The organism is Streptomyces herbicida, from assembly GCF_032656585.1.
In the GTDB taxonomy this organism is placed as follows: domain Bacteria; phylum Actinomycetota; class Actinomycetes; order Streptomycetales; family Streptomycetaceae; genus Streptomyces; species Streptomyces herbicida.
Map to the genome: position 1 here is coordinate 1 of NZ_JAUYWJ010000020.1, position 56173 is coordinate 56173.

The following is a 56173-nucleotide window of genomic DNA, read 5'->3' on the forward strand; positions in this document are numbered from 1 at the left end:
CCGGCACCGCACTCATCGAGATCTACCAGAACTGCAACATCTTCAACGACGGCGCCTTCGACACCCTCAAGGACCAGCAGACCGCCCAGGAAGCCATCATCCGCCTCGAACACGGCCGGCCCATCCGCTTCGGCCCCGACAACACCCGCGCAGTCCTCCGCAACACCACCACCGGCGACCTCGAAGTCGCCACCGTCACCCCCGACAACGAACACCGCATCCTCGTCCACGACGCCCACACCGCATCCCCCACGACGGCGTTCGCCCTCTCCCGCCTCGCCGACCCCGACAACCTCCGCCACACGCCGATCGGGGTCTTCCGGTCGGTGGAACGGCCGGTCTACGACACCCAGATGTCCGACCAGCTGGACGCTGCGGTCGAGCAGAACGGCAAGGGAGACCTCGCGGCGCTGCTGGCCGGCGGGGACACCTGGACGGTGGTCGGCTGAGCCGGCCGACGCGCGTTCACGAGGCCCGGGACTGGATTTCCCGGGCCTCGTCGTATGCCCGGCGGGCCTTCTCCACGTCCCCCATCCGGTCCTTGGTCCACAGCGCCAGTCCCCGCACCTGTTCCGCGGCCTCGCGGCCCAGGTCGGTCAGGGAGTAGTCGACGCGGGGCGGGATGACGGGCTTGGCGTCACGATGGACCAGCCCGTCGCGCTCCAGGGTCTGGAGGGTCTGGGTGAGCATCTTCTCGCTGACCCGGCCGATCGCCCGGCGCAGCTCGCTGAAGCGGTACGGCCGGTCGAGAAGCTCGATCAGGACCAGGACGCCCCAGCGGCTGGTGACGTGCTCGAGGACGAGGCGGTAGGGGCACATCGCCTCGCCGGCCTCGTACTTGGACGGCCCGCGTGCGGCCGATGCCGCCTCATCACTTACTCCCATGTCAGTACCTTACTTCAAAGTGGGTACTTTCTTTGAGTTAGCGCACCTCCTAGGGTTAGTGACAGACTCACCCCACAAGGAGATTGCAGACCATGAGCATCGTCGTCACCGGAGCCACCGGACACCTCGGCCACCATGTCGTGGAGCAGCTGCTGGAGAAGGTCCCGGCCGAGCAGATCACCGCCGTCGTGCGCGATGCGGCAAAGGCGGCCGACTTCGCGGCGCGCGGTGTGAAGATCGCCGTCGCGAACTACAACGAGCCCGGGACCTTCGACGGACTCTTCGCGTCCGGCGACAAAGTGCTGCTGATCTCCGGCAACGAGTTCGACAAGGGCCGGGTCCAGCAGCACCAGGTCGTCATCGACGCCGCCAAGGCGGCCGGCGTGGCACTGCTGGCGTACACCAGCGCCCCCGGCAGCCTGACGGCCGCGCTCGCCGACGACCACCGGGCCACCGAGGAGGTGCTGCTCGCCTCCGGCCTGCCCTGCACGCTGCTGCGCAACGGCTGGTACCACGAGAACTACACCGAGAACCTCGCCCCGGTGCTCGAGCACAACGCCGTCGTCACGGCCGCCGGTGAGGGCCGCGTCTCCTCCGCCTCGCGCGCCGACTACGCGGCCGCCGCCGTCGCCGTGCTCACCGGCGAGGGCCACGAGAACCAGGTGTACGAGCTGGGCGGCGACGAGGCCTGGGGCTTCGCCGAGTACGCGGCCGAGCTGAGCAGGCAGACCGGCAAGGAGATCGCCTACAACTCCGTGCCCGCCGAGACGCTCCAGGACATCCTCACCGGCGCCGGTGTGCCCGAGCCGTTCGCCGTGATCCTGGTGGGCGTGGACGCGTCCATCGCGCAGGGCGAGCTGGTGGTGTCGACCGGCGACCTGTCCCGGCTGATCGGCCGCCCGACCAGCCCGTTCTCCGAGGCCATCAGCGCCGCGCTCAAGGGCTGAGACTCCCCTCGCCGAGCCCGGGCGCACCCGCCCCCCCTGCTGTCATGACCGTATAGCGATACGGGCATGACAGCAGGGGGGGCTCGGCGCTACCTTCATCCAGGCGAACAGGACGCGTGGAGTGAGCAGGAGGGGCCCGTGGCCGACATATCGAAGGGCGAGCGGCGGTCAGGTCTGCTGAACGGCTTCGCGGCCTATGGGATGTGGGGGCTCGTCCCCCTCTTCTGGCCTCTGCTGAAGCCCGCCGGATCGGTGGAGATCCTCGCCCACCGCATGGTGTGGTCCCTCGCGTTCGTCGCCGTCGCGCTCGTCTTCGTACGGCGCTGGGCCTGGGCCGGGGAGCTGCTGCGGCAGCCGCGCCGGCTGGCTCTCGTCGCGTTGGCGGCAGCGGTGATCACGGTCAACTGGGGTGTGTACATCTGGGCCGTGAACGCCGGTCACGTCGTGGAGGCCTCGCTCGGGTACTTCATCAATCCGCTGGTCACCATCGCCATGGGCGTACTGCTCCTGAAGGAGCGGCTGCGGCCCGCGCAGTGGGCGGCCGTGGGCGTCGGGTTCGCCGCCGTGCTCGTCCTGACCATCGGGTACGGGCAGCCGCCGTGGATCTCCCTGTGCCTCGCGTTCTCCTTCGCCACGTACGGGCTGGTGAAGAAGAAGGTCAACCTCGGCGGCATCGAGTCGCTGGCCGCCGAGACCGCGATCCAGTTCCTGCCCGCGCTCGGCTATCTGCTGTGGCTCACCGCGCACGGCGACTCGACCTTCAGCACCGGCAGCACCGGGCACTCCGCCCTGCTCGCCTCGACGGGCATCGTCACCGCGCTTCCGCTGGTCTGCTTCGGGGCGGCCGCGATCCGCGTGCCGCTGTCCACGCTGGGGCTGCTCCAGTACCTGGCCCCCGTCTTCCAGTTCATGCTCGGCATCCTCTACTTCCACGAGGCCATGCCGCCCGAGCGCTGGGCCGGTTTCGCGCTGGTCTGGCTGGCGCTGTCGCTGCTCACCTGGGACGCCCTGCGCACCGCCCGCCGCAGTGCCCGCGCCCTCGCCCAACTCCGGGACAGCCGGATCCCCGCTTCCCACGAGGAGGACACCCGCGTCGGCTATAAGTGAGTGGCATGACACTGACTCCGGACGCCATGCCCGCCCCGCTGCACTGGAAGCTCGTCATCGACGCCGCCGACCCGCACGCGCAGGCCGACTTCTGGGCCGCCGCGCTGCACTACGAGGCCGAGGACAACAGCGCGCTCGTCGAGCGGCTGTTGGAACTCGGCGCGCTGCCGGGTGAGGCCACCCTCGAGTACCACGGCCGCGCGGCCTTCCGGGACCTGATCGCCGTTCGGCATCCCGACGACCCGTACGACAAGGAACGCGGCATCGGGCTGGGGCGGCGGCTGCTGTTCCAGCGCGTCCCGGAGGCCAAGACCGTCAAGAACCGGCTCCATCTCGACCTGCACCCGGGCGAGGGACGGCGGGCGGACGAGGTCGAGCGGCTGGAGAAGCTGGGGGCACGCGTGCTGCGAGAGGTGCGGGAGCCCGCCGGGGAGTGGGTGGTGATGGCGGACCCGGAGGGGAACGAGTTCTGCGTCGCCTAGGCGTTGCCGGGGTGCGCGGCCCTGCGGGCGCGCTCGGTCAGGCGACCCATGCGGTTGTGCGCGGACTCCAGCTGCTCGATGTCGTCGGCGGCCGGGCCCTCCTCGGTGGCGAGCTCCGTCCACAGCGCGATCAGTTCCCGGCCCAGGCTCAGGCCCTGCTCGGGGTCGCGTACGGCGCGCCACGCGGCGGCCGCACTCTGCACGTTTCCGTACGCCCCCTCGGCGTCGCGCGCGTGGTGGCGCCGCCGGGCGAGGTCGAGCGAGAGCCGGAAGGCGCGGAGCGGGTCGCCGGCCAAGTAGGCGATGTAGGCGGTCAGCTCGCGCAGGTGGAGCACCTCGGGGTGGTCCGGGCCGAGCAGGGCCGAGGCCTCCGCGACCGTGCGCTGCGCCAGCTCGGCCGCGGAATCGATCCGGCCCGCCTTGACGGCCTCGTTGATCCGCGTCATCGGCTCGGTGAGCAGCGCGGCGCCCTCCTCGGTGGTGGTCAAGGGGCCGTCACCGAGGACCTCTTCGGCCACGGCGTCGAAGCCGCGGGCGGGGGTGGGCTTGAGGTCGGGGTCGGCGACGTCATCGGCCGCCGGGGATTCGACGACCACCTTCGGTTTGGCGACCGGCTCGGGCAGGGCGATCGGCTCGAGCACGGCGTCCGGCTCCGGTACGGCGACCGGTCCCGGCTCGGTGCTCATGACGGGCGGCGGCCCGAACACTCCGGTGGGCATCTGGACGGTCCCGGGTGCCACGGGCTCCCCGGTCGCCGCCTCAGGTACGGCCCGCAACGGAAACGTCGGCACGGCATCCCGCACCTGCTCACCGGCCGACCGCAGCAGATGCGTGGGCTTGTCCGAAGCCACCCGCTCGGCCGGCGGAGCCACCCCGTCAGCCCGCGGAGCCACCCGCTCGGCCGGCGAAGCCATCCGCAGCGGCTCCCCCGCGAAACGGCTTGAACCGTCCGCCTCGACCTGGAGCGGGACGACGTAACCGATGCGGGCGTCGTGGACCGAGGCGAGTATGGGGCGTCCTACCGCGAGGACCAGACCGTGGAGGTGGTTCAGGACGGCGTGCTGGATCTCCTCGCCGGGCCCTGCCACGACCGGTACGCCGGCGACCGACGCGCCGCCCGTACCCGAAACGCGGACATCCACGGGTTCCGCCGGGAAGGCGGCCCGCTGCTGTTCCCGCTTCTTCTCGCGGCTGAGTCGAGACATCGGTCCCCTCACTCCCCCGGCGTCACGATCCGGTCGTACACGTGCGTACTGTCGAGTGTCTCCTGTCGCTACGGTTCCCACGTCACCGCGATGTCACAGACTCGCACCAGGCACTGACACGCCGTCGGAACAGGAGGAGCGCGGGAATGCAGCCAGGCGGGCAGCAGGGGCCGGAGATCTGGATCCGTGGACCGGTCGCCGAACCGGAGCAGGAGCGGCATCCGGAGCCGGACCGGATGTGGGGGACGCCCGCTCACGGGCCTTTCCCCGCCCGGCACTTCTCCTGGGTCGGCACGCACGGCGGCGCGGGAACCAGCACGCTCGCGGCCGTGTACGGCGGCCGGGACTGCGGACGCGACTGGCCGGGGCCGGACGCCCCGCCGTCGGTACTGCTCGTGGCACGCACCCACGCGACCGGGCTGATCCGCGCCACGCACGCCGTCGAAACGTTCCGGCAGGGCGCCGCACCGCCCGGTCTCGACCTGGACGCCGTGGTGCTCGTCGCGGACGCCCCGGGACGGCTGCCGCGCCAACTGGACCGGCAGGTCAAGGTGATCGAGTCGGTCATCGACGTATACCGCGTGCCCTGGGTCGAGGACTGGCGCCTGGGCGATCTGAGCGGCGGGGCGCCGCGGGGGACCGACGCGCTGGTGCGGTTGACCGGGGCCGCAGGTGCCGGGCGGTAGTCGCGCCGGGAGTCCCCCTTCCGAAATTGCTTGCGTATGCATATGATGCACGTGCTTGCATTTCCCGTACGCCGATCATCCTGGGGGAATCATGACTCGCCGCTTCCTCTTCGTTCTGGGCAGCGCCCGCGCCGACGGCAACTCCGAGCTGCTGGCACGCCGGGCCGCCGAGCAGCTGTCCGCCGAGGTGGAGCAGCAGTGGATCAGCCTCGCCGAGCACCCGCTGCCCGACTTCGTGGACCGGCGGCACGACAGCGACCACGCACTGCCCCCCGCCGACAGCGCCACCGGCCTGCTCCTGGACGCCACGCTGGCAGCCACGGACATCGTGATCGTCTCGCCGCTGTACTGGTACACGGTGTCCGCCCTGACCAAGCGCTACCTGGACCACTGGTCGGGCTGGCTGCGCACCCCGGGCCTGGATTTCAAGGCGACCCTCGCGGGGCGCACGCTCTGGGGCGTCACCGCGCTCGCGCACGAGGAGCCGGAGGTGGCCGATCCGCTGGTCGGCCTGCTGAGCAACTCGGCCGCGTATCTGAGGATGCGCTTCGGCGGGGTGCTGCTGGGCAACGGCAGCGCGCCCGGGGACGTACTGCGGGACACGGAGGCCCTGGCGCGCGCGAAGACGTTCTTCGCCGGGCAGGCGCCGCTCGCGCGGTTCCCGTACGAGACGGCGACGGCCTGAACCCGGTGCGGTGCCGGTGACGCTAGGCGCTGATGTCCTTCGTCGTGAACCGCGCCCAGGCCGCCGAGCCGAACACCGCGGCGTACAGGGCCTGCAGGCCCAGGTTCTTGACCAGGTCGTCCCAGTAGACGGGGTCGCGCATCAGGTCGGCGAAGGACAGCCAGTAGTGGGAGAAGAAGTACGGCTGGAGCGCGTGCAGCTGGGGTATCTGGTCGAGGATCTGGACGGTGATCAGCAGGCCCACCGTGGTCGCCATGGCCGCGATCCCGCTGTTGGTCAGCGTCGAGATGAACAGGCCGAGGGCCGCGATCCCGGTCAGTGACGCGGCGACGACCAGGGCGATCAGCAGGGCCCGGCCCAGGCCTTCGCCGAAGCCGATCCGGGTGCCGGAGATGGTCGTCAGGTCGCCGAGCGGGAAGAGCAGCGCGCCCACGGCCAGCGCGGAGACCGCGACCACCAGAGTGGCCAGCAGGCAGAAGGCCATCGTGGTCGCGTACTTGGTGAGCAGGAGTCGGGTGCGGCCCGCGGGGGCGACCAGGAGGTAGCGCAGGGTGCCCGCGTTGGCCTCGCCCGCGATCGCGTCGCCCGCGACGACACCGATCGCCATCGGCAGGAAGAACGGGAGTGTCGCCGCCAGCGCGGTGAAGACCAGGAACAGGCCGTTGTTGGTGATCTGCGCGATGAAGGCGGGCCCTTCGCCGCCGCCGCGGCCGGGCTGCCCACCGCCCCGCGTCTCGATCTTCACCGCGATCCCGACCAGGATCGGCACCCCCGCCAGCACTCCCAGCAGCGCGAGCGTGCGCCAGCGCCGGAAGGTGGTGAGCAGCTCACTGCGCAGCAGACCGAAGGTCCACAGCACACGGGGGGCGCGCACGGCTGTCTTCTCCGCCTGTGTCAGCCCGAGTTCAGCCTGCGACATCGAAGCCCTCTCCGGTCAGTGCCACGAACGCGTCCTCCAGCGAGGCCCGTTCGACCGAGAAGCCCCGGACCCGCACCCCGGCCGTCACCAACGCGGCGGTGAGGTCGGCGAGTTCACCGGTCGGCGGTTCTCCGGTCACCCGGTCCTCGGCCATGACGACATCGGCGACCCCCCGCTCCTTGAGCACCCGGGCCGCGTCCCCGGTGTCCGGCGTGGTCACCACCAGCCGGCCGCGCGCCCCCGCCGCCAGGTCCGCCACCGCGCCCTGGGTGATGAGCCTGCCCTGCGCCATGACCGCCGCGTGCGTGCACACCTGCTCGATCTCGTCGAGGAGGTGGGAGGAGAGGAAGACGGTGGTCCCGTCCGAGGCCAGTTCCCTTACCAGGGACCGGATTTCGCGCATGCCCTGGGGGTCGAGGCCATTGGTCGGCTCGTCGAGGACCAGGAGTCTGCGGGGCTGGAGCAGCGCGGCCGCGAGTCCCAGGCGCTGCTTCATGCCCAGGGAGTACGCCTTCGCCTTCTTGCCGGCGGCGGCCGTCAGGCCCACCCGGTCCAGTGCGGCCGCGACGCGGGCGCGCCGGGTGCGCGGGTCGGCGGTCGGGTCGGCGGCGTCGTACCGCAGGAGGTTGTCCCGGCCGGAGAGGAAGCCGTACAGGGCGGGCCCCTCGATGAGCGCGCCGACGTGCGGCAGCACGGCGCGTGAGGACCGGGGCATGGGGCGCCCGAGTACCCGCGCCGTGCCGGAGGTGGGCTCGATGAGCCCCATCAGCATGCGGATGGTGGTGGTCTTGCCGGAGCCGTTCGGACCGAGGAAGCCGAAGACGCTGCCCGCCGGGACGGTCAGGTCGAGACCGTCCACGGCGAGCTGTCCGCCGCGGTAGCGCTTGGTGAGGCCGCGGGTGTCGATGACGCACGGTTCAGCGTCCCCCGCCTCGGTCTCCTGCTCCGTGGCGGACGGTTCGTCCATCGGCTCCCTCGATTCGTCGTGCCCGCAGGGTACCTACTTCGCCTTGTTCGCCGCCTGGACCAGGGCGTCCTTGGTCACGGCACCGACGTAGACCTTTCCGTTGTCCGTGATCAGGGCGTTGACCAGGCGGGTGGAGAAGACCGTGCCCTTGCCGAACTTGCCGTGCACCTGGTCGCCGAGCGAGCCGAGGAAGCCGCCCAGGTCGCCGCCGGCGGCGGAGTCGGACGGTACCCCGCCCTTACTGCCGGTGTCGAAGGTGGCGATGGAGTTCCAGCCCTTGCCGAGGACGTTGAAGCCCTCCTCCCCGCCGAAGCCCTCGGCCCCCTTGAAGCCCTCGGCTCCCTTGGCGAAGTCGTCGCCCGGCTTGAGGGAACCCTTCCCGGGCGCCTTCGAGGCCTCGCCCTCCTCGGTGACCTTCGCACCCTTGGGCGGGGTGAAGTCGAAGGTCGAGGCGGCCGGCTTGGCAAAGCTGACCTGGGTGAAGCCCGCGTCGACGACGGCCGCGCCGCCGCTCTTCGGGGTGAGGGTGAACTTCAGCGGAAGCCCGGTCTTCGCGTCGACGGCGATGCTGATCGCACCGACGGTGGTGCCGGACTGCTTGGGCTTGATGAGCAGCTTGTAGGCGTCCCGGCCGGCCACCTGCACGGTGCCGTCGACGGTCACCGACGTCGTGTCGTCGACCGACTTGAGGGCCTCGTCGGCGAAGTCCTTGGGCGTGGCGGGCGGTTCGCTCCCCTTGTCCTTGCCCTGCTCCTCCGCCTTGCCGTGGTACACCTCGTTCGACTTGCTGTCGTAGCCCCACACGTCCTTGCCGTTGTGGATGAGGCTGTACTCGGCGGCGCTCTCGATCAGCGAGAGCTTCTGCCGGTCCGGGCCGTCCGCGGCGACGCGCAGGGTGTGCGTGCCGCTGACGAGTTCGGTCAGCTTGGACGTCGGATCGGCGGACGACCCGTCACCCGACGGGCCCGCGCCGGAGAGCAGACCGCTCTCCAGGCCTCCGAGGTCGGGGAGCCCGAGGTCCGTGCTGACCTTCACCGTGCCGGACATCTGCTGCACGTCCGACTTGGCGATCTTCTCGATGAGCTGCTGCGCGGTGATCTTCGGCAGATCGGGGTCACCGGAGTCGGCGAGCGCCGGGACCAGCCCGATGGTCGCCGCCGCCACCCCCACCACCGCGACCGGTACGACGTACCGGGCGGCCTTGCGACGTCCCGAGCGCAGGTCGTCGACCTGCGTCGCGCCCGTGTTGCCGTCGGATTCGTACGGTGCCATGTGTGCCTTACCTCCGTCGTCGGCGGCGGCCGTCCTCGCACTCTGTCCCACCCTGAGCCGCCATTCTCACCCGAATCGGTGAGGAGTGGTGATTTCCGTGGTTTCCAGTTGACCAAATCGGCCGTGCGGAAGCGTCAGCCCGCGGACTCAACTCCGTGTACGCCTGGGGTATGACACACGCAGGCGGCGCCTCCCCCGACCCGTAGGGGTCGGTCGCGCGGGAGGCGCCGCCGTCGGCTCAGTGCGTGCGCACGAAGACGTAGTCCGCCTGGTAGGGAACGCCGACGATCTCGCCCGGTGTGCAGGTGCCGGCCGGGGCGACTCCGCCGACGGTGTTCAGCCGCAGGATCTCACCGGTGCCGGCGAGCAGCCCGTGGTGCTTGCCGGACTGCGTGGCCTTGAGGTCGAGCTCGGCAATGTTGCCGTCGCCGTTGGGCGTCTTGGTGATCAGGGCACCTGTGACGGCGCTCCCGTCCGGCGCGATCCACTGCGGTGTACCGGAGTTGGGCTTCACGAAGGAGTGCCGGATGCGGCCGCCGAGCAGGGCGCTGACGTCACGCTGCCCGAAGGCGTACCCGCCGCCCTCGACCGCCTTGCACTCGTAGATCTGCTTCCCCTTGACGACGGAGGCCTGGAAGCTGCCGAGAACGTGCCGGAAGCCGGTGGTGGTGGTGACCTTGTGGAGCTGTCCGCGGACGGCTCCGCCCGGGAACTCGGCCGTGTGGAGATTGGCGTAGAAGGAACCGGGGTCCTCGGTGAGCTGCTTGAGCAGGGCGGGGTCGTTCACCTTGACGGTGCCGGTGAGGCTGTGCCGCCCCTGGGGAACCTTGTCGAGCAGCTTCCCGAAGTTGATCTTGACGCCGCCGTTGGTGCCCTTGGCGCCCTGGTGGATGTGGAGATCGGTGGGCCTGCCGGTGCCGCGCCAGGCCACGGCGACGGACACCCTGTCGCCCTTGACCTTGATGAACTCCAGTGCCGCGCCGTCCTTGTCCCCCACGGCGGGGCCGCCCTTGACCGGCACCTCGTTGGCGCCCCGGAGGCTTGCGGCGAGGATGGTCGTCTCCTTGCCGGTGTGGGTCTCGGTGGCGGAGGCCGGGTTCGCCCCGGCGGCGACACCGGCGGACGCGGCGATCGCGACGGCGGTGGCGACGAGGCCCTTGCGACGCGCGAAGAACGTTCCGTTCATACCCATGATTCAGTTTTCTCCCCGTATGTGACTGACGCCCCCTGCGTCAGCTTCTGGGCATGAGTACGGAAGGGATCTTAGATTAGACTCAGTCCATAAATGTGACGTGCGTCACGCCACTCGGCGGGAACTATCCGGCCCGGTGGACCACCGCGTCGCACAGCTCGAGCAGCGCGGCCTTGGCGTCGCACTCCGGCAGCGGGGCCAGCGCCGCCCGCGCGTCCTCCGCGTAGCGCACGGTGTCGCGCCGGGCCTGTTCCAGCGCCGGGTGCACCCTCAGGGCGGCCAGCGCCTCGGCGTGGCGCGCGTCGTCGGTCAGGTCGGAGTCGAGGAGCTCGCACAGCGCGATGTCATCGGCCAGCCCCAGCCGCGCCGCCCGCTCCCGCAGCCGCAGCACCGGAAGGGTCGGGATGCCCTCGCGCAGATCCGTGCCCGGCGTCTTCCCGGACTCGTGCGAGTCGGACGCGATGTCGAGCACGTCGTCCGCCAGCTGGAACGCCACACCGAGCCGCTCGCCGTACTGGGTCAGCACGTCGACGACCGTCTCGTCGGCCCCCGACATCATCGCCCCGAACCGGCACGACACCGCCACCAGCGAGCCCGTCTTGCCGCCCAGCACGTCCAGGTAGTGCTCGACCGGGTCCCGGCCGTCCGAGGGCCCCGCCGTCTCCAGGATCTGCCCGGTGACCAGCCGCTCGAACGCGAGGGCCTGGACCCGCACCGCCTCGGGACCGAGGTCGGCGAGGATCTGCGAGGCACGGGCGAACAGGAAGTCACCCGTCAGGACGGCGACCGAGTTCCCCCAACGGGTGTTCGCGCTGTCCACACCGCGGCGCACCAGGGCCTCGTCCATCACGTCGTCGTGGTACAGCGTCGCGAGGTGCGTCAGCTCGACGACCACGGCCGAGGGCACGACACCCGGCGCGTACGGGTCGCCGAACTGGGCCGCGAGCATCACGAGCAGCGGCCGGAACCGCTTCCCGCCCGCCCGCACCAGGTGCTGGGCGGCCTCCGTGATGAACGGGACCTCACTCTTGGTGGCCTCGAGCAAGCCTTCCTCGACAGCCGCCAATCCGGCCTGGACATCGGCTTCCAGAGCCTGGTCCCGCACGCTCAGCCCGAACGGCCCGACGACGGTCACGAGGGGTCTCCTGTCTGCTGGTGTCTGCTGGCGATTACACGGTTTGTCGATAGGTCGCTGCCATCACTCAAGTCAGCGTATCCGGTCAGGTTTCGATCACCGATAGCGCCCACCGTTACAGCCCAGGCGGTATCGGATCACGGCCGGTATGTTTTTGATCAGTAGATAAGGACTGATTTTTATCGACTCACTGTGATGTGGCATTTTTTGTCCCTATGTACCCGATGTGCCCAGTCCGCCGGTGCCACGGGGTGCCGCCCATGCCCATCCGTATGTCCTTCCCCTGCGAGACCACGCACGACGACATCCGCATCCCCCTGCCCAACGGGACACGGCCGCACGTGCGCGCATGGCGGCTCCTGACGGAGGTCGCGGCCCTCGCGCCCGAGCCGCTCAAGGCGGTCGCCACGGTCCGCTCCATGGACGACCACTACGACAACGACGTGCACCGCCCGGGAGGTTCCGTCCTCGCGGCCGGCACGCACGCCTGGGGGCCGCACTGCTCGCCTTCATGGACCTGCGCGCTCGCGCATCCGACCCGTGACGACTACGGGCAGCGAGCCCCGGTCCGCACGGACTGCGGCGCAATCAGGGCCGCCGCGCCGACGGCAGGCGGCTGACGACTGTCCACCTGCGCGGGAGGTGTTCGACCAGACGGAGGACCGTGTCGTGGTACGCGTCGCGCCACCCCCGACCGCGGCCGGCCGCCCGGCACGACGGTCCGGACCCCTTCGGACGCCACCTGTGACGCGGAACACCTCCTCGTCCCCGAGGAGGTGGTCTGCGCGGAGGGCGGCGAGACGGCCTTCCGCCGGACGCGGGAGAAGCGCGTCCCACGGACCCCCGCGAACCCCCTGTGACCTGCATGTCTGATTTGCCGTGAATGTTATTCCGTGAGTTGGGTCACGTGGCCTCATGTCGCCCCACATCCGCCTAAACACCCGTTCGCCCTTTTCCCGCCGACCAGTTGAGGCTGTGCAACCGCAAAGGATCAAGTGCCTCATACGCCTCAGACAAAGGTCAATCGGTGCGTTCTGTGAATCAGGTACTTGTTCCCGACATGTGCTCTCGCATAGCTTCCGGGCCTGTCAGGCGGACGCCTCATCCTGCCGCCGCCGGACGTAACCCATCGACGAACTCATTCGCGTAGGCAGGAGCGGGGGACCCAGGTAAGCGCCGGGCCGCACGACACACGTCGCACGGAACGGCTCGGGGTGAAGTCGCGCAGCCTCAGGGCGGCACGGCCGGGCACCTCCCCGCCCGAACCCGACAGCTCACCTCGCAGGCGACGGAGAGGAACATCCCCATGCCTGCTGCCGCTCAGTCCCGCCGCACCGCCCGCCTCGTCCGCAAGCTCGCCGTCGCCGGCACCGGCGCCGCGGTGCTCGCCCTCCCGCTCATCGGCGCGACCACCGCCTCGGCCGCCCCGGCGGCCACCACCTCCGGCACGACCGGTACGACCTTGGCCGGCTACCCGAACAACCTCGACGGCTGGATCCGCGAGTCCCTCGCCATCATGGCGGAAAGGCACATTCCGGGCACGTACCACGGCATCTACCGCAACATCATGCGTGAGTCGTCGGGCAACCCGCGGGCCATCAACCTGTGGGACTCCAACGCGGCCAAGGGCATCCCGTCCAAGGGCCTGCTCCAGGTCATCGACCCGACGTTCAACGCGTACCACGTGGTCGGAACGTCGTTCGACATCTACGACCCGGTCGCGAACATCACCGCCGCCTGCAACTACGCGGCCGCGCGGTACGGCTCGATGGACAACGTCTTCGGCGCGTACTGACGGATCTCCCCGAAGCGGGGAGAGCTACGCAAAGAGTCTTTCGAGGACGACGGCGATGCCGTCGTCCTCGTTCGACAAGGTGATCTCGTCGGCCACCGCCCTGAGTTCGGGGTGGGCGTTGGCCATCGCCACACCGCGGGCGGCCCAGTCGAACATCGGGATGTCGTTGGGCATGTCCCCGAAGGCGATGGCCTGGCGGGCGCTCAGCCCGAGGTGTTCGGCGGCCAGCGCGAGGCCGGTCGCCTTGGTGATACCGCACGGCTGGAGCTCGACGGTCCCCGGCCCGGACATGGTCACCGTCGCCAGCGAACCCACGACATCGCGGGCGGTCGCCGCCAACGCGTCGTCGGACAGCGCGTGGTGGCGGAGCAGGACCTTGCTGATGGGTTCGCACCACAGCTCGTCGCGCCGATGGACCCGTACGGCGGGCAGGGTCGGGTGCGGCATCAGATACCCCGGTTCGATGAGCGTGAGCCCGTCCACCCCGTCCTGGTCGACGGCCGCGTACACCTGACCCACCTCGGCCTCGATCTTGCCGAGCGCGGTCTCGGCCAACTCCCGGTCCAGGGTGACCGACCACAGCAGACGGTCCGCGCCGGCGTCGTACAACTGCGCGCCCTGTCCGCACACCGCGAGCCCCCTGCTGCCGAGTTCATCGAGCAGCGGCCGCACTCTCGGAGCGGGGCGCCCCGTGACCACGAGGTGCTGCGCACCGGCCTGCACCGTCCGCGCGAGCGCCGCGCGGGAGCGGTCGGAGAGGGTGTCGTCGCCGCGGAGCAGCGTCCCGTCCAGGTCGGTGGCGACTAGTGAATAAGCGGGGGGAGCGGCCATGATCAGAGAATACGGACAACACGCCGCTCCGGCTCATCCCCGTCCCGGCCGTTGTCCTCAACCCCACACGGTGTATGGGGAGATGCTGTCGCTGCCCGTCGTCAGTGATGCCCGTTAGGTTGCTGTCACTGTGCCGAGGGAACGGGGGCGGATGTGGTGGCGGACCGGCGGGAAGTCTTCCGGAGGTATCTGCGGGCGGCGGCGCCCGCCGTTCTCGCGCGCTTCCCCGAGGAGTTGAGGCCCGAGATCTACGCCCTCTCCTTCCGGATCTGGCGCATCGACTACGACGAGCGCCACCCCTATGTGGCCATCGGCTACAACACCGAGGCCCAGTACGAGCTGGAGAAGCGCCACGGGGACCCCGGCGAGGCCCGCTGGAACTACGCCTGCTGGCTCCTGGACGGCTTCGAGATGCTCGGCAACGTCCCCGAGGACCCGGCCGGCGCACCGCTCTACGTCGAGGAGGTCAAGGAACTCGGCATCTGGTTCGACGGAGACCGGGACGACGAAGAGGGCGCCGTCGAGACCGAGCGCGATCTGCTCGGCCTGCACTTCGCCGACGCCTGTATCGACCTCGCCCGCCATCTGCACGAAAGCGGGGAGGTCGAGCGCCTCTTCGGCCGTCCGCTGCCCGTCGTCGTCTTCGACATGGACTGCCCCGGCTGGGAGATCGAGGCCACCGAGGCGGCCAACCCGCCGGAGCTGATCGAGGAGTTCCTGGCGTGGCAACGGGCGGCCGAGGAGGTGTAGCCGTACGTCCCTGCCGTACGTCCCTGCCGTCAGCCGTGGGCCGCCGCCAGATGCTTCGCCAGCCGCGGGGAGGCGAACTCGGTGCCGCAGACGAAGCGCATCACCGGGCCGTAGGACCCGGCGGCCGGGAGGCCGGTGAAGTAGAGGCCGGGGACCGAGGAGACATAGCCGGCGCCGAGCTTCGGGGTGCCGCGGCTGACCGCGAGCCGGGTGCGGAGCTCATGGCCGAGGAAGTCCATGGCCGCGATGTTCACGCGGTAGCCGGTGGCCGCGATGACATGGTCGGCGGTGAGCCCGCGGGTTGCGCCGGCCCGGGTGCGGACCGTGAGGAGCGGGCTGCCGTCGGAGACCTCCGCGCCGACCACCCGCTCGACCTCCTGGACCTGCACCTTGCCCTCGAAGCGGTCGCGCAGCCACCAGGCGCCGAGCGGGCCGAGGACCCGGCGGACCAGATAGTGGCGGGCCTGCGCCGGGAGATAGCGGTAGGGGTGGGGGTAGTAACTGAGGGCCCACAGGGACCAGGCCCGGCCGAAGGGTGACTCCGGGCGCAGCTTGGGCTGGTTCCAGGGCGGGGCGCCGAAGGCGACCTTGCCATGGCCGCGCGCCACCACGCGCACCTGTGCGCCCGCCTCCGCCGCCAGGGCCGCCGTCTCCAGCGCGGACTGGCCGGCACCGATGACGATCAGCTCCTTGCCCTTGAAGGGGCTGAGGTCGTGGTGCTGCGAGCTGTGGGACACCGGGCCCGTCGGGGTGGGTCCGTCCGCCACGGCCTTCGCCAGCTCCGCCGGGATGTGGGCCAGGCCCGACAGCCCGGTCGCGACCACGACCGCGCGAGCCGTGAACAACTCCCCCGAGTCCAGCTTGAGTTCGAAGCCACCGCCCTTGCGGTGGTCCACGGAGACCACCCGCACCTGCTCCAGCCCGGGCAGGAGTTTCTGCTGGAACCACTCGCCGTAGGAGATGAAGGTCTCGACGGGGATGATGTCCTCGTCGGTCACCAGCCGGCGGATGCCCGCGGCGTCGCAGTAGTCGGCGAGGGTGTGGCCCCGCTGCGGGCAGTCGATGCTGGAGGCCACCGGGGTCGACTTGAGGATCATTCCGGCGGGCATGTGGTCGCGCCAGCTCACCATGGGATCGCCGAAGACGCGGACGGGGATTCCGCGCGCCCGCAGATGGGCGGCGGTGGACAGGCCGAATGGTCCGGCACCGAGGACTGCAACCGGTTGAATCACGAAGTCCCTCCCCAGGACGTCTTTTCGTCACTTCGTGGTCCGGTTCGGACAGTCGGGACGAGGAACGTCTAGCTGCCCGAACTGGTCGTACTGCCGCGGCGGTTGGTGCGCCACAGCTGATACAGATGCTTCGCGCCCGGTCGCACGAAGCGCGCGAGCATCGTGAAGAAGGGCAGCGGATCGTCACCCGCGAGCCAGGCCAGCTCCGTCCCGCTCGCCCGCGCCGGCGCGTGCGGCGTCGTATAGCCGCTGCGGCGGTAGGCGAGGAGGGCGGGGAGGTCGATGTTCTCCACGATGTACCGGTGGCCGGCGCGCTGTTCCCCCTCCGGAACGGTGCGCCCGGTCAGATTCAGATGCATGGCGCGTACGACGTCCACCCCCGACTCGTTCTCGAAGAGGCGGAACTGGGCGCCCATGCGCGGGTTGAAGTCGAGGAGTTTGTACTGTCCGTCGCGGCGGTCGAAGCGCAGGTCGAGGTCGATGATGCCGCTGAACCCGATCTGCTTGATGAAACGTGTGGCGAGGTCCGCGAGTTCCGGGTTGTCGACGACGTAGGCGTTCGCCGTCATGCCCGCGTGCGGCGGCCACGAGCGCACCTTGACACCGGTGAACATGGCGAGCGGGGCCGAGTCGGCGTCGAAGCAGGCGTGCACGATCCAGTCCTCGGCCTCCTCCCTCGGCAGATACTCCTGGAGGATCACGCCGGGGTGCTCCCCCCAGTCGCGGGCGAGGGTGAGCAGGCCCTCGCGGGTGGCGATCCGCGTGGTGCCGTTCACGGCGGGCCGTTTGCGCCGGACGAACGCCTCCCGGTTCTTGGCCACCACCGGGAAGCGGGCCTTCTCGGCGAAGTCCGCGATCTCGTCGTACGACTGCGGGAAGGACGCCGACGGGCTGGGGATGCCGTGTTCCATGCACAGTTCGTGCAGGCCCTGCTTGCTGGCCAGGCGGCGCGGCAGGCCGGGGTCGACGGGCGGGAAGAGGAAGGTGTCCTTGAGCGCGTCCTGGTGCTCGGCGATCAGGACGGCGGCCTCTTCGTCGGTGGGGATGAGCACGGTGGGGCGGCCTATGCGGGCGCCGATGCGGAGCAGCCCCTCCACGAGGCACTCCGGCTCCTCGGCACCGCTCGTCGGCCAGACGAACGCGCGTTTGAGATACCGGGAGGAGGCCGCCGGTGTGTAGCGGTCCTCGGTGATCGCATACATGGGGACACCCAGACGGCCCAGACTGCGGATCGCGCCGACGCCACCGTGGTGCAACGGGTAGTCGCCGAACTTGACGATCAGGCCGGGCACATCACGGTCCGCCTCGAAAGGCACGCTGACGGCATTCCTGGCCACGGGTCCCCCCACGTGTCCCCCTACGGACCGGATCGACCCCGTCCGTGTCCCCAAAGGACGCTAAGCCGGAATTGGCCCCTCCGACAAGGCCTATTCGGACATTGCGAACTCTTTAGACACTGCCGAAGACGGGCACGCACCCGTAACGTGTGGCGCGACCACATGGAACGTATGGCCATGCATGGCACGGATGAGAGCGAGGCAGAACCCCATGCCCCCCTTCGACGTCCCCGAGGGCGACCCCTTCGGTCCGCACAACCTTCCGTATGGCGTGTTCTCGCCCGCCGGCAGCCAGGAGCGGACCGTCGGAGTCCGGCTCGGCGACCACGTACTCGACGCCGGCGCGGCGGCGCACGCCCTCGGCTCCCCGTACGCCTCCCTGCTCGCGCAGCCGACCCTCAACCCGCTGCTGGCCGCCGGCCGCACGGCGTGGTCGGACGTGCGGCGCGCACTGACGGCATGGGTCACGGTGCCCTCGCACCGCGAGACGATCGAACCGCTGTTCCATCCCCTGTCCTCGGTGACCCTGCACCTGCCCTTCCAGGTCGCCGACTACGTCGACTTCTACGCCTCCGAGAACCACGCCCGGAACGTGGGGCAGATCTTCCGCCCCGACGCCGAGGACTCGCTGACCCCCAACTGGAAGCACCTGCCGATCGGCTACCACGGGCGTTCCGGCACGATCGTGGTGTCGGAGACGGATGTCGTACGGCCGTCCGGGCAGCGCAAGGGACCGACCGACCCGGCGCCGCTCTTCGGTCCGTCCGTCCGGCTGGACATCGAGGCCGAGGTCGGCTTCGTGGTGGGTGTGCCGTCGGAGATGGGCAGGCCGGTGGCGCTGGGCGACTTCCGGGAGCACGTCTTCGGGCTGTGCCTGCTGAACGACTGGTCGGCGCGGGACATCCAGGCCTGGGAGTACGTCCCCCTCGGACCGTTCCTCGGCAAGTCCTTCGCCACGTCGGTGTCGGCGTGGATCACCCCGCTGGAGGCGCTGGACGAGGCACGGGTGGCGGCACCCGAGCGGACGTACCCGCTGCTGCCGTATCTGGACGACTCCGCCGAAGGGGTGGAGCCCGGCGGCTACGACCTGCGGATCTCCGTCGCGATCAACGGTCACGTGGTCTCCGAGCCGCCGTTCTCCACCATGTACTGGACCGCCGCGCAGCAGCTGGCGCACATGACGGTGAACGGGGCCTCGCTGCGGACCGGGGACCTGTACGGCTCGGGGACCGTGAGCGGGCCGGTGGAGGATGAGCGCGGCTCGCTGCTGGAGTTGACCTGGAACGGGCGGGATCCGCTCGAACTGCCGGACGGAAAGCGGACGTTCCTGGAGGACGGGGACGTGGTGACGCTGTCGGCGTGGGCGCCGGGCGCGGGCGGGGTCCGGGTGGGCCTGGGCGAGGTCCGCGGGCGTGTTGTAGCAAGCAGTTGACACAAGTCCCCCGGGGATCGCATCTTGTACTCACCACTTGATACAAGCGGTGAGTACAAGACGTGCTGCTTTCCGGGGGAACTCTCATGACCGACATCGAGGCCACGGCGCCCGCGTCCCGCGCGCGCCTGGACCGTTGTGCCCGCTGGACGGGCCTGGTGGCGGGCGCGCTGGTCGCGCACTGGCTGATCCCGCTCGACCACGGGGACGGAATCCTGTACGCCATCCCGGCGTTCGGGCTGTGCGCGGTGGCCGGGGTACTGGTCGGCGACGCGCTGACGCAGCCGCCCCGGGGTACCGTGCGCACGGCCGGGCTCGCACCCCGCCGGGTGCGCGACTACCTGCCGCCCCGGATGATCTGGGTGTTGCTCGCGCTGGCGGCCGCGCTGGTGGTGCTGCTGGGTGCGGCCGCGGCGATGGCCTCGCCGGACGACCTGGGGCGGGCGGGCCGTTCGCTCACGATGACCTGCCGGGGCAGGACCCAGTCGTACACCCCCTGGCCCGGACTCCACTACGGCCTGCCGATGCTGGCCTCCCTCGCCGTCGCCACCGGCGCCTGCAGCTGGTCCCTACGACGGATCGCGACCCGGCCCGGCGACGAGCAGTCCCGCCGCGACCGCAGCCTGGCGATCGTCGCGGTCTGGGGCCTGGTGGTCTCCTCCTCCTTGCTGGGGGCCGCCTCGACGGCGTCGGACGCGCTGATGAACACCGGCTGCGGCGGAGCGGTGTGGGTCATCGGCCGTCGGGTGCTGGGGCCGCTGTCCCTGGTCGCCTTCGCGGCCACGCCGCTGATGCTGGTCACGGTCCTTTCGCCCAAGGCGACCTGGCAGCGCCGGACCGCGCGGCAGGTCCGCCGGTGAGCGGCGACGCCGTACGGGTCGACACCAACAGCCCGGTTCCGCCGTACGAGCAGATCCGCGCCCAGCTCGCGGCCCTGATCACCACCGGCCGCCTGCCGGAGGGCGAACGCCTGCCGACGGTACGGCAGCTGGCGGCCGACCTGGGCCTGGCGGCGGGAACGGTGGCCCGGGCCTACCGCGAGCTGGAGTCGGCGTCGCTGATCCGTACCCGCCGGGGCGCCGGAACCCGGGTGGCACCGCTCCCGACCCCGCTCAAGCGCACCGGCCCTGCCGAACTCGCGTCGCTGACCAGGCGGTTCATTGCGGAGGCGCGGGCCATGGGAGCGGACGAGGAGGAGGTTCTGGGCGCCGTGCACGGGGCGTTGCGGGAGTAGGGCCGGCAGAGCGGCGGTGGGCGGAAACCCGGGTGCGACGGCGCGGAAATCAGGGGTGGCGGAAAGCCGTCGACTCCTGACTCCGGAGGTCCGTCACCGTCATACTGACGGGACACAGCACGACCCGGCGAACGACCGCGGTACGACCGCCGTATGCCCGTTGCACCACCCGCCGCACCACCGACGTACGGCCGCGAGCTGCGCCGTACGAGCCGCCGCACCACCCCGGCCACCCGCCACCCGCCCTTGTCTCCGACCAGGAACCGGAGCCCCCGGCATGACCGTCTGCCTGCTCCTGCTGAGTGTCGTCGCCCTGACGGCCGCGGTGCCGGCGCCGCGTGCGCTGACCCGGGCCGTGTGGCCCGAGCGGGAACCCGTGGTCGGGCTGTGGGTGTGGCAGTGCCTGGTCGCCACCGTGCTGCTGTGCTGCCTGGCCGCGCTGGTGCTGGGGACCGCGGCCGTCTTCCACACCGTGCGCGACCGGGTCTTCGCACCCGCACCGCCCGCCGTCACCGCCGCGTACGACCTCTCCGTCGCCCCGGTCTGGGCCGTCGCCCTCACCGTGCTGCTGGCCTGCGGCGCCGCCTGGACGACGGCGATGCTCGCCCGGGAGCTCGCCGAGGCCCGCAGGCGGCGCGGACTGACCCGGGCGCACCTGCGCGAACGCGCCCCCGACCTGCCCGCGGGGCTGCCGGCCGCGCGCGGGCCCATGCTGGTGCTGGAGGACGAGTACCCGGACGCCTGGTGGATGCCCGGACACCCGCCCCAACTGGTCGTCACCACCGGGGCCCTGCACCGACTCACCGACCATCAGCTGGACGCCGTCCTGACCCATGAGCGCGGTCACGCCCGCGCCCATCACGACTGGCTGCTGCACCTCTCCACCGCGCTGGCCACCGGCTTCCCGCGCGTCCCGCTCTTCGCCCACTTCTGCGACCAGACCCACCGCCTGGTCGAACTGGCCGCCGACGACGCGGCGTCCCGCCGCTGCGGCCACCTCACCACGGCCCTGGCCCTGATCGAGCTGAACCAGCACCGCGGGGTCCTCTCCTGCGCCTCCAGCCGCCGTCTGCTGGGCGAACGCGTCGACCGCCTCCTGGAGCCCCCGCCGCGGCTGCTGCGCCGGCAGCGGGCGCTCACGACGACCGTGGCCGCGCTGGTCCCGCTCCTCCCGCTGCTGATCACGTTCGCTCCGGGTCTCACGGCGCTGTCCTGACCCAACGCGGAGTCACGGCAGGGGCGCCGGGCTATGTCCAGTCCTCCGGCTCCGGCTCCATGTCCATCTCGGGCCAGTCGTCGTCGGGTGCGCCGGCGGTCGCCGGTGCGGCCGGGGATGCGGCAGTGCCTGTCGCCTCGGCCGCGGCCGGGCCGTCCACGGAGGCCAGCACCCCGAGCACGCCCTCCCCGTACGTCGCCAGCTTCTTCTCTCCGACACCGCCCACCGTGCCCAGCTCGGCCACCGAGCCGGGCCACCGGCTGACGATCTCCCGGAGCGTGGCGTCGTGGAAGATGACGTACGCCGGAACGCCCTGCTCACGGGCCTGTTCGGCGCGCCAGGCGCGCAGGGCCTCAAAGGCGGGGAGCAGGTCGTCGGGCAGCTCGGCCACGGCGGCCTTGGGCTTGCGGTCGCCCCGGCCGGACGAGGACGACGTGGTGCGCGCGGCCGCCTGCTTCTTGGGCTCCTTGCGCAGCGGCACCTCCCGCTCCCGCCGCAGCACCGCCCCGCTCGCCTCGGTGAGGACCAGCGTGCCGTACTCCCCTTCGACCGCGAGCAGCCCCTGCGCCAGCAACTGCCGTACGACGCCCCGCCATTCACCCTCGGCCAGGTCCTCGCCGATGCCGAACACGGACAGCTGGTCGTGGTCGAACTGGATCACCTTGCCGGTGCGCTTCCCGAGCAGCATGTCGACGATCTGCACGGCGCCGAACTTCTGCCCCCGCTCCCGCTGCAGTCTGACCACCGTCGAGAGCACCTTCTGCGCGGCTATCGTGCCGTCCCAGGTCTCCGGCGGGGTGAGGCAGGTGTCGCAGTTGCCGCAGCCCGCGGGTTCGGGGTCCTGGCCGAAATAGGCGAGGAGCTGGCCGCGACGGCACGTGGCCGTCTCGCAGAGCGCGAGCATCGAGTCGAGGTGGGCGGCCGCCCGGCGGCGGAAGGCCTCGTCGCCGTCGCCGGACTGGATCAGCTTGCGCTGCTGTATGACGTCGTTGAGGCCGTAGGCCATCCAGGCCGTGGAGGGCAGTCCGTCACGGCCCGCGCGGCCAGTCTCCTGGTAGTAGCCCTCGATCGACTTGGGCAGGTCGAGGTGGGCGACGAACCGTACGTCCGGCTTGTCGATACCCATGCCGAAGGCGATGGTCGCCACCACGACCAGGCCGTCCTCGCGCAGGAACCGGGACTGGTGCGCCGCGCGTGTGCCCGCGTCCAGGCCGGCGTGGTAGGGCACCGCCTCCACGCCGTTGCGGCTCAGATACTCGGCGGTCTTCTCCACCGAGTTCCGCGAGAGGCAGTACACGATGCCCGCGTCGCCCGCGTGCTCCTCCCGCAGAAAGGCGAGCAGCTGCTTCTTGGGGTCGGCCTTGGGCACGATGCGGTACTGGATGTTGGGCCGGTCGAAGCTCGCCACGAAGTGGCGGGCCGTCGGGATGTTCAGCCGCTGTGTGATCTCCTGGTGCGTCGCCCGGGTGGCTGTCGCCGTGAGCGCGATCCGTGGCACGTCCGGCCACCGCTCGCCCAGGACGGACAGGGCCAGATAGTCGGGGCGGAAGTCGTGGCCCCACTGGGAGACGCAGTGCGCCTCGTCGATCGCGAACACCGCGACCTTGCCGCGGGACAGCAGGTCCAGGGTGGAGTCCAGGCGCAGCCGCTCGGGCGCCAGGTACAGCAGGTCCAGCTCGCCGGCCAGGAACTCCGCCTCGACCACGCGCCGCTCGTCGAAGTCCTGCGTGGAGTTGATGAACCCGGCGTTCACACCGAGCGCCCGCAGCGCGTCCACCTGGTCCTGCATCAGCGCGATCAGCGGGGAGACCACGACTCCCGTACCGGGTCTGACCAGGGCGGGGATCTGGTAGCACAGCGACTTTCCGCCGCCGGTCGGCATGAGGACGACGGCGTCGCCACCGGCCACCACATGCTCGATGACCGCTTCCTGCTCACCACGGAAGGCCTCGTACCCGAAGACCCGGTGCAGTGTGGCCAGCGCCTCGCTGTCGGTCGCCCCTGGCATCTCGCTGATCCCGCCCGTCCCACCCATCGTCGTGCCCCCCGTACGTCGTCCCTCGACCACTGCGTCCACGATAGGGCTCCGCACCGACAGCGCCGGAGTTATCCACAGGGCAAGCCCGTTTCCTGCCGTAGTTGGTCACTCGCATGCAGTGGCCGACGAGAATTGTCATGGGCGCAGTGATCAGCGTGGCGGTCATCGAGGTCGACGCCCGCCCCGGTCACACGGCTGCCCGGCACCCTCGCCGGGGTGCCGGGCAGCCACGTATCGCCGCGTCCTCGTCAGCGCACGAACACGCTCGCCTGGCTCGCCAGGTTCAGGAAGTACTGCGGCGCCACACCGAGCACCAGCGTCACCGCCACGCCCACGCCGATCGCCGCCATGGTGAGCGGCGACGGCACGGCCACCGTCGGCCCCTCGGGCTTCGGCTCGCTGAAGAACATCAGCACGATCACGCGGATGTAGAAGAACGCCGCGATCGCCGAGGAGATCACACCGATCACGACGAGCGGGGCGGCGCCGCCCTCCGCCGCCGCCTTGAACACCGCGAACTTACCGGCGAAGCCCGAGGTCAGCGGGATACCGGCGAAGGCCAGCAGGAACACCGCGAACACGGCCGCGACCAGCGGCGAGCGACGGCCGAGACCGGCCCACTTCGACAGGTGCGTCGCCTCGCCGCCCGCGTCGCGCACCAGGGTGACCACCGCGAACGCGCCGATCGTCACGAAGGAGTACGCGGCCAGATAGAAGAGGACGGACGAGACGCCGTTCTGCGAGGTCGCGATGACACCCGCGAGGATGAATCCCGCGTGCGCGATCGACGAGTAGGCCAGCAGCCGCTTGATGTCGGTCTGGGTGATCGCGACGATCGCACCGCCCAGCATGGTCAGGACCGCGATGGCCCACATGACCGGCCGCCAGTCCCAGCGCAGGCCGGGCAGGACGACGTACAGCAGCCGGAGCAGCGCGCCGAACGCCGCCACCTTCGTCGCCGCCGCCATGAAGCCGGTCACCGGGGTCGGGGCGCCCTGGTAGACGTCGGGCGTCCACATGTGGAACGGCACCGCGCCCACCTTGAACAGCAGGCCCATCACCACCAGGCCGGTACCGATCAGCAGCAGCGCGTCGTTGCCCATGGTGTTGGCGAGCGCCGGGTCGACATTGGTGACCGTGCCGTCCACGACCTGCGCGATCGTCGCGTAGGACACCGAGCCCGCGTAGCCGTACAGCAGCGCGATGCCGAACAGCGTGAACGCCGAGGCGAACGCACCGAGCAGGAAGTACTTGACCGCGGCCTCCTGCGACATCAGCCGCTTACGGCGGGCCAGCGCGCACATCAGGTACAGCGGGAGGGAGAAGACCTCCAGGGCCACGAACAGCGTCAGCAGGTCGTTGGCCGAGGGGAACACCAGCATGCCGGCGACCGCGAAGAGAAGGAGCGGGAAGACCTCGGTGGTGGTGAAGCCCGCCTTCACCGCCGCCTTCTCGCTCTCGCTGCCCGGAACGGACGCGGCCTGTGCCGCGAACGAGTCGACCCGGTTGCCGTGCGCCGCCGGGTCCAGGCGCCGCTCGGCGAAGGTGAACAGCGCCACCAGAGCGGCCAGCAGGATCGTGCCCTGCAGGAACAGGGACGGCCCGTCGACCGCGATCGCCCCCATGGCGGCGATGTGCGCCTTGGTCGTGCCGTATCCGTCGGTCGCGAGCGCGACGACCGCCGCGAAGGCGGCGCACAGCGCGACGACGGACACGAACACCTGGGCGTAGTACCGGGACTTGCGCGGTACGAACGCCTCGATCAGCACCCCGACGACGGCCGCGCCGACGACGATCAGGGTGGGCGACAATTGCCCATATTCGATCTTCGGCGCTTCGATCTTCGAGATCGGTTCGGCCGCGGTTGTCCACAGGCTGTGGACGGCTACTGCGCTCACTTGGCCGCCTCCACCTCGGGCTTGGGGTCGGTCTTGTGTACGTCCGACAGGGTCTGCTTGACCGCCGGGTTGACGATGTCCGTGACGGGCTTCGGGTAGACGCCCAGGAAGATCAGCAGCACCACCAGCGGGGCCACGACCACGAGTTCACGTGCCCTGAGGTCGGGCATCGCGGAGACCGCCGGCTTCACCGGGCCCGTCATCGTCCGCTGGTAGAGGACGAGGGTGTAGAGCGCCGCGAGGACGATGCCGAAGGTGGCGATGATGCCGATCACCGGGTACCGCGTGAAGGTGCCGACCAGGACCAGGAACTCGCTCACGAACGGCGCCAGCCCCGGCAGGGACAGCGTCGCGAGGCCGCCGATCAGAAACGTGCCGGCGAGGACCGGAGCGACCTTCTGCACCCCGCCGTAGTCGGCGATGAGCCGCGAGCCGCGCCGGGAGATCAGGAAGCCGGCGACCAGCATCAGCGCGGCCGTCGAGATCCCGTGGTTGACCATGTAGAGCGTGGCGCCGGACTGGCCCTGGGTGGTCATCGCGAAGATGCCCATGATGATGAAGCCGAAGTGCGAGATCGACGCGTAGGCCACCAGCCGCTTGATGTCCCGCTGGCCGACCGCGAGCAGTGCCCCGTAGACGATGCTGATCAGCGACAGTACGAGGATCGCGGGCGTCGCCCACTTGCTCGCCTCCGGGAACAGCTGGAGGCAGAAGCGGAGCATGGCGAAGGTGCCCACCTTGTCGACGACCGCCGTGATGAGCACGGCGACCGGGGCAGTGGCCTCCCCCATGGCGTTGGGCAGCCAGGTGTGCAGCGGCCACAGGGGCGCCTTCACCGCGAAGGCGAAGAAGAAGCCCAGGAACAGCCAGCGTTCGGTGTTCGTCGCCATGTGCAGCGAGCCGCTGGCCCGCGCCTGCGCGATCTCCGGGAGGCTGAAGTTCCCGGCGACCACGTACAGGCCGATCACCGCGGCCAGCATGATCAGACCGCCGACCAGGTTGTAGAGCAGGAACTTCACGGCCGCGTACGACCGCTGCGTCGAGGCCACCTCCTCGCCGTGCTCATGGGCACGGTCCCCGAAGCCGCCGATGAGGAAGTACATCGGGATGAGCATGGCTTCGAAGAAGATGTAGAAGAGGAAGACGTCGGTGGCCTCGAAGGAGATGATCACCATCGCCTCGACGGCCAGGATCAGGGCGAAGAAGCCCTGCGTCGGCCGCCAGCGGCGGCTTCCGGTCTCCAGCGGGTCGGCGTCGTGCCAGCCCGCGAGGACGATGAACGGGATCAGCAGGGCGGTCAGCGCGACGAGGGCGACCCCGATGCCGTCCACACCCAGCTCGTATCTGACCCCGAAGTCCTTGATCCAGGCATGGGACTCGATGAGCTGGTAGCGGGCGCCGTCCGGGTCGAAGCGGACCAGGACGACGCTCGCGAGGGCGAGGGTGGCGAGCGAGACCAGCAGCGCCAGCCACTTGGCGGCGGTGCGCTGCGCGGCCGGTACGGCGGCCGTGGCGACCGCCCCGACGGCCGGGAGCGCCGCAGTCGCTGTCAGGAGAGGAAAGGACATCGGTATCAGACCGCCCTCATCAGCAGGGTCGCGGCGACCAGGAGTGCCGCACCGCCGAACATCGAGACCGCGTAGGACCGCGCAAAGCCGTTCTGGACCTTGCGCAGCCGTCCGGACAGGCCACCGACACCGGCCGCCGTGCCGTTGACGACCCCGTCGACCAGGGTGTGGTCGACGTACACCAGGGAGCGGGTGAGGTGCTCGCCGCCGCGGACCAGGACGACATGGTTGAAGTCGTCCTGGAGCAGGTCGCGCCGGGCGGCCCGGGTGAGCAGCGATCCGCGCGGGGCGACCACCGGAACGGGCTTGCGGCCGTACTGCGCGTAGGCGATGCCCACACCGACGACCAGGCACACGAGGGTGGCACCGGTGACGGTCATGGCGCTGACCGGCGAGTTCCCCTCGCTGTGTCCGGTGACCGGCTCCAGCCAGTGCAGGAAGCGGTCGCCGAGGTTGAAGTAGAAGCCGCCGAAGACCGAGCCGACGGCCAGCACGATCATCGGGATCGTCATGACCTTCGGCGACTCGTGCGGGTGCGGCTCGTGGCCGTTCTCGTCGGGCTGCCAGCGCTTCTCGCCGAAGAAGGTCATCAGCATCACGCGCGTCATGTAGAACGCGGTGATGGCCGCGCCCAGCAGGGCCACACTGCCGAGGATCCAGCCCTGGGTGCCGCCCTTCGCGAATGCCGCCTCGATGATCGCGTCCTTGGAGTAGAAGCCGGACAGGAACGGGAAGCCGATGATGGCGAGGTAGCCGAGGCCGAACGTGATGAACGTGATCGGCATGTACTTCCGCAGGCCGCCGTACCTCCTCATGTCGACCTCGTCGTTCATGCCGTGCATGACCGAGCCGGCGCCGAGGAACAGCCCGGCCTTGAAGAAGCCGTGCGTCACCAGGTGCATGATCGCGAAGACGTAGCCGATGGGGCCGAGGCCCGCGGCCAGCACCATGTAGCCGATCTGCGACATGGTGGAGCCGGCCAGCGCCTTCTTGATGTCGTCCTTCGCGCAACCGACGATCGCACCGAACAGGAGCGTGACCGCGCCGACCACGGTGACCGCGAGTTGCGCGTCGGGGGCGGCGTTGAAGATCGCGGCGGAGCGGACGATCAGGTAGACGCCCGCGGTCACCATCGTCGCGGCGTGGATGAGGGCCGAGACCGGGGTCGGGCCCTCCATCGCGTCCCCGAGCCAGGACTGCAGCGGCACCTGGGCGGACTTGCCGCAGGCGGCGAGCAGCAGCATCAGGCCGATGGCGGTGAGCTTGCCCTCGGAGGCGTCACCGACGTGGCTGAAGACCGGCCCGAAGGCGAAGGACCCGAACGTCGTGAACATCAGCATGATCGCGATCGACAGGCCCATGTCGCCGACGCGGTTGACCAGGAAGGCCTTCTTCGCGGCCGTCGCGGCACTCGGCTTGTGCTGCCAGAAGCCGATCAGGAGGTACGAGGCGAGACCGACGCCCTCCCAGCCGACGTACAGCAGCAGGTAGTTGTCGGCGAGGACGAGCAGCAGCATCGCCGCGAGGAACAGGTTCAGATAGCCGAAGAAGCGGCGGCGCCGCTCGTCGTGCTCCATGTACCCGACCGAGTACAGGTGGATCAGTGAGCCCACACCGGTGATCAGCAGGACGAACGTCATCGACAGCTGGTCGAGGCGGAAGGTGACGTCCGCCTGGAAGCTGCCGACGGAGATCCACGTCCACAGGTGCTGGGTGAGCGTGCGGTGATCGGCGCCCTTGCCCAGCAGGTCGGCGAAGAGGATCACGCCGAACGCGAAGGAGGTGAAGGACAGGAGCGTGCCGATCCAGTGGCCGACGGCGTCCAGGCGCCGGCCACCGACCAGCAGGACGGCCGCTCCGAGCAGGGGCGCCGCGATCAGCAGCGCAATCAGGTTCTCCACGATTCAGCGACCCCTCACAGCTTCATCAGGCTGGCGTCGTCGACCGAGGCCGAGTGGCGGGTACGGAACAGCGACACGATGATCGCGAGCCCGACCACGACCTCCGCGGCGGCGACGACCATCGTGAAGAAGGCGATGATCTGGCCGTCGAGATTGCCGTGCATCCGGGAGAAGACGACGAACGCGAGGTTGCAGGCGTTGAGCATCAGCTCGATGCACATGAACACGACGATCGCGTTGCGTCTGATCAGCACGCCGGTGGCGCCGATCGTGAACAACAGGGCGGACAGATAGAGGTAGTTGACGGGGTTCACTTCGACGCCTCCTCGGCCCGCTTGAAGTTCGCCGGCTCGATCTCGGTCCGCTCCAGCCGCTCCTCGGCGCGCTGCTCCAGGGCCCGCAGGTCGTTGAGCGCCTCCGCCGACACATCACGGATCTGGCCGCGCTCGCGCAGCGTCTTGCTGACCGTGAGCTCGGAGGGGGTGCCGTCGGGCAGCAGGCCCGCGATGTCCACGGCGTTGTGCCGGGCGTAGACACCGGGCGCGGGCAGCGGCGGCACGTTCTTGCCCTCGCGGACACGCTGCTCGGACAGCTCGCGCTGCGTCTTGGCCCGCTCGGTGCGCTCGCGGTGCGTGAGCACCATGGCGCCGACGGCGGCCGTGATGAGCAGGGCGCCGGTGATTTCGAAGGCGAAGACGTACTTGGTGAAGATCAGGGACGCGAGGCCCTCCACGTTGCCGTTCGCGTTCGCCTTGCCGGTGCCGTCGAACTCCTTCAGGGAGGCGTTCCCGATGCCCGCGAGAAGCAGCACACCGAAGCCGGCCCCACACGCAAGGGCCAGCCAGCGCTGGCCCTTGATGGTCTCCTTCAGCGAGTCCGCCGCGGTCACGCCGACGAGCATCACCACGAACAGGAACAGCATCATGATCGCGCCCGTGTAGACGACGATCTGCACGATGCCCAGGAAGTAGGCGCCGTTGGCGAGGTAGAACACCGCCAGGATGATCATGGTCCCGGCGAGGCAGAGCGCGCTGTGCACGGCCCTCTTCATGAAGACGGTGCACAGGGCGCCGAGCACGGCGACGGTGCCGAGGACCCAGAACTGGAAGGCCTCTCCGGTGGAGGTGGTGTAGGCGGCGAGCTGCGCGCTCATGCGTCGGCCCCCTGTTCTTCCGGCTGCTCCCCCTTGGAGACGGCGACCTGACGCACCGTGCCGGGTGCCGCCTCGGTGACCAGACCCCGGTAGTAGTCCTGTTCGTCCATTCCCGGGAAGATCGCGTGGGGCGTGTCGACCATGCCCTCGTCGAGGCCGGCGAGCAGCTGCTCCTTGGTGTAGATCAGGTTGGCGCGGCTGGAGTCCGCCAGCTCGAACTCGTTGGTCATCGTGAGCGCGCGCGTGGGGCACGCCTCGATGCACAGGCCGCAGAGGATGCAGCGGGCGTAGTTGATCTGGTAGACGCGGCCGTACCGCTCGCCGGGCGAGTAGCGTTCCTCGTCCGTGTTGTCGGCGCCCTCCACATAGATGGCGTCGGCGGGGCAGGCCCAGGCGCACAGCTCACAGCCGACGCACTTCTCAAGGCCGTCCGGATGGCGGTTGAGCTGGTGCCGTCCGTGGAACCGCGGAGCCGTGGTCTTCTTCTGCTCCGGGTACTGCTCGGTCAGCCGCTTCTTGAACATGGCCTTGAAGGTCACGCCGAAGCCGGCCACGGGGTTCTGGAAGCCGGGCTTCGTCTGCCCGGCCTCCTTGGGCTCCTCAGCCATCGGACGCCTCCTTTCCATCCGTAGATCCGTCACTGACAGTGTCCGACCCGCCACTGACAATCAGCTCCCGCTCGCGACGCGGACGGCGCCGGGGCACCGGCGGCAGCTGCTGTCCGGGCAGCGGCGGTACGGGGAATCCGCCGGCCGTCGCATCGAACCCGGCCTCCTCCGCGGCGGGCGCCTCGGCCGTCTTCGCCTTCTCGCGGAACATGTCGGCGACGAAGGACAGGAGCAGCAGGGCCAGCACACCCCCGCCGACGTAGAGCGCGATGTCGGCGAAGTCGTAGTGCTCGTTGCGCAGGGTCCGCACGGTCGCGACGAGCATCAGCCAGGTCACGGAGACCGGGATGAGGACCTTCCAGCCGAGCTTCATCAGCTGGTCGTAGCGGACGCGGGGCAGCGTGCCGCGCAGCCAGATGAAGAAGAAGAGCAGCAGCTGGACCTTGATGACGAACCAGAGCAGCGGCCACCAGCCGTGGTTCGCGCCCTCCCAGAAACCGCTGATCGGCCAGGGGGCCCGCCAACCGCCCAGGAAGAGCGTGGTCGACACGGCCGACACCGTCACCATGTTCACGTACTCGGCGAGCATGAACATCGCGAACTTGATGGACGAGTACTCGGTGTTGAAGCCGCCGACCAGGTCGCCCTCGGACTCCGGCATGTCGAAGGGGGCCCGGTTGGTCTCGCCGACCATCGTGACGATGTAGAGGATGAAGGAGACCGGCAGCAGCAGGATGTACCACCGGTTCTGCTGCTGTTCGACGATCGTCGACGTCGACATCGACCCCGAGTAGAGGAACACGGAGGCGAACGCGGCGCCCATGGCGATCTCGTACGAGATCATCTGCGCGCAGGAGCGGAGGCCGCCGAGCAGCGGATAGGTGGATCCGGAACTCCAGCCCGCCAGCACGATGCCGTAGATACCGACCGAGGCGACCGCGAGGATGTAGAGCATCGCGATCGGCAGGTCGGTGAGCTGCATCGTGGTGCGCGTACCGAAGATCGAGATCTCGTTGTCGGCCGGTCCGAAGGGGATCACCGCGATCGCCATGAAGGCCGGGATGGCCGCGACGATCGGCGCGAGGATGTAGACCACCTTGTCCGCGCGCTTGACGATGAGGTCTTCCTTGAGCATCAGCTTGATGCCGTCGGCGAGCGACTGGAGCATGCCCCAGGGGCCGTGCCGGTTGGGGCCGATGCGCAGCTGCATCCAGGCGACGACCTTGCGCTCCCAGACGATGGAGAACAGCACGGTCACCATCAGGAAGGCGAAGCAGAAGACGGCCTTGACGACGACCAGCCACCAGGGGTCGCGGCCGAACATCGAGAGGTCTTCAGCGGCGAGGTACGGGCTCATGCCTCCACCTCCTTGGGGGCCTCACCGGCGGTGGCCGCCGGACCGATGCGGACGAGGGCGCCGGGCAGCGCTCCCGTGTCGGAGGCGACGCCCCCGCCCGCGGAGTTCAGCGGGAGCCAGACCACGCGGTCGGGCATCTCGGTGATCTGCAGCGGGAGTTCGACCACACCCGAAGGTCCGGTCACGGCCAGGACGCCGCCGTCCGCGACGCCCGCCTCGGCGGCTGTCGCGGACGACACGCGCGCGCGTGCCGCGTGCCGGGTTCCGGCGAGCGCCTCGTCGCCCTCCTGGAGGGCACCCTGGTCGAGCAGCAGCCGGTGCCCGGCGAGCACGGCCTCTCCGGCGGCCGGACGCGGCAGCGACGTACCCGTCTCCAGCGGGTCCGAGGCCCGCGGTCCGTCCCAGGCGCCGAGCCGGTCCAGCTCCGCGCGCGCGGTGCGCAGGTCCGGCAGCCCCAGGTGGACGTCCATGGCGTCGGCCAGCATCTGCAGGACGCGCGCGTCGGCCGGCGACACCCGGCGGGTCACCTGGTCGGGCTTGAGCGCGGCCTCGAAGAGGCGGACCCGGCCCTCCCAGTTGAGGAAGGCGCCCGCCTTCTCGGCGACCGCGGCGACCGGGAACACGACGTCGGCGAGCTCGGTGACCTCGCCGGGCCGCAGCTCCAGCGACACCACGAAGCCGACCTCGGACAGGGCCTCACGCGCGCGTGCCGGATCGGGCAGGTCGGCGACCTCCACACCGGCGACCAGCAGCGCCTGCAGCTCGCCGCTCGCGGCGGCCTCGATGATCCGGCCGGTGTCCCGGCCGTAGCGGAGCGGGAGTTCGGCAAGGCCCCAGGCCGCGGCGACCTCCTCACGCGCACGGGGGTCGGTGGCCGGACGTCCGCCCGGCAGCAGCGAGGGCAGCGCGCCCGCCTCGATGGCGCCGCGCTCCCCGGCCCGCCGCGGGATCCACACCAGCTGGGCGCCGGTCGCGGTGGCGGCCCGTACGGCGGCGGTGAGGCCACCGGCGACCGCCGCCAACCGTTCACCGACGACGATCACCGAGCCCTCGGCGCGCAGCGCCTCGGCCGCCTTCGTCCCCGGCTCCTCCAGGCCGACGCCGCTCGCGAGCGCGTCCAGCCACTCGGTCTCGGTGCCGGGAGCGGCCGGCAGCAGCGTGCCGCCCGCCTTCTCCAGGCCCCGGGTGGCGTGCGTGGCCAGCGAGAACACCTTCTGCTTGTGCCCTCGCCACGCCTTGCGCAGCCGCAGGAAGACGCCGGGTGCCTCCTCCTCGGACTCGAACCCGACCAGCAGGACGGCGGGCGCCTTCTCCAGGGAGGTGTACGTGACGCCCGTACCGTCGAGGTCTCGGCCGTGTCCGGCGACCCGGGCGGCCAGGAAGTCGGCCTCCTCGCTGCTGTGCACGCGCGCGCGGAAGTCGATGTCGTTCGTGTCGAGGGCCACGCGCGCGAACTTGCTGTACGCGTACGCGTCCTCGACGGTCAGCCGCCCGCCGGTCAGGACACCGGTCCTACCGCGCGAGGCCAGCAGTCCCTGCGCGGCGATCTGCAGCGCCTCCGGCCAGGACGCCGGTTCCAGCTCGCCCTCGGCGTTGCGCACCAGGGGCGTCTCCAGCCGGTCCTTCAGCTGTGCGTACCGGAACGCGAAGCGTCCCTTGTCGCAGATCCACTCCTCGTTGACCTCTGGGTCGTTGGCGGCGAGCCGCCGCATGACCTTGCCGCGCCGGTGGTCGGTGCGGGTGGCGCAGCCGCCGGAGCAGTGCTCGCACACGGAGGGCGAGGAGACGAGGTCGAAGGGGCGGGAGCGGAAGCGATACGCCGCCGAGGTCAGCGCGCCGACCGGGCAGATCTGGATGGTGTTCCCGGAGAAGTACGACTCGAACGGGTCGCCCTCGCCGGTGCCGACCTGCTGCAGCGCGCCCCGCTCCAGCAGCTCGATCATCGGGTCGCCCGCGATCTGGTTGGAGAACCGGGTGCAGCGGGCGCACAGCACGCAGCGCTCGCGGTCGAGCAGCACCTGGGTGGAGATCGGGACGGGCTTCTCGTACGTCCGCTTGCGGCCCTCGAAGCGGGACTCGGCGTTGCCGTGCGACATCGCCTGGTTCTGCAGCGGACACTCGCCGCCCTTGTCGCAGACCGGGCAGTCCAGGGGGTGGTTGATGAGCAGCAGTTCCATCACGCCCTGCTGCGCCTTCTCGGCGACCGGCGAGGTGAGCTGAGTCTTCACCACCATCCCGTCCGTACATGTGATCGTGCAGGACGCCATGGGCTTGCGCTGGCCCTCGACCTCGACGATGCACTGGCGGCAGGCACCGGCCGGGTCGAGGAGGGGATGGTCGCAGAAGCGGGGGATCTCGATGCCTAGCTGCTCGGCGGCCCGGATGACCAGGGTGCCCTTGGGCACGCTGATCTCCATGCCGTCGATCTTCAGCGTGACGAGGTCCTCCGGCGGGACCGCCGCCTCTCCCCCTCCCGCGGGAGTGCTGGTGGTCACGGTCATGCGTTCACCTCCGGGCGGTCGGCCCAGGCCGTCGACTTTGCCGGGTCGAAGGGGCAGCCCCGGCCCGTGATGTGCTGCTCGTACTCCTCGCGGAAGTACTTGAGCGAGGAGAAGATCGGCGAGGCGGCACCGTCGCCGAGGGCGCAGAAGGACTTGCCGTTGATGTTGTCCGCGATGTCGGCGAGCTTGTCGAGGTCGGACATGGCGCCCTTACCGGCCTCGATGTCGCGCATCAACTGGACGAGCCAGTACGTGCCTTCGCGGCAGGGTGTGCACTTGCCGCAGGACTCGTGGGCGTAGAACTCGGTCCAGCGGGTCACGGCGCGCACGACGCAGGTGGTCTCGTCGAAGCACTGCAGGGCCTTTGTGCCCAGCATGGAACCCGCGGCGCCCACTCCTTCGTAGTCGAGCGGGACGTCGAGGTGCTCGTCGGTGAACATCGGCGTCGAGGAGCCGCCCGGCGTCCAGAACTTGAGCCGGTGCCCGGGTCGCATCCCGCCGCTCATCTCGAGGAGCTGGCGGAGCGTGACGCCGAGCGGCGCCTCGTACTGGCCGGGGCTGGCGACGTGGCCGCTGAGCGAGTAGAGCGTGAAGCCGGGAGACTTCTCGCTGCCCATCGACCTGAACCATTCCTTGCCGTTTTTCAGGATGGCGGGAACCGACGCGATGGACTCGACGTTGTTCACAACAGTCGGGCACGCATAGAGGCCCTCGACGGCAGGGAAGGGGGGACGCAGCCGCGGTTGACCACGGCGGCCTTCGAGCGAGTCGAGCAGTGCGGTCTCCTCACCGCAGATGTACGCGCCGGCGCCGGCGTGCACGGTGAGCTGGAGATCCAGTCCGCTGCCCAGGATGTTCTCGCCGAGGTAGCCCGCCTCGCAGGCCTCGCGCACGGCCTCGTGCAACCGCCGCAGAACGGGGACGACTTCACCCCGCAGATAGATGAAGGCATGCGACGACCTGATGGCATAGCACGCGATCACCATGCCCTCGATGAGGCTGTGCGGGTTCGCGAAGAGGAGCGGGATGTCCTTGCAGGTCCCGGGCTCCGATTCGTCGGCGTTGACAACTAGATAGTGCGGTTTTCCATCACCCTGTGGAATGAACTGCCATTTCATTCCCGTCGGGAATCCCGCGCCGCCGCGCCCGCGCAGACCGGACTCCTTGACGTACGCGATCACGTCGTCCGGCGACATGGCGAGCGCCTTGCGCAGCCCCTCGTACCCTTCGTGCCTCTGGTAGACGTCCAGCGTCCAGGACCTGTCCTCGTCCCAGAAGGCCGACAGCACGGGTGCGAGCAGCTTCTCGGGGCTGGTGTCCTTGAGGTCGGCTGCCACGGTCATCACTCCCCCTCCTCGGCGGTAGGCCCTGCCGGGTGGGCCGGGTCGGAGGCCGATGTGTCCTGCGGCGCGTCGTGCGAGCTGAGGTGCTCGGCCGGCGACGGCTCGTGCGCCGCCCTGTCCTGTGGCTCGTCGTGCGGTCCGCCGTCCCGCGGATGCACCACCCGCGCGGGTGCGGTCTCTCCCCTTGCCAGGCGAAGGCCCACCAGCGAAGCGGGGCCGGCGCTGCCGCTCTCCTCGACGGCCCCGGGCCGCTCGTCGGGGAAGCCGGCCAGGATGCGGGCGGTCTCCTTGAAGGTGCACAGGCGCGCCCCGCGCGTGGGCTCGACGGGGCGTCCCTCGCGCAGGTCGTCGACCAGGCGCCGCGCGCTCGCGGGGGTCTGGTTGTCGAAGAACTCCCAGTTGACCATCACGACCGGCGCGAAGTCGCAGGCCGCGTTGCACTCGATGTGCTCGAGGGTGACCTTGCCGTCGTCGGTGGTCTCGCCGTTGCCGAGGCCCAGGTGGTCCTGGAGGGACTCGAAGATCGCGTCGCCGCCCATCACCGCGCACAGCGTGTTGGTGCAGACGCCCACCTGGTAGTCGCCGCTCGGCCTGCGCCGGTACATGGTGTAGAAGGTGGCGACCGCGGTGACCTCCGCCGTGGTCAGGTCCAGCATGTCCGCGCAGAACTGCATCCCGGTGCGCGTGACATGGCCCTCCTCCGACTGCACGAGGTGCAGCAACGGCAGGAGCGCGGACCGCGAGTCGGGGTAACGCGCGATGACCTCGCGCGCGTCCGCCTCCAGCCGGGCTCGGACGTCGTCCGGGTAGCCGGGCGCGGGCAGCTCGGGCATGCCCAGGCTGACGCCCCGCTCCGAAGAACTGGTGCTCACCGGTCGACGCCTCCCATCACGGGGTCGATGGACGCGACGGCGACGATGACGTCGGCGACCTGGCCGCCTTCGCACATGGCCGCCATGGCCTGCAGGTTGGTGAAGGACGGGTCCCGGAAGTGGACCCGGTAGGGACGGGTGCCGCCGTCGGACACGGCGTGCACCCCGAGCTCGCCCTTGGGCGACTCGACGGCCGCGTACGCCTGTCCCGGCGGTACGCGGAAGCCCTCGGTGACCAGCTTGAAGTGATGGATCAGGGCCTCCATGGAGGTGCCCATGATCTTCTTGATGTGGTCGAGGGAGTTGCCCAGTCCGTCCGGTCCCAGGGCGAGCTGGGCGGGCCAGGCGATCTTCTTGTCGGCGACCATGACCGGTCCGGGCTGCAGCCGGTCCAGGCACTGCTCGATGATCCCGAGCGACTGGCGCATCTCCTCCAGGCGGACCAGGAAGCGGCCGTAGGCGTCGCAGGAGTCGGCGGTCGGGACGTCGAAGTCGTACGTCTCGTAGTCGCAGTACGGCTGGGTCTTGCGCAGGTCGTGCGGCAGGCCGGTGGAGCGCAGGATCGGGCCGGTCGCGCCGAGGGCCATGCAGCCGGCCAGGTCGAGGTAGCCGATGTCCTGCATGCGGGCCTTGAAGATGGGGTTCCCGGTGGCGAGCTTGTCGTACTCCGGGAGGTTCTTCTTCATCTTCTTCACGAACTCGCGGATGTGGTCCACCGCGCCGGGCGGCAGGTCCTGGGCGAGTCCGCCGGGGCGGATGTACGCGTGGTTCATCCGCAGGCCCGTGATGAGCTCGTAGATGTCGAGAATCATTTCACGATCACGGAATCCGTAGATCATGATCGTGGTGGCGCCGAGCTCCATGCCGCCGGTGGCGATGCACACCAGGTGGGAGGACATCCGGTTCAGCTCCATCAGGAGCACCCGGATGATCGTGGCTCGCTCGGTGATCTCGTCCTCGATGCCGAGGAGCTTCTCGACGGCGAGACAGTAGGCGGTCTCGTTGAAGAAGGACGTCAGATAGTCCATGCGCGTCACGAACGTGGTGCCCTGCGTCCACGTGCGGAACTCGAGGTTCTTCTCGATTCCGGTGTGGAGGTAGCCGATGCCGCAGCGGGCCTCGGTGACCGTCTCGCCCTCGATCTCCAGGATCAGACGGAGCACTCCATGGGTGGACGGGTGCTGGGGACCCATGTTGACGACGATGCGCTCGTCGTCGGCGCGGGCCGCGGACTGGACGATCTCGTCCCAGTCGCCACCGGTGACCGTATATACGGTGCCCTCGGTGGTCTCGCGCGCCGAGGCGGCCGAGGCCGCGGATGCTGACTGCGTGCTCACGAGTACGACCTCCGCTGGTCCGGAGCCGGGATCTGGGCGCCCTTGTACTCGACGGGGATGCCGCCGAGGGGGTAGTCCTTGCGCTGCGGATGGCCCTGCCAGTCGTCCGGCATCATGATCCGCGTCAGGGCCGGGTGACCGTCGAAGACGATCCCGAAGAAGTCGTAGGTCTCGCGCTCGTGCCAGTCGTTGGTCGGGTACACGGAGACCAGGGACGGGATGTGCGGGTCGCCGTCCGGGGCGCTGACCTCCAGGCGGACCAGCCGGTTGTGGGTGATCGAGCGCAGGTGGTAGACGGCGTGCAGCTCGCGGCCCTTGTCGTGCAGGTAGTGGACGCCGCTGACGCCGGTGCAGAGCTCGAAGCGCAGGGCCGGGTCGTCGCGCAGGGTCTGGGCGACCCGGACGAGGTGCTCGCGCTCGATGTGGAAGGTGAGCTCGTCGCGGTCGACGACCGTCTTCTCGATGGCGTTCTCGGGGAGGAGTCCCTGTTCCTCCAGGGCGCCCTCCAGCTCGTCGGCGACCTCGTCGAACCAGCCGCCATAGGGACGGGTCGCCGGTCCCGGGAGCCGGACCGAGCGGACGAGACCGCCGTATCCGGAGGTGTCGCCGCCGTTGTTGGCGCCGAACATGCCGCGTTGGACGCGGATCTCCTCGCCGCCCTGGCCGCGCTGGCCGGGGAGGTTGTCGGCGGCGAGGTCCTTCTCGGGGTTCACGCCGTTCGGAGAACCGCCGGTGCCGTTCGCGTCGCTCACCGCAGCAGCCCCTTCATCTCGATCGTGGGCAGGGCCTTGAGCGCGGCCTCCTCCGCCTCGCGGGCGGCTTCCTCGGCGTTCACACCGAGCTTGGAGGACTGGATCTTCTGGTGGAGCTTGAGGATCGCGTCCATCAGCATCTCGGGCCGGGGCGGGCAGCCGGGCAGATAGATGTCGACCGGGACGATGTGGTCGACGCCCTGGACGATCGCGTAGTTGTTGAACATGCCGCCCGAGGAGGCGCAGACACCCATGGAGATCACCCATTTCGGGTTGGGCATCTGGTCGTAGACCTGCCTCAGCACCGGCGCCATCTTCTGGCTCACTCGGCCCGCGACGATCATCAGGTCCGCCTGCCGCGGTGAGCCGCGGAAGACCTCCATGCCGAAGCGCGCCAGGTCGTAGCGGCCGGCGCCGGTCGTCATCATCTCGATGGCGCAGCAGGCCAGGCCGAACGTGGCGGGGAAGACGGACGCCTTGCGCACCCAGCCCGCGGCCTGCTCGACGGTGGTCAGCAGGAAACCGCTCGGCAGCTTTTCTTCGAGTCCCATGTCCTTAGGCCCCTCAGTCCCATTCCAGACCGCCGCGCCGCCATACGTACGCGTACGCGACGAAGACGGTGAGCACGAAGAGCAGCATCTCCACGAGCCCGAAAACACCCAGGGCGTCGAAGGTGACGGCCCAGGGGTAGAGGAAGACGATCTCGATGTCGAAGACGATGAAGAGCATCGCCGTCAGGTAGTACTTGATCGGGAAGCGCCCGCCGCCGGCCGGCGTGGGGGTCGGCTCGATACCGCACTCGTAGGCCTCGAGCTTGGCGCGGTTGTACCGCTTCGGACCGATCAGCGTGGCCATGACCACGGAGAAGATCGCAAAGCCTGCCCCGAGGGCTCCCAGTACGAGGATGGGCGCATACGCGTTCACCGCTCCTCGCTCCTCTCAGTCGGCACTGACTGCTGGCGGGTTGCCGTGGGCCCACTTCCGCCCCACCCGTCCCACGAACCCCGCTCGTCCCGGGCGAAGATCGAGAACATGTGAAGCAGGTCACAAGCCCAACTGCCTCGCATCTTATGCCCGCGACTCTGTGATCTGCGACACGGGGTATTACACAAGCTTTGTGATCTCCACCACCTGACGAAGGATCATGAAGTCGGATGAGCGGTGATCTTCACACGAGAAGCATCCAGGTGATCACCAAAAGTGACATTTTCGTTCATCGCCGCAGGCCGGAGGGGTCGTCTCAATATCAAGAGACTTCTCTTGCATGCAAATTCGTCTTGGACACCGCGTCCTGCTAGAGGGGTCCGTTCACACATCAGGGGGAGGTTCGGGGCGGAGTGTGGACGCGTGCACGGATTCACGAGCCCGACCGGGGGCCGGGCCGCGCGCGAGACGCCGCCCCTCCGGTAACCGTTCCGTGACCTCCGCCACATCCATGAGAGCCGCCTGAGAACCGGGCTTGGCCACCGACCTCATGCAGTGGTAAGCGCAGGGCAATTCGGACGTAATAACGAAACGACATGATCACGGGCTTGATCACGGTAGTCCGCAATGTCCGTTACGGCGTCAATAAAGAACGACGCGCCCGGGGTTCACGGTCTCGATTGAACAACTGTGGCGCAGCACACGTTTCTTGAAGATATGAAGGAGCCCCTGGTACCCGTTGTTCTCATGTCCCACACCGCTCACATACGCAGCCACCGGAAGCCCCGCAACCGCAGCGCGTCGACGATCGCGATGCGGGCCGGAGTTGCCGGTGGCGTCCTCAGCCTGGCCGCTGCCGGCGCGTCGGCGTCGGCCTACGCCGACGAGCCTGTGACGCAGACGCTCGAACTGCCCGCCCTGACGGCCGACATGGCCACCCAGGTCGCCCAGTCCGCGGACGCCACGCAGCAGGCCGCCGCGAACTACCAGCTGCAGGCCGAGCGTGACGCTGCCGCCGCAAATGCCGCAAAGCAGGCCAAGGCGGATCTCGCCGAGGCGAAGCAGAAGGCGGAGGCCAAGAAGAAGGCCGCCGAGGCCGCCCGCAAGGCCGCCGCCGCGCGCGCCTCGCGCAGCACCGAGCGGACCACGCTCTCCACGACGGCGAGCACCAGCACCTCCACGAAGTCGTCCACGGCGACGGGGTCGGCCGCGGCCGTCATCGCCTTCGCCAAGGCGCAGATCGGCAAGCCGTACGTCCTGGGCACCAGCGGCCCCACCTCCTACGACTGCTCCGGCCTCGTACAGGCCGCCTTCAAGCAGGTCGGCATCAGCCTGCCGCGCGTCTCGCAGTCCCAGTCGACCGCCGGCACCCAGGTCTCGCTGAGCAACCTGCAGCCGGGCGACATCCTCTACTGGGGCAGCGCGGGCAGCGCGTACCACGTGGCGATCTACGCCGGCGACGGCATGTTCATCGGCGCCCAGAACTCCACGACCGGCATCGTCGAGAAGCCGCTGTCGTACGACCCGCCGACCGGCGCGGTGCGGGTGCTCTAGAAGCACACCACGGCAGCACGCCGCACACACATGAAGGGCCGCAGCCGCTCGGGGGCAGCGGCCCTTCGGGTTCACCCCAGGTCGAAGGTGTTGGGCAGGCCCAGCCGGTAGCGCACCTCGTCGACCCGTTTCAGGGGCTCCATCTCCGGCGGACGGAACAGGTCCCACACGCGACACCGCCCCGCGCCCGAATTGTCCGTATCGAGCAGCGCGTTGACGGCTCGCCGTGCGGACTCGTTGGCGCCCTCCATCGTGGCCAGGTCGACGTCCGTACGGATGTAGTCACCCGCGAGGAAGAAGTTCGGCACCTCTGTGCGGGCCGAGGGGCGGTTGTAGAGGGTGCCCGTGGGGTGGATGAGGAGCTGGTCGCGGTTGCGCGGCTCGGGGCCGCCGAGACCCGTCACAGCCGGGTCCATGAACCAGCCGAGCCGGTCCCCGTCGGTGAGGGTCGTCTTGCCGAGGTCGTTCAGCCCCTCCTTCAGCTGGGCCCAGAGTTCGGCGACGATCTCCTCCTTGGTGCACTCACGGGCCGTCTTGCCGTACAGGATGCCGGGTTTGTCCCACTCGGAGATGATCGTGGACAGGCATTCATGGGCCTGCCCGTCCCCGTAGTCGCGCGAAAAGTCCCGTCCGTCCCAGAACTGGGACTGGCCGATGCCGGTGACCGCCCAAGGTGAGTCGAGGCAGTTGATGTGCCCGTGCACGACGGGTGTGGGCGTGCGCAGATAGAACATCACGCCGGTCATCCAGTCCGTCTTCAGCGCGTCGCACCGCCCGAGCTGCGGGTCGGCCGCCCGCAGGTCCCGGCCCCAGGTCCCGCGGGCGTGTTCGACGGGCATCGCCGAGACGTAGTGGTCGGCGGTGACCGTGCGCTCCGCGCCGCCGCCGCGGGGCGTGACACGGACGCCGGTGACCCGGCCGCGCTCGTGGACCACCTCCCGGACCTCCGTGCCGAGCACGAATTCGACGCCGAGCGAGCGCAGATACGTCTCCCAGGGATCGATCCAGGCCTCGCTCGTCGGGGCGTTGAGGACGCGGTCGACGTCGGCGTCGCCGTCCATGCCCCGGCCGAGCAGCCCCCACAGCAGCAGGGCCTCGATGATGACGCGGCCGACCGTGCGGGTGGAGGCGATCTCGGCGCGGGTGGCGACGAGATTGCGGGTCTGGCCGATGCCGAGGAGCACCTGGTACTCGGCGCTCATCTCCCCGGCCCGGATGAAGTCCCACCAGGGCTTCTTCTCCCACTGATCCTCGCGGCGGGCGTCGCAGCTGGTGAGGTGGACCAGCAGACGGTCGGCGAAGTAGGCGGCCTCGTGGGCGGGCAGCCGGGTGCCGAGGTCGAGGACGGACAGGATCTGCTCGCGCAGCCATGCCGGGGTGATGTCGCCGGGTGCGGGCGGGGTGGTGGCCCGGCGCAGGGGAAAGTGCAGATCCGGGCGGCCTGAGCCGCGTACGAACAGGGCCTCGGTGCCGCTGCGGAGGTTGTCGTGGACGCCGTTCGCGTTGCCGGGGAAGGGAATGCGGCGCATCGTGTCCGGCAGGTTCCGGTAGAAGCCGGGGAAGAAGCGGAAGCCGTGCTCCGCGGGGAGCGGTCTGCGGCCGTCGGCGGCCGTGCCGGGGACGTCCATGGAGCGGGCCTTGCCGCCGAGGGCGTCGTAGTACTCGTAGACGGTGACGGCATAGCCCCGTTCGGCGAGTTCGTGGGCGGCGCTGAGGCCGGAGACGCCACCGCCGAGGACGGCGACCCGTTTCCCGGACGGCGCGGCGGCGGCGCCGGCTGGGGGCGCTAAGACGGTGGCACCGACCGCGCCCCCGGCGACCGTCGCCCCGGCGGCGGCCAGGAAGCGTCTGCGGGAGCGTCCGGCGTTCTCCTGGGGCTGCTGCGGGTGTTCTGTTGTCATGAGAACCGGAGGGTAGGCAGGGGCCCGGGCAGCCGGAACCCCGTTTCCCCGCCACCCACAGCATCCTCACAATCACAAGGAGACACACTCAAGCCGAGCGTGTTCGAACGAGGCAGGCCCGTCGAGTCGTACCCCTGGCGGGGTTCATCGCCGACGACGCTGGGCTCGCGGCGAACCAAGTCGGGGTGGATCTGCGGCTCTTCGTGTACGAATGCCCCGATAACGATGGAGTCCGACATGTCGGGTGATGGACGTACCGGCGGGAAGAGGTCTTCGCCCGCCGGGCCGCCGACATCGAGGCCCTGAGCGGCCGGTGGGTCAGGCCTTCGGGGCCACCTTGCTCAGCCCGTTGATGATCCGGTCCATCGCGTCTCCGCCCGTCGGGTCGGTGAGGTTGGCCAGGAGCTTCAGGGTGAACTTCATCAGGAGCGGGTGGGTCAGTCCGCGCTGGGTCGCGATCTGCATGACCTTCGGGTTGCCGATGAGCTTCACGAAGGCGCGGCCCAGCGTGTAGTAGCCGCCGTAGGTGTCCTTGAGGACGCGCGGGTAGCGCTGCAGGGCCAGTTCGCGCTGGCCCGGCGTCGCCCGCGCGTGCGCCTGGACGATCACGTCGGCGGCGAGCTGGCCGGACTCCATGGCGTAGGCGATGCCCTCGCCGTTGAAGGGGTTCACCAGGCCGCCGGCGTCGCCGACGAGCAGCAGGCCCTTGGTGTAGTGCGGCTGGCGGTTGAAGGCCATCGGCAGGGCGGCGCCGCGGATGGGGCCGGTCATGTTCTCCGGGGTGTACCCCCAGTCCTCCGGCATGGAGGCGCACCAGGCCTTCAGGACCTCGCGCCAGTCCAGCTCCTTGAAGGAGTCGGAGGTGTTCAGTACGCCCAGGCCGACGTTGGAGGTGCCGTCGCCCATGCCGAAGATCCAGCCGTAGCCGGGCAGCAGACGGTCCTGGGCGCCGCGGCGGTCCCACAGCTCCAGCCAGGACTCCAGGTAGTCGTCGTCGTGGCGCGGGGAGGTGAAGTACGTGCGCACCGCGACGCCCATCGGGCGGTCCTCGCGGCGGTGCAGGCCCATCGCAAGGGAGAGCCTGGTGGAGTTGCCGTCGGCGGCCACCACCAGGGGCGCGTGGAAGGTGACTTCCCGCTTCTCCTCGCCGAGCTTGGCCGTCACACCGGTGATACGGCCGGTGCGTTCGTCGACGATCGGCCCGGAGACATTGCAGCGCTCGTGCAGACGCGCCCCCGCCTTCTGGGCGTTGCGGGCCAGCTGCTCGTCGAAGTCGTCGCGCTTGCGGACGAGTCCGTAGTTCGGATAGGAGGCGAGATCCGGCCAGTCGAGCTGGAGCCGGGAGCCGCCGCCGATGATCCGCAGGCCCTTGTTGCGCAGCCAGCCGGCCTCCTCGGAGATGTCGATGCCCATCGACACCAGCTGCTTGACGGCCCGCGGGGTGAGTCCGTCGCCGCACACCTTCTCGCGCGGGAACTCGGTCTTCTCCAGCAGGAGTACGTCGAGGCCGGCCCGGGCGAGATGGTACGCGGTCGTGGAGCCGGCTGGCCCCGCGCCCACGACGATCACATCGGCGGAGTAGTCGGAGAGGGGCTCGGTCACGGCGGGATCTCCCCAAGGTTCGAAATCTGCGTGCCGACCGGCACCGGACATGGGCAGTCTATTCAGCACGATTGATCACCGACTGAAGGGCTGCCCCGTGAACCGAGCTCTCCCCGCAGTACGGCTCCGCGTGCCCACCCACGAGGACGCGTTCGCCTGGCACCGGATCTTCGCCGACCCGGACGTCATGGAGTTCCACGGCGGCAGGGCCGCGGAGCTGTCCGTCTACGAGGAGCTCACCGCCCGACAGCGGCGGCACGACGCCGAGCGCGGCTTCTGCCTGTGGACCATGCTCGACGAGTCGGGCGAGGTCATCGGCTTCACGGGCGCCCAGCCCTGGGAGCGGGAGTGGGGGCCGACGGGCGAGACCGAGATCGGCTGGCGGCTCGCCCGGGCGCACTGGGGCAAGGGATATGTCACCGCGGCCGCGCAGGAGACCCTCGAGCGGCTGCGGGCGGCCGGGGTGCCGGGCGTCGTGGCGATGGTCGACGCCCGCAACGAGCGCTCCGTCGCGGTCACCCGGCGGCTGGGCATGCGCCACGCGGAGACCTTTGTGACGCCCGGCGCGCAACGCGAGGGGCACTGCTACCGACTGAACTTGTGACTCAGGGTAGTTGACTGTCACAGAAAGACACCAAACGCTTCCGGGCGGGACGCGCCGGAGTTACCCTTCCAATGTCGCTGGGGGTGACATCTGTGCGTATAACACCCAAAACACCCGAAGTGCGCGTTCCGCGGCTCGTCGGTCTCATGGCCGTGGACGCGCGCGAGACGGCTCGCGCGTGGGGCCTGTCGCTCAACGCGCCGGACCGGCCGGACTTCCACCACACCGTCGTCGACTACGTCGTCCGCCAGTACCCGCAGCCGGGTGCCGAGGTGCCGAGGGACTCGATGATCTATGTGTGGTTCGACTTCGGTGAGGGCGACGGCGGAGGAGGCGTGCGCGAGCCGCGCATTCCGAAACCGCCCTCCGGCGGGATGCAACGCCAGCTGGACGAGCCCGGTGACGCCTTCGAGGTGATCAGCTCTCCTTGAAGCCCCGGTGCAGGGCCACCACACCGCCGGTGAGGTTCCGCCAGGCCACCTTCGACCAGCCTGCCTTGCGCAGCCGCTCGGCCAGCGCGGGCTGGTCGGGCCAGGCGCGGATGGACTCGGCGAGGTAGACATAGGCGTCCGGGTTGGAGGAGACGGCCCGCGCGACCGGCGGCAGGGCCCTCATCAGGTACTCGGTGTAGACGGTCCGGAAAGGCGCCCACGTCGGGTGCGAGAACTCGCAGATCACGACCCGGCCGCCGGGCCGGGTCACCCGGTACATCTCGCGCAGCGCGGCATCCGTGTCCTGCACATTGCGCAGCCCGAAGGAGATCGTCACCGCGTCGAAGGTGTCGTCCTTGAACGGCAGTCTGGTCGCGTCCCCGGCCGTGAAGGGCAGCCAGGGGTTGCGCCGCTTGCCGACCTGGAGCATGCCGAGGGAGAAGTCGCAGGGGACGACGTAGGCGCCGGTCTGGGCGAAGGGCAGCGACGAGGTCGCCGTACCCGCCGCCAGGTCCAGCACCTTCTGCGCGGGGCGCGCGTCGACCGCGTTCGCGACCTCCTTGCGCCATCGCCGGTCCTGGCCGAGGGACAGCACGTCGTTGGTGAGGTCGTACCGTTCCGCCACGTTGTCGAACATCGAGGCGACTTCGTGCGGCTGCTTGTCCAGGGATGCGCGGGTCACCGGACCATTGTGGCAGCTGGGGGTACGACGTCATGGCAGCGGCCCTCGGCAGCGTCACGGCAGCGCCGCGCATCGTCACGGCAACGCCCCGCGCATCCTGACGGCGGCAGCCTCGGCAGTGCGAGGACGGCCAGTCCGCGTCGGACGAAGCGGCCCGGCGTTTCCCGGCGCGGGCCGTGATCAGCGGCCGCGGTACACCAGCCGCCCGCCGATCACGGTCGCCACGCAGGTTCCGGCGCCGCGCCGGACCAGTTCGGCGCGGTCCGCGACGTCGAAGACGGCGAACCGGGCGGGACCACCCGGCACCAGCCTCGGCAGCAGGACCAGCGGGGTCGGGGACAGCGCCGCCGGGCCAGGGAGCCGCTCCGGCCGCTGCCCCACCGCGAGCCCGGCCCTGCGCACCGCGTCGACCACGGCCCGCGACCGTAGTTCCCCGGCCACCGCCACCGTGCCGTGCGCCAGCATCCGCTGGATCCCGCGCCGCGCGCTCGCGCCGAGGCGTGCGGGGTCGGTGCGGAAGATCTCCCGGGCCCGCTCCCCGCCGATCGGCTCGGTACCGAGGGCATCGGCCTCGCGCGGGTCGGGATGGTACGTGGCCTCAAGGAGCTCCGGGCCGTACGGGTTCAGCAGTCCGGGCGTCAGGATGCCGGGCCAGCGCCGCACCCTCGCCTGGGGGTGCGCGGCGGCCAGTTCCTGGTACGGGCCGACGGCGGCGACGGATGCCCCATCGACCAGAACCGCCGCCTCCGGCGACTGCTCGGCGACGTGAAGTGTCAGCACGGAACCCCTGGTTGGCTCTAGTTGGACGCGAGCAGCTTCAGCTCGGGATGTGCCGTGCCGCCCTCGATCGCCGTCGACGAGATGTGCGACATCACGCGCTCGTCGACCGGGTCGTTCGCCGGGTCGTCGTGCACGACGAGGTGCTCGTACGTCGTCGAGCGCTGCGCCGGGACACGCCCCGCCTTGCGGATCAGGTCGATGATCTCCAGACGGTTGGAGCGGTGCTTGGCGCCGGCCGAGGAGACGACGTTCTCCTCCAGCATGATCGAGCCGAGGTCGTCGGCACCGTAGTGCAGGGACAGCTGGCCGACCTCCTTGCCCGTGGTGAGCCAGGAGCCCTGGATGTGCCGGACGTTGTCGAGGAAGAGGCGGGCGATCGCGATCATCCGCAGGTACTCGAAGAGCGTGGCCTGGGTGCGGCCCTTCAGGTGGTTGTTCTCGGGCTGGTAGGTGTACGGGATGAAGGCCCGGAAGCCACCCGTGCGGTCCTGTACGTCCCGGATCATCCGCAGGTGCTCGATGCGCTCGGCGTTGGTCTCGCCGGTGCCCATGAGCATCGTCGACGTGGACTCCACACCCAGCTTGTGCGCGGCCTCCATGATCTCCAGCCAGCGCTCGCCGCTCTCCTTCAGCGGGGCGATGGCCTTGCGCGGCCGCTCGGGCAGCAACTCGGCGCCGGCACCCGCGAAGGAGTCGAGACCGGCCTCGTGGATCCGGGTGATGGCCTCCTCGACCGACACCTTCGAGATCCGGGCCATGTGCTCGACCTCGCTCGCCCCCAGGCTGTGGATGACGAGCTGCGGGAACTCCTTCTTGATGGCGGCGAAGTGCTTCTCGTAGTACTCGACGCCGTAGTCCGGGTGGTGCCCGCCCTGGAACATGATCTGCGTGCCGCCCAGCTCCACGGTCTCCGCGCAGCGGCGCAGGATGTCGTCGAGGTCGCGGGTCCAGCCCTTGGCGGTGTCCTTGGGGGCGGCGTAGAAGGCGCAGAACTTGCACGCCGTGACACACACGTTCGTGTAGTTGATGTTGCGCTCGATGATGTACGTCGCGATGTGCTCGACACCCGCGTAGTTACGGCGACGCACGGCGTCGGCGGCGGCGCCCAGCGCGTGCAACGGGGCGTCGCGGTAGAGGACGAGCGCCTCCTCGGGCGTGATGCGTCCGCCCGCTGCGGCACGGTCGAGCACAGACTGGAGGTCGGCCTTCTCGGTCACCGGGGGCGTCCCTTTCGTCAAGGCTTGTGGACGGACCGAACCAGCCTACGCCAGGGCTCTCACGGGCCTGATCTCAGGCCGCGTACGCGCCGATCAGAACCCCCGCGAAGGCTCCGGCGATCAGGAACGGCCCGAACGGTATCGCCGTCTTGCGTCCCGCCCGCCGCGCGACGACGAGGGCACCCCCGTACAGCGCACCCAACAGGAAGCCGGCGAAGGTGCCGAGCATGACGGTCGCCCAGCCGTACCACCCCAGTACGGTGCCCATTCCGAGCGCCAGCTTCACATCGCCGAAGCCCATGCCGCCGGGGTTGACCAGGAACAGCACGAAGTAGCCGCCGCCGAGCGCCAGGGCGCCGTACAGCGCGGTGAGCCAGTCACCGGCGTGCTCGGGGAGCAGGGCCACCAGGCCGAGGAGGGCGAGCGCGACGCCCGCGAGTGGCAGCGTCAGCGCGTCGGGCAGCCGCTGCACCCGGAAGTCCACGACCGCGAGCAGCACCCCGAAGGGCGCGAGCAGCAGCCAGACGCCCAGCTCGGGCCGGGTGCCGGTGGCGGCGGCGAGCGCGGTGCAGACAAGGGCGGTGGTGGCGGAGAGCAGGAGTGTGCTGGGACCGTACGACGCGGTGGTGCCGTACGACGCGCCGGGACCGTGCGACACGGTGGTGCCGTACGACGCTCCGGCGCCGTCCCTCGCTTCGGCGGCCCGGGCACACTCCCGGCACCGCCCCCACCCGATCCATCCGCCGATCGGATGCCCGGCCGGACACTCCTCCCGCCACCTCTCCCCCGACGGAACGGAGAGCCGGTAGGCGGCGTGCCGCAGCCGCGCCCCCGCCACCGCACCCCACAGCGCGGCGGCGATGATCACCGCGAGGTCGCTCATCCCGCCGCGGCGGCGCCGTCGCGCCAGGTCGGCAGGAGCTCGTCGAGGAGCGCCTCCGTGCGCGGCGGCAGCCCACGGGCGCCGCTGCGGCCGAGGAGGTCGACGGTGAGGTTCTGGAGGCGGCCGGGGTCACCGGTGGCGTGGGTGGCGCGCAGCAGCTCGTTCCACAGCCGCTCGTCGTCCGGGGCCGAGTTCAGCGCCGCGTTCAGCGCCTCGATCGCCTTCTCCGCACGGTCCTTCTCCAGGTGGAACGCGGACAGGGCGAGGCCGGTGTCGGCGACCAGCAGCGGGAGTTGGGCGTCGACGATCTCGTGGGTGAGCCAGCGGTAGCGGCCCTCGGGCCGGTCGGCGAGCAGCGGTCCGCGGACCAGGACCAGCGCGTCGGTGAGCAGCCGTCCGCGCACGGCGCGGCTGTCGACGCCCTTGCCCTGCGTGGCCTCGTGGTACAGGGAGCGCAGCACGTCGAGGTCGGAGACGACGGACTTGGCGAGCGTGAGCCGGCCGGTCGCGTCGGCGCCGAGCCGGGGCGTGCCGTCCGGGTCGGTGCCGAGCCAGGTGCGCAGCCGCTCGATGAGCGCGTCCCGTACGTCCTCGGTGACCCCGCGCGGCCACAGCGCCGAGGCGAGCACGCGCGGGTGCACGCCCTCGCGGTGCAGAAGCAGCAGGGCGAGCGCCTCGTGCAGCAGGGCGCTGCGCTCCCCGTCCGGGGTGTCGAGGCCGATGATCTCGTACGGCCCGACGAGGCGCGCGTACACCGCGGGACGCCCCTGCTCGCTGATGTCGACGAGGAACGGCGGGGCGGTGGCCGGCCCGTCGGGGTCGCGGTCGGGGTCGGCCTCGACGAACAGCTCGACGACCGCGCGCTGCTGAACGGCCGGCAGGAGCTGTGCGTCGAGCTCCAGCCCGAGCAGCGGGGCGAGCAGCTTGCCCTCGGGCGTGACCTCCATCTCCCAGGCGGCTCCGGGCAGATCGCCGGTCTCGGCGCCGACGAGGTAGCCGATGCCGAGCCGGCTGGCGTCGGCGGCGAGTTCGGCGAGTCGGCCGGCGTCCTCGGCGGAGGGCTGGGCGGCGAGCAGGACCAGGTGCGGGGCCCAACGGGTGTGCTGGGCGGGCCCGGAGCGGCCGGTGAGCACGGAGTCGTGGCCGGCGGCACCGAGGGCGCCGCGCCGCTGCCGGGTCTCGGCCTCCATCGTCTCGATGAGCGCCTCGATGCCGTCGAGGTGGCGCAGCCGGTTGGGGGCGAGCGCGGTGAGGTCCTCGCCGAAGCCGACGAGGGTGATGGTCATCCGGTCCGACCAGCCGCTCGTGGCGAGTTCGGCGGCGACGGAGGCGAACACGGCGGCCCGGTCGGCCTCGCGGCCGCTCAGGGAGACGATTCCGGGCACGGCCTCCAGGTTGAGCAGCAGCCGCGAGTCGTCCATGGTGCCGAGGCTGACCAGACCCGGGTACGGCGCCGCGGTGTCGACGTCCTCGTACCTCTCGCCATCCGCGCGCGCCAGCATCCAGAACGTCTGGTCCTGCCCGAGCTGCCAGGGCGTCGGCGGCTTGCCGGCCGGCTGGGCGAGCTGGAGGTGCAGATCGCCGTTGCTGAGCCAGGCCGCGTAGACGACGGGCAGTGCGCGCGACTCGGTTGCGAGGGAGGCGGCGAGGCCCCGCAGCGAACGGTCGAGGAGTCGTACGCCCTCGGGGTCGGCCCCGACGAGCAGCGCGTCGTGGACGTCCTGGGCGTCCCCGGTCGGCGTCGGCGGTTCCATGCCGCGCCGCCCGCCGAGGGCCCCCAGCGCCGACTGCCACATCGCCTGCCTGCGCCGGCGGCCGAGGGCGCCGAGCAGGCCGGCGGCGAGGAGGGGGGCGCCGATGAGGGCTTCGGGCAGGCCGAAGGAGTGGCTCCCGGAGCCGCTGTCGGCGGCGGGGGTGACGTGCTGCCGCTCCTGTCCCCCGTCCGGAGCGGGCCGCTGCTGGGGCAGGGAGACGTGGGAGCCGCCGGAACCGCCGCCGCTCGCGTGCTGCCCGTGCCCGTGTTCCTTCGCGTGATCCCCGGTCTTGGCGTAGTCGTGGATCTGCTGCCGCACCTCGTGGGAGACATGGGCGTCGGGGTTCTCGACGAGCTCGCCGCCGTGAGCGTCGCCCGGCATCTCCATGATCCAGCCGGGACGGATGAGGCTGGCCTCGGACAGCCGCGAACCATCGGGCTGGATCCGGTCCTTGTTGAGTTCGTAGATCTCCTTGTACCGGCGGCCGTCGCCGAGGTGCCGCTGGGCTATCTCCCAGAGGGAGTCGTGGTGACGGCCCTCGGGCGGCTGGATCCGGTAGTACTTGGTGTCCCCCGCCTTGGCGCTGCCGCCGCCGGCGTGGGCGGCGTGGGTGGCCTGCTCGGCGAGGGCGGCGGCGGTGCTCGCGGCCTGCTCCTGCTGCTGCGCGAAGAGCCCAGGGGTCTGCTGGGCCGCGGCGACCGTGCCCTTCTGGTTCCCCTCCAGGCTGTGCCCGAGCTGCGAGAGCCCCGGCGTGAGGCCGGCCGCGGTGGCACCGACGAGCAGCAGCGCGGCGACGAGCTGCCGGGCGAGCAGCTGACTGGGGCCCGCGCCCGGGACCCGCCCCGGGATCCCCACGCCGGACAGCGCGGCCTTGACCTCCACCAGCACGCAGGCCGTGAACTGGGCCCAGGCGAGCCACACGATCACGGTGAGGACGTGCAGGAAGGTCTGGACCGTGATCTCCTGCTGCAGCCAGTCCAGCGACGGCGCCGCGTGCGGCAGCGGCCACCCGACTTCTACGGCGAGGGCGCCGGGTACGCCGACGACGAGCACGAGCAGAGCGATGAGCGCCAAGAACGCCTTGACGAAGTCCCCGAACGAACGCCGGCGCACGCGCACCGGCTGCGGTGTCCGGTTCCGCGGGCCCGCGGGGCTTCCCGTCGAGCTTGATGTGCTGCGTCGCGCCATGGCGGGTGTCCTGGGTCGTGTGTGGGAGGAGTGGGTTCGGGGGGTGGGTCGAGCCTACAGAGATCCTATTGAGTGGGACTGACAGCGTCGAAGAGGTGGCCGGAGACCGGAGGACCGATCACCACCGATTCACCCGAGCATGTCCAATTGATACACTTCATGCGGAAGTTGACCCCACATCCACCACGCACTACCCCTTCACCTCCCCCCGCACAATCCCCCACGACCACTCAAGTCACTGTCATACGCCCCTGATAGCTTCATTCTCAGCTGCACACACGCCGAACTCCGGGGGAGACTCACCGTGGCCCGCCGCATCCTGACCCTGACCACCGTGACAACCACCGCGGCCCTGCTGCTGACCGCCTGCGGCGGAGGCGGCGGCGACAAGTCGGACGACATCAAGGGCGCGGACACGGGGTCGAAGAGCCCGTCGGCCTCCGCCCCGGCATCGTCTTCGGCGCCGTCCGGCGCCAAGCGCCCGGTGATCACGCTGCCGAGCAGTTTCCAGCTCACGTTCGAGAACTGGACCAGCGGCGATCCGGTGAAGCAGGCGGTGCTCAACGACGCGAAGGAAGAACTCCGGGCGGGCTATGCGGCGATCATCGCCGACAACCCCGACAGCGAAGCCGTCGCCTTCTATGACACCGCGGGCGTTGTCCAGCAGACCAAGACGTGGATCAAGTCGTACACGGACAAGAACCTCACCGTCATCGGCAAGCTGCCCGCCTTCAGCCCCAGGGTCAGCCTGGCCAAGACCGGTGCAGGGGCGTCGCTCAGCTACTGCACGGACGAGAGCAAGGCGTCCACCAAGAACCGCAAGACCAGCAAGGTCGAGGGGAATCCGGCAGGCACGAACCCCTACGTCCTCTACACGGTCTCCCTGGCGAAGAGTGCACAGGGCGTGTGGCAGAACTCGTCCGTCCACTCCGAGCGAGGCGGGTGCTCCAAGTGAGGGCGCGACACCGGGCAACACCCGTGATCGCCGGGTCACTCGTCGTGGCCCTGCTGAGCTCGGCACCCGCCGACGCCTTCGGGGGCGCTGGCACCAACACGCGAGGCAACAGCAACGGCAAGGAGCTGAGCGCCTCCGCCCGCTACTCACGCATCAAGGTCACTCAACAGAGTGGTCCTACCGGTGGCAAGCAGGGCACCGTCTCGTCGACGGACGTGAACTGGAAGCCGCCGCCATGCTGGTACGAGCCCGTGTTCTCCCCCGCGCAGTTGAAGGACTTCGCCGAGAAAGACGGCGACGGCGACGCCGGACTGCGCGACGGGTGGTACGGATCGAGCCTCTGGACCGACCACTTCAGGGACGAGAAGGACGCGTTCAGTACCTTCACCACCCCGAATACCGTGAAGGGTTACAAGAACTACAACCTCGGCAAGCACGGCTACTTCTGGCGCGGAGTCGCTCCGGACCTCAACGCCGTGGACGACACGTCCCTGTGCAGTCGGCTGATGTTCTGGGTCGACGCCGGCAAGGTCCCCGACGTGCCGAACGCCCCCACTCCGAAGACCCTCGCCGAATACGCCTACAACAAGATCCAGGTCCCCACTACCTCGATCGAGCTGAAGCCGGCGGCCAAGTCCACCGTCAACATCCCGACCTGGGTGTGGCTGGACAAGGGAACCTTCAAGGAGGTCAAGGTCCGCGCGGAACTCCCGGACACCGGCCTCTGGGCGGAGACGACGGCCAAGCCGGTGGCGCTCCACCTCGACCCGGGTACACCGGACGCCGAGACCTCCCCCGCCTCCGGCAACTGCACCATCAACGGCGACGGCTCGATCGGCACGCCGTACGCGAAGGGCGACGCCGACAAGACCCCACCGTGCGGAGTCACCTACCTCCGCGCCTCCAACGGCACCCCCTACCACCTGAAGGCCAGCATCACCTGGCAGATCACCTGGAAGGGCTCCGACGGCAGCGGCGGCGACCTGCCCGACGGCACGTTCGAGACCACGCAGGACATCAACGTCCAGGAGATCCAGTCGGTCAACCGCTGACCGAAGAGTTGCGCGAGGTCACAGCGACAGCGTCCCCGCGATGGTGTCCCCCATCTGCTCCACCGGCTCGTCAAGGACCGGTTCCGTCCAGGAGAGGGCGAGGGTGATCGCCGTATCCATGCCGTCCGGGCGGACCCCGTAGAAGAGGGAGCGGATCACCGGGCGGGGGCCCAGCAAGCGCTTCTTCTCGCCGACGAAGTTCTGGCGGATGCGGACGGCGTCCCCGAGGGGGAGGCGTACCTCGCGGACGTCCGGTGCCCCGAGGTCCCGGACCGTCATGTGCCCGGTCAGCCAGGCCAGGGACACGTCGGGGACCGTGTCGTCGGGGTGGATGGCGTCGAGGTCCATGATCGCCGCCACCGTGTTGTGGCCGCTGACGTACCAGCCGAAGGCGGCCAGGGGCGTGCGGGCGTGGCTGTCGGCCGCCGCGCGCCTCAGGTCCCGGGTCAGGGCGCGGACGTCGGCCTGCTCGCCGTCGCGTGCGTACCGCTCGGCCAGTTCCCCGGCCTGGGAGCTGCACCAGTGGTCCAGCTCCCGGTTCGCCGTACCGATGGCCGGGAAGGGTACCCAGTCCTCCGAGAACTCCAGGCCGAGGTTCGAGAGGTCGTCGTCGGTCATCGGACCCGTCACTCCGTTCAGGTCTGCGAGGCCGCTGTGGCGTCGGGCAGTTCGGCCATCGCGTCCGCCATCGGCACTTCTTCCATCTGCCCGTGAAGGATCGCCGGGTACTTCGTAAGGGTGCGGTAACTGTCGGACCGGCACATCAACTTGACCTGATCACTCGTTTGTTAGCATCGGCAATCGGTGCCTGACGCCGATCGACTACGGGGTTGACATGGGAAGACCGGACGAACAGGGCGAAACTCCTGCGCAGTTGAAGAAACGCGCGGACGATCTGCGGGAGTGTGCCCGCCGGGCGCGGACGATTGCCGGGTCGCTCGGGCCGTATCTCGACAATGCGGTGACGCAGGCGGCACCCGCCATCTGGAAGGGCCCGTTCGCCGAGGCCTCCACGGCGACGCTCGGCACCCGCAAGAGCTCGCTGCACTCGATGGCCAGTGATCTGATCACCGACGCCCGGCGGTGGGAGACCGAGGCGAACAACCTCGACGACCAGGCCCGCAAGGCTCAGAGCAACAAGCCTGGCGGGTGAGTCAATGCCTTTCGCCGGCTTCGACATCCCGAAGATCCGCAGTCTCGGGAGCGATCTGAAGACGCTGGGTGACAACGCGGGCAAGCTGCACAGCGACGTCTCCGCGGTGCTGACCCAGGCCCAGGGGCTGCTCGGTGGCAAGCCCGCCACCACGAGCCCCGCCCTCGAACCGCTGGTCGGCAACCCCTTCTCCGGCTCTTTCGGCTGGCTGTTCGGCGGCGGCAACCTGCCGGGATCGCTCGGCCACGAACTGCACGACATGTCCGACTCGATCACGCGTCGCTGCAACCAGCTGGAGAAGTGCAACGAACTCCTCGCCAAGGGCTACGACATCGACCCGGCGCTCGCCTTCGCCGACGAGCGCGCCCCGGACGAGAAGAAGATCAACCAGGCGCTGGCGGACATCGCCGCGCTGGACGGCAAGGACTTCGGCGACGACGGCAACCGTGACGATCTGAACAAGGTCAAGGACGAGCTCAACGGCCTGTCCCCCGCCGAATTCGACGCCTTCCTCGCCAAGGTCCCGGCCGAGGACCTCCGCCGCTACGGCGACCTGGCGAAGAAGACCGACGACAGCGGCATGTGGTGGTGGGAGTCCCACGACGGCATACCCGACGCCCAGTTCCGCGACCACCTGAGCGGGTTGCTGAAAAAGGCCGGACCGACGCACTGGGCCAAGCTGGAGGCGGCCTTCCCGGGAATCCAGCCGGGGTTCGACACCACCGACGCGTGGCTGCAGGGATACAACTCCCAGCTCAACCAGGGCGTGAAGGACATGCACTACGGCATGCCCGGCGACCCGTTGTTCGCCACCCCGGGCAAGGTCGACGCGTCGAGCATCTCGCAGGGTCAGTTC

General features: G+C 70.0%; 53 protein-coding genes, 2 pseudogenes and 1 riboswitch (1 of these 56 cut by a window edge). Of the genes and pseudogenes, 21 read left to right on the top strand and 34 right to left on the bottom strand.

Translation table 11 applies throughout. From position 1 onward, the window contains the following. A pseudogene (locus tag Q8A52_RS34300) lies at positions 1 to 449 on the top strand (2-oxoacid:ferredoxin oxidoreductase subunit beta); the annotation flags it as partial. Between the two features lie 16 nt (positions 450 to 465). Here the strand turns inward: Q8A52_RS34300 and Q8A52_RS34305 are convergent. Next, a complete protein-coding gene (locus Q8A52_RS34305) occupies positions 466 to 885 on the bottom strand; it encodes a winged helix-turn-helix transcriptional regulator (RefSeq protein ID WP_316758616.1) in 420 nt (139 codons plus the stop codon). 92 nt (positions 886 to 977) lie between these two features. Here Q8A52_RS34305 and Q8A52_RS34310 point away from each other — a divergent pair, with 92 nt between their 5' ends. From Q8A52_RS34310 to Q8A52_RS34320, 3 genes are all read left to right on the top strand, one after another. Further along, positions 978 to 1832, top strand: coding sequence for an SDR family oxidoreductase (locus Q8A52_RS34310; protein ID WP_316758617.1), 855 nt, complete (start codon positions 978 to 980; stop codon positions 1830 to 1832). A 138-nt stretch (positions 1833 to 1970) separates the two neighbouring features. Continuing rightward, positions 1971 to 2939 carry an EamA family transporter RarD gene (rarD, locus tag Q8A52_RS34315; protein ID WP_316758619.1) on the top strand — a complete coding sequence of 323 codons (969 nt, stop codon included), beginning with the start codon at positions 1971 to 1973 and terminating at the stop codon, positions 2937 to 2939. Between the two features lie 5 nt (positions 2940 to 2944). Continuing rightward, entirely contained in the window at positions 2945 to 3421 is a 477-nt protein-coding gene (locus Q8A52_RS34320) for a VOC family protein (RefSeq protein ID WP_316758622.1), read from the top strand. Here Q8A52_RS34320 and Q8A52_RS34325 read toward each other — a convergent pair. Next, positions 3418 to 4626, bottom strand: a complete 1209-nt coding sequence (locus Q8A52_RS34325; RefSeq protein ID WP_316758624.1) for a tetratricopeptide repeat protein — start codon at positions 4624 to 4626, stop codon at positions 3418 to 3420. The genes Q8A52_RS34320 and Q8A52_RS34325 overlap by 4 nt on opposite strands. A 146-nt stretch (positions 4627 to 4772) precedes the next feature. Between Q8A52_RS34325 and Q8A52_RS34330 the strand changes: the two genes are divergently transcribed. Together Q8A52_RS34330 and Q8A52_RS34335 are read left to right on the top strand one after the other, a co-directional pair. After that, positions 4773 to 5312 carry a DUF6668 family protein gene (locus tag Q8A52_RS34330; protein WP_316758626.1) on the top strand — a complete coding sequence of 180 codons (540 nt, stop codon included), beginning with the start codon at positions 4773 to 4775 and terminating at the stop codon, positions 5310 to 5312. Positions 5313 to 5403: 91 nt separating this feature from the next. Then, positions 5404 to 5997, top strand: a complete 594-nt coding sequence (locus tag Q8A52_RS34335; protein ID WP_316758628.1) for a flavodoxin family protein — start codon at positions 5404 to 5406, stop codon at positions 5995 to 5997. A 22-nt stretch (positions 5998 to 6019) separates the two neighbouring features. On the opposite strand, the gene Q8A52_RS34340 is transcribed toward Q8A52_RS34335, so the two are convergent. The 5 genes from Q8A52_RS34340 to Q8A52_RS34360 form a co-directional block, all read right to left on the bottom strand. Next, positions 6020 to 6916, bottom strand: coding sequence for an ABC transporter permease (locus Q8A52_RS34340; protein ID WP_316758630.1), 897 nt, complete (start codon positions 6914 to 6916; stop codon positions 6020 to 6022). Continuing rightward, positions 6903 to 7883, bottom strand: a complete 981-nt coding sequence (locus Q8A52_RS34345) for an ABC transporter ATP-binding protein (protein WP_316758632.1) — start codon at positions 7881 to 7883, stop codon at positions 6903 to 6905. Before Q8A52_RS34345 ends, Q8A52_RS34340 begins: the two co-directional genes overlap by 14 nt. A gap of 33 nt (positions 7884 to 7916) precedes the next feature. Next, positions 7917 to 9155 carry a LolA family protein gene (locus Q8A52_RS34350; RefSeq protein WP_316758634.1) on the bottom strand — a complete coding sequence of 413 codons (1239 nt, stop codon included), beginning with the start codon at positions 9153 to 9155 and terminating at the stop codon, positions 7917 to 7919. Between the two features lie 238 nt (positions 9156 to 9393). Beyond that, positions 9394 to 10347 carry a CHRD domain-containing protein gene (locus tag Q8A52_RS34355; protein ID WP_316758636.1) on the bottom strand — a complete coding sequence of 318 codons (954 nt, stop codon included), beginning with the start codon at positions 10345 to 10347 and terminating at the stop codon, positions 9394 to 9396. Positions 10348 to 10471: 124 nt separating this feature from the next. Beyond that, the gene (locus tag Q8A52_RS34360; RefSeq protein WP_316758638.1) at positions 10472 to 11482 is read right to left on the bottom strand and encodes a polyprenyl synthetase family protein; all 1011 of its coding nucleotides are present in this window, start codon (positions 11480 to 11482) and stop codon (positions 10472 to 10474) included. Positions 11483 to 11742: 260 nt separating this feature from the next. Between Q8A52_RS34360 and Q8A52_RS49225 the strand changes: the two genes are divergently transcribed. Continuing rightward, on the top strand, positions 11743 to 12102 hold the full coding sequence (locus Q8A52_RS49225; protein ID WP_408649303.1) for a hypothetical protein: 360 nt from the start codon (positions 11743 to 11745) through the stop codon (positions 12100 to 12102). Between the two features lie 500 nt (positions 12103 to 12602). Next, a riboswitch (cyclic di-AMP (ydaO/yuaA leader) is annotated at positions 12603 to 12785 on the top strand. A gap of 3 nt (positions 12786 to 12788) precedes the next feature. Beyond that, complete coding sequence (locus tag Q8A52_RS34370; protein ID WP_316758640.1) at positions 12789 to 13277, top strand: transglycosylase SLT domain-containing protein; 489 nt, start codon at positions 12789 to 12791, stop codon at positions 13275 to 13277. Positions 13278 to 13301: 24 nt separating this feature from the next. Here the strand turns inward: Q8A52_RS34370 and Q8A52_RS34375 are convergent, their stop codons facing one another. Continuing rightward, positions 13302 to 14108, bottom strand: coding sequence for an HAD family hydrolase (locus Q8A52_RS34375; RefSeq protein ID WP_316758642.1), 807 nt, complete (start codon positions 14106 to 14108; stop codon positions 13302 to 13304). A gap of 153 nt (positions 14109 to 14261) precedes the next feature. Here Q8A52_RS34375 and Q8A52_RS34380 point away from each other — a divergent pair, with 153 nt between their 5' ends. After that, on the top strand, positions 14262 to 14858 hold the full coding sequence (locus Q8A52_RS34380; RefSeq protein WP_316758644.1) for a hypothetical protein: 597 nt from the start codon (positions 14262 to 14264) through the stop codon (positions 14856 to 14858). A 29-nt stretch (positions 14859 to 14887) separates the two neighbouring features. On the opposite strand, the gene Q8A52_RS34385 is transcribed toward Q8A52_RS34380, so the two are convergent. Continuing rightward, complete coding sequence (locus tag Q8A52_RS34385) at positions 14888 to 16090, bottom strand: FAD-dependent oxidoreductase (RefSeq protein WP_316758646.1); 1203 nt, start codon at positions 16088 to 16090, stop codon at positions 14888 to 14890. Positions 16091 to 16158: 68 nt separating this feature from the next. Continuing rightward, entirely contained in the window at positions 16159 to 17406 is a 1248-nt protein-coding gene (locus Q8A52_RS34390; protein ID WP_316758648.1) for a carboxylate--amine ligase, read from the bottom strand. 232 nt (positions 17407 to 17638) lie between these two features. Here Q8A52_RS34390 and fahA point away from each other — a divergent pair, with 232 nt between their 5' ends. From fahA to Q8A52_RS34410, 4 genes are all read left to right on the top strand, one after another. Continuing rightward, complete coding sequence (gene fahA, locus Q8A52_RS34395) at positions 17639 to 18859, top strand: fumarylacetoacetase (RefSeq protein WP_316758649.1); 1221 nt, start codon at positions 17639 to 17641, stop codon at positions 18857 to 18859. 86 nt (positions 18860 to 18945) lie between these two features. After that, a complete protein-coding gene (locus Q8A52_RS34400; protein ID WP_316758651.1) occupies positions 18946 to 19719 on the top strand; it encodes a hypothetical protein in 774 nt (257 codons plus the stop codon). Further along, on the top strand, positions 19716 to 20093 hold the full coding sequence (locus Q8A52_RS34405) for a GntR family transcriptional regulator (protein ID WP_316758653.1): 378 nt from the start codon (positions 19716 to 19718) through the stop codon (positions 20091 to 20093). Before Q8A52_RS34400 ends, Q8A52_RS34405 begins: the two co-directional genes overlap by 4 nt. A gap of 277 nt (positions 20094 to 20370) precedes the next feature. Further along, positions 20371 to 21309 (top strand): M56 family metallopeptidase, encoded by a 939-nt coding sequence (locus Q8A52_RS34410; RefSeq protein ID WP_316758655.1) that lies wholly within the window; start codon positions 20371 to 20373, stop codon positions 21307 to 21309. 31 nt (positions 21310 to 21340) lie between these two features. Here the strand turns inward: Q8A52_RS34410 and recQ are convergent, their stop codons facing one another. The 15 genes from recQ to Q8A52_RS34485 all read right to left on the bottom strand — a co-directional run bounded on the left by recQ (position 21341) and on the right by Q8A52_RS34485 (position 39561). Next, a complete protein-coding gene (recQ, locus tag Q8A52_RS34415) occupies positions 21341 to 23344 on the bottom strand; it encodes a DNA helicase RecQ (protein WP_316758930.1) in 2004 nt (667 codons plus the stop codon). 251 nt (positions 23345 to 23595) lie between these two features. Continuing rightward, positions 23596 to 25245 carry an NADH-quinone oxidoreductase subunit NuoN gene (gene nuoN, locus Q8A52_RS34420; RefSeq protein WP_316758657.1) on the bottom strand — a complete coding sequence of 550 codons (1650 nt, stop codon included), beginning with the start codon at positions 25243 to 25245 and terminating at the stop codon, positions 23596 to 23598. After that, entirely contained in the window at positions 25242 to 26813 is a 1572-nt protein-coding gene (locus Q8A52_RS34425; RefSeq protein WP_316758659.1) for an NADH-quinone oxidoreductase subunit M, read from the bottom strand. The genes nuoN and Q8A52_RS34425 overlap by 4 nt, the downstream gene beginning before the upstream one ends. Before the next feature lie 5 nt (positions 26814 to 26818). Next, entirely contained in the window at positions 26819 to 28714 is a 1896-nt protein-coding gene (nuoL, locus tag Q8A52_RS34430; RefSeq protein ID WP_316758661.1) for an NADH-quinone oxidoreductase subunit L, read from the bottom strand. 14 nt (positions 28715 to 28728) lie between these two features. Next, entirely contained in the window at positions 28729 to 29028 is a 300-nt protein-coding gene (nuoK, locus tag Q8A52_RS34435) for an NADH-quinone oxidoreductase subunit NuoK (protein WP_066995480.1), read from the bottom strand. Further along, a complete protein-coding gene (locus Q8A52_RS34440; protein WP_316758666.1) occupies positions 29025 to 29867 on the bottom strand; it encodes an NADH-quinone oxidoreductase subunit J in 843 nt (280 codons plus the stop codon). Before Q8A52_RS34440 ends, nuoK begins: the two co-directional genes overlap by 4 nt. Next, a complete protein-coding gene (gene nuoI / locus Q8A52_RS34445; RefSeq protein ID WP_316758668.1) occupies positions 29864 to 30475 on the bottom strand; it encodes an NADH-quinone oxidoreductase subunit NuoI in 612 nt (203 codons plus the stop codon). Before nuoI ends, Q8A52_RS34440 begins: the two co-directional genes overlap by 4 nt. Continuing rightward, on the bottom strand, positions 30468 to 31832 hold the full coding sequence (gene nuoH, locus Q8A52_RS34450; RefSeq protein WP_316758670.1) for an NADH-quinone oxidoreductase subunit NuoH: 1365 nt from the start codon (positions 31830 to 31832) through the stop codon (positions 30468 to 30470). The genes nuoI and nuoH overlap by 8 nt, the downstream gene beginning before the upstream one ends. Next, entirely contained in the window at positions 31829 to 34333 is a 2505-nt protein-coding gene (locus Q8A52_RS34455; protein ID WP_316758672.1) for an NADH-quinone oxidoreductase subunit G, read from the bottom strand. The genes nuoH and Q8A52_RS34455 overlap by 4 nt, the downstream gene beginning before the upstream one ends. Beyond that, positions 34330 to 35679, bottom strand: a complete 1350-nt coding sequence (gene nuoF / locus Q8A52_RS34460; protein ID WP_316758674.1) for an NADH-quinone oxidoreductase subunit NuoF — start codon at positions 35677 to 35679, stop codon at positions 34330 to 34332. Before nuoF ends, Q8A52_RS34455 begins: the two co-directional genes overlap by 4 nt. Next, the gene (gene nuoE / locus Q8A52_RS34465; RefSeq protein WP_316758676.1) at positions 35676 to 36548 is read right to left on the bottom strand and encodes an NADH-quinone oxidoreductase subunit NuoE; all 873 of its coding nucleotides are present in this window, start codon (positions 36546 to 36548) and stop codon (positions 35676 to 35678) included. Before nuoE ends, nuoF begins: the two co-directional genes overlap by 4 nt. Then, positions 36545 to 37885 carry an NADH-quinone oxidoreductase subunit D gene (locus tag Q8A52_RS34470; protein WP_316758677.1) on the bottom strand — a complete coding sequence of 447 codons (1341 nt, stop codon included), beginning with the start codon at positions 37883 to 37885 and terminating at the stop codon, positions 36545 to 36547. The genes nuoE and Q8A52_RS34470 overlap by 4 nt, the downstream gene beginning before the upstream one ends. Next, positions 37882 to 38637, bottom strand: a complete 756-nt coding sequence (locus tag Q8A52_RS34475; RefSeq protein WP_316758679.1) for an NADH-quinone oxidoreductase subunit C — start codon at positions 38635 to 38637, stop codon at positions 37882 to 37884. The genes Q8A52_RS34470 and Q8A52_RS34475 overlap by 4 nt, the downstream gene beginning before the upstream one ends. Beyond that, positions 38634 to 39188 carry a NuoB/complex I 20 kDa subunit family protein gene (locus tag Q8A52_RS34480; RefSeq protein WP_007383964.1) on the bottom strand — a complete coding sequence of 185 codons (555 nt, stop codon included), beginning with the start codon at positions 39186 to 39188 and terminating at the stop codon, positions 38634 to 38636. The genes Q8A52_RS34475 and Q8A52_RS34480 overlap by 4 nt, the downstream gene beginning before the upstream one ends. 13 nt (positions 39189 to 39201) lie before the next feature. Beyond that, positions 39202 to 39561, bottom strand: coding sequence for an NADH-quinone oxidoreductase subunit A (locus Q8A52_RS34485; protein WP_007383963.1), 360 nt, complete (start codon positions 39559 to 39561; stop codon positions 39202 to 39204). Between the two features lie 747 nt (positions 39562 to 40308). Here Q8A52_RS34485 and Q8A52_RS34490 point away from each other — a divergent pair. Beyond that, a complete protein-coding gene (locus Q8A52_RS34490) occupies positions 40309 to 41115 on the top strand; it encodes a C40 family peptidase (RefSeq protein ID WP_316758687.1) in 807 nt (268 codons plus the stop codon). A 71-nt stretch (positions 41116 to 41186) separates the two neighbouring features. Here Q8A52_RS34490 and Q8A52_RS34495 read toward each other — a convergent pair whose 3' ends face one another. Further along, positions 41187 to 43016, bottom strand: coding sequence for a hydroxysqualene dehydroxylase (locus Q8A52_RS34495; RefSeq protein ID WP_316758689.1), 1830 nt, complete (start codon positions 43014 to 43016; stop codon positions 41187 to 41189). Positions 43017 to 43159: 143 nt separating this feature from the next. Here Q8A52_RS34495 and Q8A52_RS34500 point away from each other — a divergent pair. Then, positions 43160 to 43261: pseudogene (locus tag Q8A52_RS34500) on the top strand (peptide deformylase); the annotation flags it as partial. Positions 43262 to 43334: 73 nt separating this feature from the next. On the opposite strand, the gene Q8A52_RS34505 reads toward Q8A52_RS34500, so the two are convergent. Then, positions 43335 to 44669: a geranylgeranyl reductase family protein gene (locus Q8A52_RS34505; protein ID WP_316758691.1), complete on the bottom strand. Its 1335-nt coding sequence runs from the start codon at positions 44667 to 44669 to the stop codon at positions 43335 to 43337. A 46-nt stretch (positions 44670 to 44715) separates the two neighbouring features. On the opposite strand from Q8A52_RS34505, the gene Q8A52_RS34510 reads away from it, so the two are divergent. Both Q8A52_RS34510 and Q8A52_RS34515 read left to right on the top strand, forming a co-directional pair. Next, on the top strand, positions 44716 to 45222 hold the full coding sequence (locus Q8A52_RS34510) for a GNAT family N-acetyltransferase (RefSeq protein ID WP_316758693.1): 507 nt from the start codon (positions 44716 to 44718) through the stop codon (positions 45220 to 45222). A gap of 119 nt (positions 45223 to 45341) precedes the next feature. Beyond that, positions 45342 to 45653, top strand: coding sequence for a PASTA domain-containing protein (locus Q8A52_RS34515; protein ID WP_316758695.1), 312 nt, complete (start codon positions 45342 to 45344; stop codon positions 45651 to 45653). On the opposite strand, the gene Q8A52_RS34520 is transcribed toward Q8A52_RS34515, so the two are convergent. From Q8A52_RS34520 to Q8A52_RS34540, 5 genes are all read right to left on the bottom strand, one after another. Continuing rightward, positions 45640 to 46335, bottom strand: a complete 696-nt coding sequence (locus tag Q8A52_RS34520; RefSeq protein WP_316758697.1) for a demethylmenaquinone methyltransferase — start codon at positions 46333 to 46335, stop codon at positions 45640 to 45642. The two genes, Q8A52_RS34515 and Q8A52_RS34520, sit on opposite strands and share 14 nt — an antisense overlap. A gap of 180 nt (positions 46336 to 46515) precedes the next feature. Further along, a complete protein-coding gene (locus Q8A52_RS34525; protein WP_316758699.1) occupies positions 46516 to 47115 on the bottom strand; it encodes an imidazolonepropionase-like domain-containing protein in 600 nt (199 codons plus the stop codon). A gap of 17 nt (positions 47116 to 47132) precedes the next feature. Further along, positions 47133 to 48332, bottom strand: a complete 1200-nt coding sequence (mqnC, locus tag Q8A52_RS34530; RefSeq protein ID WP_316758701.1) for a cyclic dehypoxanthinyl futalosine synthase — start codon at positions 48330 to 48332, stop codon at positions 47133 to 47135. Between the two features lie 73 nt (positions 48333 to 48405). After that, entirely contained in the window at positions 48406 to 49215 is an 810-nt protein-coding gene (locus tag Q8A52_RS34535) for a prepilin peptidase (RefSeq protein WP_316758703.1), read from the bottom strand. After that, a complete protein-coding gene (locus Q8A52_RS34540; RefSeq protein ID WP_316758705.1) occupies positions 49212 to 52157 on the bottom strand; it encodes a BTAD domain-containing putative transcriptional regulator in 2946 nt (981 codons plus the stop codon). The genes Q8A52_RS34535 and Q8A52_RS34540 overlap by 4 nt, the downstream gene beginning before the upstream one ends. 304 nt (positions 52158 to 52461) lie before the next feature. Between Q8A52_RS34540 and Q8A52_RS34545 the strand changes: the two genes are divergently transcribed. Next, positions 52462 to 53112, top strand: coding sequence for a hypothetical protein (locus Q8A52_RS34545; RefSeq protein ID WP_316758707.1), 651 nt, complete (start codon positions 52462 to 52464; stop codon positions 53110 to 53112). Further along, a complete protein-coding gene (locus Q8A52_RS34550) occupies positions 53109 to 54164 on the top strand; it encodes a hypothetical protein (RefSeq protein ID WP_361618680.1) in 1056 nt (351 codons plus the stop codon). The genes Q8A52_RS34545 and Q8A52_RS34550 overlap by 4 nt, the downstream gene beginning before the upstream one ends. A gap of 18 nt (positions 54165 to 54182) precedes the next feature. Here Q8A52_RS34550 and Q8A52_RS34555 read toward each other — a convergent pair whose 3' ends face one another. Together Q8A52_RS34555 and Q8A52_RS34560 are read right to left on the bottom strand one after the other, a co-directional pair. Further along, the gene (locus Q8A52_RS34555) at positions 54183 to 54782 is read right to left on the bottom strand and encodes a hypothetical protein (protein ID WP_316758711.1); all 600 of its coding nucleotides are present in this window, start codon (positions 54780 to 54782) and stop codon (positions 54183 to 54185) included. A gap of 17 nt (positions 54783 to 54799) precedes the next feature. Then, entirely contained in the window at positions 54800 to 54928 is a 129-nt protein-coding gene (locus tag Q8A52_RS34560) for a hypothetical protein (RefSeq protein WP_316758713.1), read from the bottom strand. Between the two features lie 71 nt (positions 54929 to 54999). Between Q8A52_RS34560 and Q8A52_RS34565 the strand changes: the two genes are divergently transcribed. Both Q8A52_RS34565 and Q8A52_RS34570 read left to right on the top strand, forming a co-directional pair. Beyond that, positions 55000 to 55317: a hypothetical protein gene (locus tag Q8A52_RS34565; protein WP_316758715.1), complete on the top strand. Its 318-nt coding sequence runs from the start codon at positions 55000 to 55002 to the stop codon at positions 55315 to 55317. Between the two features lie 4 nt (positions 55318 to 55321). Next, positions 55322 to 56173: the 5' portion of a C2 family cysteine protease gene (locus Q8A52_RS34570; RefSeq protein WP_316758717.1), read on the top strand. It continues 657 nt past the right edge of the window; the window shows 852 of its 1509 coding nt (coding positions 1–852); it begins with the start codon at positions 55322 to 55324; its stop codon lies off the right edge, out of view.

Coding starts and splice junctions, on each gene's coding strand:
- Q8A52_RS34410 (WP_316758655.1), top strand. CDS start 20,371: ATGACCGTCTGCCTGCTCCTGCTGAGTGTCGTCGCCCTGACGGCCGCG.
- Q8A52_RS34305 (WP_316758616.1), bottom strand. CDS start 885: ATGGGAGTAAGTGATGAGGCGGCATCGGCCGCACGCGGGCCGTCCAAG.
- nuoH (WP_316758670.1), bottom strand. CDS start 31,832: ATGAGCCCGTACCTCGCCGCTGAAGACCTCTCGATGTTCGGCCGCGAC.
- Q8A52_RS34375 (WP_316758642.1), bottom strand. CDS start 14,108: ATGGCCGCTCCCCCCGCTTATTCACTAGTCGCCACCGACCTGGACGGG.
- Q8A52_RS34335 (WP_316758628.1), top strand. CDS start 5,404: ATGACTCGCCGCTTCCTCTTCGTTCTGGGCAGCGCCCGCGCCGACGGC.
- Q8A52_RS34330 (WP_316758626.1), top strand. CDS start 4,773: ATGCAGCCAGGCGGGCAGCAGGGGCCGGAGATCTGGATCCGTGGACCG.
- fahA (WP_316758649.1), top strand. CDS start 17,639: ATGCCCCCCTTCGACGTCCCCGAGGGCGACCCCTTCGGTCCGCACAAC.
- recQ (WP_316758930.1), bottom strand. CDS start 23,344: ATGGGTGGGACGGGCGGGATCAGCGAGATGCCAGGGGCGACCGACAGC.
- nuoI (WP_316758668.1), bottom strand. CDS start 30,475: ATGGCTGAGGAGCCCAAGGAGGCCGGGCAGACGAAGCCCGGCTTCCAG.
- Q8A52_RS34355 (WP_316758636.1), bottom strand. CDS start 10,347: ATGGGTATGAACGGAACGTTCTTCGCGCGTCGCAAGGGCCTCGTCGCC.
- Q8A52_RS34350 (WP_316758634.1), bottom strand. CDS start 9,155: ATGGCACCGTACGAATCCGACGGCAACACGGGCGCGACGCAGGTCGAC.
- Q8A52_RS34540 (WP_316758705.1), bottom strand. CDS start 52,157: ATGGCGCGACGCAGCACATCAAGCTCGACGGGAAGCCCCGCGGGCCCG.
- Q8A52_RS34505 (WP_316758691.1), bottom strand. CDS start 44,669: ATGTCCGGTGCCGGTCGGCACGCAGATTTCGAACCTTGGGGAGATCCC.
- Q8A52_RS34565 (WP_316758715.1), top strand. CDS start 55,000: ATGGGAAGACCGGACGAACAGGGCGAAACTCCTGCGCAGTTGAAGAAA.
- Q8A52_RS34535 (WP_316758703.1), bottom strand. CDS start 49,215: ATGAGCGACCTCGCGGTGATCATCGCCGCCGCGCTGTGGGGTGCGGTG.
- Q8A52_RS34555 (WP_316758711.1), bottom strand. CDS start 54,782: ATGACCGACGACGACCTCTCGAACCTCGGCCTGGAGTTCTCGGAGGAC.
- Q8A52_RS49225 (WP_408649303.1), top strand. CDS start 11,743: ATGCCCATCCGTATGTCCTTCCCCTGCGAGACCACGCACGACGACATC.
- Q8A52_RS34495 (WP_316758689.1), bottom strand. CDS start 43,016: ATGACAACAGAACACCCGCAGCAGCCCCAGGAGAACGCCGGACGCTCC.
- Q8A52_RS34480 (WP_007383964.1), bottom strand. CDS start 39,188: ATGGGACTCGAAGAAAAGCTGCCGAGCGGTTTCCTGCTGACCACCGTC.
- Q8A52_RS34370 (WP_316758640.1), top strand. CDS start 12,789: ATGCCTGCTGCCGCTCAGTCCCGCCGCACCGCCCGCCTCGTCCGCAAG.
- Q8A52_RS34560 (WP_316758713.1), bottom strand. CDS start 54,928: ATGTGCCGGTCCGACAGTTACCGCACCCTTACGAAGTACCCGGCGATC.
- Q8A52_RS34400 (WP_316758651.1), top strand. CDS start 18,946: ATGACCGACATCGAGGCCACGGCGCCCGCGTCCCGCGCGCGCCTGGAC.
- Q8A52_RS34320 (WP_316758622.1), top strand. CDS start 2,945: ATGACACTGACTCCGGACGCCATGCCCGCCCCGCTGCACTGGAAGCTC.
- Q8A52_RS34345 (WP_316758632.1), bottom strand. CDS start 7,883: ATGGACGAACCGTCCGCCACGGAGCAGGAGACCGAGGCGGGGGACGCT.
- Q8A52_RS34455 (WP_316758672.1), bottom strand. CDS start 34,333: ATGACCGTGACCACCAGCACTCCCGCGGGAGGGGGAGAGGCGGCGGTC.
- Q8A52_RS34325 (WP_316758624.1), bottom strand. CDS start 4,626: ATGTCTCGACTCAGCCGCGAGAAGAAGCGGGAACAGCAGCGGGCCGCC.
- Q8A52_RS34440 (WP_316758666.1), bottom strand. CDS start 29,867: ATGAGCGCGCAGCTCGCCGCCTACACCACCTCCACCGGAGAGGCCTTC.
- Q8A52_RS34490 (WP_316758687.1), top strand. CDS start 40,309: ATGTCCCACACCGCTCACATACGCAGCCACCGGAAGCCCCGCAACCGC.
- Q8A52_RS34310 (WP_316758617.1), top strand. CDS start 978: ATGAGCATCGTCGTCACCGGAGCCACCGGACACCTCGGCCACCATGTC.
- Q8A52_RS34425 (WP_316758659.1), bottom strand. CDS start 26,813: ATGTCCTTTCCTCTCCTGACAGCGACTGCGGCGCTCCCGGCCGTCGGG.
- Q8A52_RS34340 (WP_316758630.1), bottom strand. CDS start 6,916: ATGTCGCAGGCTGAACTCGGGCTGACACAGGCGGAGAAGACAGCCGTG.